The 42,615-nt window shown below is 72.1% G+C and carries 43 protein-coding genes and 5 pseudogenes (1 of these 48 running past the window's edge); 33 read left to right on the top strand and 15 right to left on the bottom strand.

The annotated features are described in order from the left end of the window. Positions 1-87: 87 nt before the first annotated feature. On the bottom strand, positions 88-792 hold the full coding sequence (locus tag AB0L21_RS18040; protein ID WP_365705957.1) for an SDR family oxidoreductase: 705 nt from the start codon (positions 790-792) through the stop codon (positions 88-90). Positions 793-1,354: 562 nt separating this feature from the next. On the opposite strand from AB0L21_RS18040, the gene AB0L21_RS18035 reads away from it, so the two are divergent. Both AB0L21_RS18035 and AB0L21_RS18030 read left to right on the top strand, forming a co-directional pair. Next, on the top strand, positions 1,355-2,152 hold the full coding sequence (locus AB0L21_RS18035; protein WP_365705955.1) for an SAM-dependent methyltransferase: 798 nt from the start codon (positions 1,355-1,357) through the stop codon (positions 2,150-2,152). Positions 2,153-2,570: 418 nt separating this feature from the next. Beyond that, positions 2,571-4,049, top strand: a complete 1,479-nt coding sequence (locus AB0L21_RS18030) for a glutamate--cysteine ligase (protein WP_365705953.1) — start codon at positions 2,571-2,573, stop codon at positions 4,047-4,049. 270 nt (positions 4,050-4,319) lie between these two features. On the opposite strand, the gene AB0L21_RS18025 is transcribed toward AB0L21_RS18030, so the two are convergent. Further along, positions 4,320-4,712: a helix-turn-helix domain-containing protein gene (locus AB0L21_RS18025; protein ID WP_365784983.1), complete on the bottom strand. Its 393-nt coding sequence runs from the start codon at positions 4,710-4,712 to the stop codon at positions 4,320-4,322. Positions 4,713-4,846: 134 nt separating this feature from the next. Between AB0L21_RS18025 and AB0L21_RS18020 the strand changes: the two genes are divergently transcribed. Further along, positions 4,847-5,497, top strand: a complete 651-nt coding sequence (locus AB0L21_RS18020; RefSeq protein WP_365705949.1) for an NAD(P)H-dependent oxidoreductase — start codon at positions 4,847-4,849, stop codon at positions 5,495-5,497. A 79-nt stretch (positions 5,498-5,576) separates the two neighbouring features. Here the strand turns inward: AB0L21_RS18020 and AB0L21_RS18015 are convergent, their stop codons facing one another. Both AB0L21_RS18015 and AB0L21_RS18010 read right to left on the bottom strand, forming a co-directional pair. After that, positions 5,577-6,338 carry a hypothetical protein gene (locus AB0L21_RS18015; protein WP_365784982.1) on the bottom strand — a complete coding sequence of 254 codons (762 nt, stop codon included), beginning with the start codon at positions 6,336-6,338 and terminating at the stop codon, positions 5,577-5,579. A gap of 38 nt (positions 6,339-6,376) precedes the next feature. Next, positions 6,377-7,123 (bottom strand): GntR family transcriptional regulator, encoded by a 747-nt coding sequence (locus tag AB0L21_RS18010; RefSeq protein ID WP_365784980.1) that lies wholly within the window; start codon positions 7,121-7,123, stop codon positions 6,377-6,379. Positions 7,124-7,227: 104 nt separating this feature from the next. Between AB0L21_RS18010 and AB0L21_RS18005 the strand changes: the two genes are divergently transcribed. The 8 genes from AB0L21_RS18005 (at position 7,228) to AB0L21_RS17970 (ending at position 14,321) form a co-directional block, all read left to right on the top strand. After that, on the top strand, positions 7,228-8,259 hold the full coding sequence (locus AB0L21_RS18005) for an ABC transporter ATP-binding protein (RefSeq protein ID WP_365705943.1): 1,032 nt from the start codon (positions 7,228-7,230) through the stop codon (positions 8,257-8,259). Between the two features lie 29 nt (positions 8,260-8,288). Beyond that, positions 8,289-9,488: an ABC transporter substrate-binding protein gene (locus AB0L21_RS18000; protein WP_365705941.1), complete on the top strand. Its 1,200-nt coding sequence runs from the start codon at positions 8,289-8,291 to the stop codon at positions 9,486-9,488. 2 nt (positions 9,489-9,490) lie between these two features. Then, the gene (locus AB0L21_RS17995) at positions 9,491-10,384 is read left to right on the top strand and encodes an ABC transporter permease (RefSeq protein WP_365705939.1); all 894 of its coding nucleotides are present in this window, start codon (positions 9,491-9,493) and stop codon (positions 10,382-10,384) included. A gap of 40 nt (positions 10,385-10,424) precedes the next feature. Further along, positions 10,425-11,240: an ABC transporter permease gene (locus AB0L21_RS17990; RefSeq protein WP_365784978.1), complete on the top strand. Its 816-nt coding sequence runs from the start codon at positions 10,425-10,427 to the stop codon at positions 11,238-11,240. A gap of 60 nt (positions 11,241-11,300) precedes the next feature. Continuing rightward, the gene (locus AB0L21_RS17985; protein ID WP_365705935.1) at positions 11,301-11,582 is read left to right on the top strand and encodes a hypothetical protein; all 282 of its coding nucleotides are present in this window, start codon (positions 11,301-11,303) and stop codon (positions 11,580-11,582) included. Between the two features lie 97 nt (positions 11,583-11,679). Beyond that, complete coding sequence (locus tag AB0L21_RS17980) at positions 11,680-12,435, top strand: DUF2071 domain-containing protein (protein ID WP_365784999.1); 756 nt, start codon at positions 11,680-11,682, stop codon at positions 12,433-12,435. Beyond that, on the top strand, positions 12,432-12,974 hold the full coding sequence (locus AB0L21_RS17975) for a hypothetical protein (protein ID WP_365705933.1): 543 nt from the start codon (positions 12,432-12,434) through the stop codon (positions 12,972-12,974). Before AB0L21_RS17980 ends, AB0L21_RS17975 begins: the two co-directional genes overlap by 4 nt. 465 nt (positions 12,975-13,439) lie before the next feature. Continuing rightward, positions 13,440-14,321, top strand: coding sequence for a DMT family transporter (locus tag AB0L21_RS17970; protein WP_365705931.1), 882 nt, complete (start codon positions 13,440-13,442; stop codon positions 14,319-14,321). Between the two features lie 90 nt (positions 14,322-14,411). Here AB0L21_RS17970 and AB0L21_RS17965 read toward each other — a convergent pair. The 3 genes and pseudogenes from AB0L21_RS17965 to AB0L21_RS17955 form a co-directional block, all read right to left on the bottom strand. Next, positions 14,412-14,725 (bottom strand): annotated as a pseudogene (locus tag AB0L21_RS17965) (RidA family protein); the annotation flags it as partial. Positions 14,726-14,754: 29 nt separating this feature from the next. Next, positions 14,755-15,237 carry a carboxymuconolactone decarboxylase family protein gene (locus AB0L21_RS17960; protein WP_365705929.1) on the bottom strand — a complete coding sequence of 161 codons (483 nt, stop codon included), beginning with the start codon at positions 15,235-15,237 and terminating at the stop codon, positions 14,755-14,757. Positions 15,238-15,802: 565 nt separating this feature from the next. Continuing rightward, positions 15,803-16,675 (bottom strand): SGNH/GDSL hydrolase family protein, encoded by an 873-nt coding sequence (locus AB0L21_RS17955; RefSeq protein WP_365784976.1) that lies wholly within the window; start codon positions 16,673-16,675, stop codon positions 15,803-15,805. Positions 16,676-17,002: 327 nt separating this feature from the next. Here AB0L21_RS17955 and AB0L21_RS17950 point away from each other — a divergent pair, with 327 nt between their 5' ends. Continuing rightward, positions 17,003-17,158 carry a DUF6131 family protein gene (locus tag AB0L21_RS17950; protein WP_014676832.1) on the top strand — a complete coding sequence of 52 codons (156 nt, stop codon included), beginning with the start codon at positions 17,003-17,005 and terminating at the stop codon, positions 17,156-17,158. A 154-nt stretch (positions 17,159-17,312) separates the two neighbouring features. Here AB0L21_RS17950 and AB0L21_RS17945 read toward each other — a convergent pair whose 3' ends face one another. Further along, positions 17,313-18,047, bottom strand: a complete 735-nt coding sequence (locus AB0L21_RS17945; RefSeq protein WP_365784974.1) for an alpha/beta fold hydrolase — start codon at positions 18,045-18,047, stop codon at positions 17,313-17,315. Positions 18,048-18,314: 267 nt separating this feature from the next. On the opposite strand from AB0L21_RS17945, the gene AB0L21_RS17940 reads away from it, so the two are divergent. From AB0L21_RS17940 to AB0L21_RS17900, 9 genes are all read left to right on the top strand, one after another. Then, entirely contained in the window at positions 18,315-19,088 is a 774-nt protein-coding gene (locus tag AB0L21_RS17940) for a polysaccharide deacetylase family protein (protein WP_365784972.1), read from the top strand. Positions 19,089-19,255: 167 nt separating this feature from the next. Then, positions 19,256-20,554, top strand: coding sequence for an extracellular solute-binding protein (locus AB0L21_RS17935; protein ID WP_365784971.1), 1,299 nt, complete (start codon positions 19,256-19,258; stop codon positions 20,552-20,554). Between the two features lie 47 nt (positions 20,555-20,601). Then, a complete protein-coding gene (locus tag AB0L21_RS17930) occupies positions 20,602-21,543 on the top strand; it encodes a sugar ABC transporter permease (protein ID WP_365705919.1) in 942 nt (313 codons plus the stop codon). Continuing rightward, positions 21,540-22,388, top strand: a complete 849-nt coding sequence (locus AB0L21_RS17925) for a carbohydrate ABC transporter permease (RefSeq protein WP_365784969.1) — start codon at positions 21,540-21,542, stop codon at positions 22,386-22,388. The genes AB0L21_RS17930 and AB0L21_RS17925 overlap by 4 nt, the downstream gene beginning before the upstream one ends. Positions 22,389-22,546: 158 nt before the next feature. Next, a complete protein-coding gene (locus AB0L21_RS17920) occupies positions 22,547-22,825 on the top strand; it encodes a hypothetical protein (RefSeq protein WP_356128968.1) in 279 nt (92 codons plus the stop codon). A 121-nt stretch (positions 22,826-22,946) separates the two neighbouring features. Beyond that, entirely contained in the window at positions 22,947-23,750 is an 804-nt protein-coding gene (locus tag AB0L21_RS17915; protein WP_365705915.1) for an alpha/beta hydrolase, read from the top strand. Then, on the top strand, positions 23,747-25,033 hold the full coding sequence (locus AB0L21_RS17910) for a SpoIIE family protein phosphatase (protein WP_365784997.1): 1,287 nt from the start codon (positions 23,747-23,749) through the stop codon (positions 25,031-25,033). The genes AB0L21_RS17915 and AB0L21_RS17910 overlap by 4 nt, the downstream gene beginning before the upstream one ends. After that, complete coding sequence (locus AB0L21_RS17905; protein ID WP_365784967.1) at positions 25,030-25,629, top strand: 2'-5' RNA ligase family protein; 600 nt, start codon at positions 25,030-25,032, stop codon at positions 25,627-25,629. Before AB0L21_RS17910 ends, AB0L21_RS17905 begins: the two co-directional genes overlap by 4 nt. 110 nt (positions 25,630-25,739) lie before the next feature. Beyond that, entirely contained in the window at positions 25,740-26,792 is a 1,053-nt protein-coding gene (locus AB0L21_RS17900; RefSeq protein WP_365784965.1) for an aminoglycoside phosphotransferase family protein, read from the top strand. Positions 26,793-26,815: 23 nt separating this feature from the next. On the opposite strand, the gene AB0L21_RS17895 is transcribed toward AB0L21_RS17900, so the two are convergent. Together AB0L21_RS17895 and AB0L21_RS17890 are read right to left on the bottom strand one after the other, a co-directional pair. After that, entirely contained in the window at positions 26,816-27,706 is an 891-nt protein-coding gene (locus AB0L21_RS17895) for an SDR family oxidoreductase (protein WP_365705908.1), read from the bottom strand. 80 nt (positions 27,707-27,786) lie between these two features. Next, positions 27,787-27,969, bottom strand: coding sequence for a hypothetical protein (locus AB0L21_RS17890; RefSeq protein WP_365784963.1), 183 nt, complete (start codon positions 27,967-27,969; stop codon positions 27,787-27,789). 225 nt (positions 27,970-28,194) lie between these two features. Here AB0L21_RS17890 and AB0L21_RS17885 point away from each other — a divergent pair, with 225 nt between their 5' ends. The 4 genes and pseudogenes from AB0L21_RS17885 (at position 28,195) to AB0L21_RS17870 (ending at position 30,142) form a co-directional block, all read left to right on the top strand. Further along, entirely contained in the window at positions 28,195-28,479 is a 285-nt protein-coding gene (locus AB0L21_RS17885; protein ID WP_365784961.1) for a hypothetical protein, read from the top strand. After that, positions 28,454-28,855: pseudogene (locus AB0L21_RS17880) on the top strand (amidohydrolase family protein); the annotation flags it as partial. The gene AB0L21_RS17885 and the pseudogene AB0L21_RS17880, both read left to right, overlap by 26 nt. Before the next feature lie 85 nt (positions 28,856-28,940). After that, a complete protein-coding gene (locus tag AB0L21_RS17875) occupies positions 28,941-29,342 on the top strand; it encodes a VOC family protein (RefSeq protein ID WP_365784960.1) in 402 nt (133 codons plus the stop codon). 77 nt (positions 29,343-29,419) lie between these two features. After that, positions 29,420-30,142: a hypothetical protein gene (locus AB0L21_RS17870; protein ID WP_365784958.1), complete on the top strand. Its 723-nt coding sequence runs from the start codon at positions 29,420-29,422 to the stop codon at positions 30,140-30,142. Between the two features lie 85 nt (positions 30,143-30,227). Here AB0L21_RS17870 and bla read toward each other — a convergent pair whose 3' ends face one another. Then, entirely contained in the window at positions 30,228-31,157 is a 930-nt protein-coding gene (gene bla, locus AB0L21_RS17865) for a class A beta-lactamase (RefSeq protein WP_365705898.1), read from the bottom strand. Between the two features lie 166 nt (positions 31,158-31,323). Here bla and AB0L21_RS17860 point away from each other — a divergent pair, with 166 nt between their 5' ends. The 3 genes and pseudogenes from AB0L21_RS17860 to AB0L21_RS17850 all read left to right on the top strand — a co-directional run. Continuing rightward, positions 31,324-32,301, top strand: a complete 978-nt coding sequence (locus AB0L21_RS17860) for a LysR family transcriptional regulator (RefSeq protein ID WP_365784956.1) — start codon at positions 31,324-31,326, stop codon at positions 32,299-32,301. Positions 32,302-32,321: 20 nt separating this feature from the next. Further along, complete coding sequence (locus AB0L21_RS17855) at positions 32,322-33,305, top strand: serine hydrolase (protein WP_365705894.1); 984 nt, start codon at positions 32,322-32,324, stop codon at positions 33,303-33,305. A 127-nt stretch (positions 33,306-33,432) separates the two neighbouring features. After that, positions 33,433-33,585, top strand: a pseudogene (locus AB0L21_RS17850) (heme-binding protein); the annotation flags it as partial. A 98-nt stretch (positions 33,586-33,683) separates the two neighbouring features. Here AB0L21_RS17850 and katG read toward each other — a convergent pair. Beyond that, positions 33,684-35,909 (bottom strand): catalase/peroxidase HPI, encoded by a 2,226-nt coding sequence (gene katG, locus AB0L21_RS17845; protein ID WP_365784954.1) that lies wholly within the window; start codon positions 35,907-35,909, stop codon positions 33,684-33,686. 33 nt (positions 35,910-35,942) lie between these two features. Then, positions 35,943-36,380 carry a Fur family transcriptional regulator gene (locus AB0L21_RS17840; protein ID WP_365705890.1) on the bottom strand — a complete coding sequence of 146 codons (438 nt, stop codon included), beginning with the start codon at positions 36,378-36,380 and terminating at the stop codon, positions 35,943-35,945. Between the two features lie 394 nt (positions 36,381-36,774). Between AB0L21_RS17840 and AB0L21_RS17835 the strand changes: the two genes are divergently transcribed. Both AB0L21_RS17835 and AB0L21_RS17830 read left to right on the top strand, forming a co-directional pair. Further along, on the top strand, positions 36,775-37,695 hold the full coding sequence (locus AB0L21_RS17835) for a hypothetical protein (protein ID WP_365784952.1): 921 nt from the start codon (positions 36,775-36,777) through the stop codon (positions 37,693-37,695). 72 nt (positions 37,696-37,767) lie between these two features. After that, the gene (locus tag AB0L21_RS17830) at positions 37,768-38,094 is read left to right on the top strand and encodes a hypothetical protein (RefSeq protein ID WP_365784950.1); all 327 of its coding nucleotides are present in this window, start codon (positions 37,768-37,770) and stop codon (positions 38,092-38,094) included. Between the two features lie 228 nt (positions 38,095-38,322). Here the strand turns inward: AB0L21_RS17830 and AB0L21_RS17825 are convergent, their stop codons facing one another. After that, positions 38,323-40,248, bottom strand: coding sequence for a SpoIIE family protein phosphatase (locus AB0L21_RS17825; protein ID WP_365784948.1), 1,926 nt, complete (start codon positions 40,246-40,248; stop codon positions 38,323-38,325). 97 nt (positions 40,249-40,345) lie between these two features. Between AB0L21_RS17825 and AB0L21_RS17820 the strand changes: the two genes are divergently transcribed. Continuing rightward, a complete protein-coding gene (locus AB0L21_RS17820; RefSeq protein ID WP_365784946.1) occupies positions 40,346-41,368 on the top strand; it encodes a Ku protein in 1,023 nt (340 codons plus the stop codon). Positions 41,369-41,374: 6 nt separating this feature from the next. Here the strand turns inward: AB0L21_RS17820 and AB0L21_RS17815 are convergent. After that, a pseudogene (locus AB0L21_RS17815) lies at positions 41,375-41,605 on the bottom strand (LacI family transcriptional regulator); the annotation flags it as partial. An 81-nt stretch (positions 41,606-41,686) separates the two neighbouring features. Between AB0L21_RS17815 and AB0L21_RS17810 the strand changes: the two are divergent. Then, positions 41,687-42,117: pseudogene (locus AB0L21_RS17810) on the top strand (TIM barrel protein). Between the two features lie 208 nt (positions 42,118-42,325). Then, positions 42,326-42,615, top strand: partial view of an acyltransferase gene (locus AB0L21_RS17805; RefSeq protein ID WP_365705880.1) — the 5' end (the start) only. It continues 883 nt past the right edge of the window; only the first 290 of its 1,173 coding nucleotides appear in the window; its start codon is at positions 42,326-42,328; the stop codon falls past the right edge of the window.

Below are 42,615 nucleotides of genomic sequence, written 5' to 3'. Positions count from 1 at the left end.
TCGTACTGGATGTACTTGGGTCGGGGCCCGGTGCGGCGAGAGTGCGTGCATGGCGTCGCGCGGCAGACGGGAGTTTGACGACAGGGCCTAGGCCGCCAGCTGGGGGTACAGGGCGGCCAGGTCTCCGGAGAGGCCCGCCTTGACCTGCCGGCTGACGTCGTCCGCCAGTACCTCGTACGCCCCGGCCTCAATGCCGTCGAGGGCGAGCGCGGCGACGTCCCCGGGTGCGGACTTGGGCGCGTCCACGTGCGCCACCATGTCGGTGTCGACGTAGCCGACGTGCAGGCCGGTGACCCCGATGCCCCGCGCACTCAGCTCCAGGCGGAGCGTGTTCGTCTGCGACCACAGGGCCGCCTTGGTGGCGCTGTAGGAGCCGGCGATGCCGATCCAGGAGAGGACGGAGTGGACATTGAGGAGGTGTCCGCCGCCGTTGCGCTCGATGACCGGCACGAAGGCGCGGGTGACCAGCAGCGGTCCGTAGAAGTTGGTCTCGAACTCCCGGCGTACGTCCTCCACCGCGGCGTCCAGGAAGGAGTGCGCGCCGACCGTGATCCCGGCGTTGTTGATCAGGACGGTGACGTCCTGGGCCTGCGCCGCCGCGGCCGCGACGGACGCGGGGTCGGTGACCTCCAGAGCGAGAGGCACGGCGTCGGGGTGCGTGACGCTGCGCGGGTCACGGGCCGTGGCGTACACCTTGGCGGCACCACGCGCGTACAGCTCCTCCACCAGCGCCTTGCCCAGGCCGCGGCTGCCGCCGGTGACCAGCGCGACAGAGTTCTTGATCGACGTCATATGCATCTCCAAAATAGGAAACCGATCGGTTTCCCATCACGGTAAACCGATCGGTTTCACGTCGCAAGCCCGCCAGGCGCGCGTGAGGGCGACCGGTGAGGAAGGACGGCGGAGACGTCGCTGCCCGTAGGGCATGACCGGGACCGGGCGGAGTGACCGGGCGGGGTGACCGGGCAGGGTCCGGCGGGGCGGGGAACGGCCCGAGCGCATGGATTCACCGTTCCCCGCTCCCGCCGGTCGGCCCGCCACCGCCGCGCGGCTGGCGACGTGCCGGTCCGTGGGGTCAGCCCTCGGCGGACGTGTCCGGATCCCGATCCTGTTCCGACCCTGCGACGCCGGGCCCGCGCGGGCCATCCGGCAGGGTCCGGCCGGGTGAGGCGACGCTCAGGCGGCCCAGCCTCGGCGCGGGCGGCGCAGGTTCGGCGCGGGCGGACCGCGCGTCACATGAGGTGGGCGGCCTGCGGGAACTCCCGACGCGGCGACGGGAGTTGAGCGGTGGTGTGGGAAGCTGTGCCGACCGTGTGCGGACCTGGGCCGTGACGGCCGTCGAGAGGAGTGCAGCGTGACACAGGACGGCTTCGAGGCCGTGAACATCGACACCAGCAAACCGCATCCCGCGCGGATCTACGACTATCTGCTGGGCGGCAAGGACAACTACGAGGTGGACCAGCAGGCCGGTGACCAGCTGGCCGCCGCGGCACCCGAGGCGCGGATCGGCGTACGGGCCAACCGGGCCTTCCTGCAGCGCGCCGTCCGGTACGTCGTCGGCAGCGGGGTCCGCCAGATCCTGGACATCGGCACCGGGCTGCCCACCTCCCCGAACGTGCACGAGGTCGCGCAGTCGGTGGCCCCGGACGTCCGCGTGGCCTACGTCGACAACGACCCGATCGTGGCCGCGCACGGCAACGCCCTGCTCAGCCGCTCCGGCACGACCCGCATCATCCTCGGCGACGTGCGGGAACCGCGCTCCGTCCTGGACCACCCCGACGTCCGCCAGCTCATCGACTTCGACCGGCCGGTCGCCCTGCTCCTCGTCGCCATCCTGCACTTCCTCACCGACGCGGACCGGCCCGCCGAGATCGTCGCCACGCTGCGCGACGCGTTGCCTGCGGGGAGCTTCCTGGTGCTCTCGCACGCCACCGGTGACTTCGCCGACCGCAGCGCCGCGCAGGCCGTGTACTCCAGCGCGACGGCCTCCCTGAACCTGCGCACCCGCACGGAGGTGGAGCGGTTCTTCGAGGGCTTCGACCTCGTCGAACCGGGCCTGGCCCAGGTGCCCTTCTGGCGCCCGGACGCCCCGCCGCCGCCCCACTCGGCGGAGATCGGCTTCTACGGCGGCGTGGCCCGCAAGACCGCCTGACACCGACGGGCCCGCGCACGATCGTCGCGGCGCGCGGACCGACGGCGACCAGGTGGCCGACTCGACGCCTCGCCGTGGGTGTGGGGCGGCTACCGAGCGGGCGGGTCGGTCCGGTGGCCCGACCTGGTTCGCCGACGCTCTTCTCGACCCGCTCGCGGGTACGGGCCTCCACCTGGCCGACGCCACCGGGGACGCGGGACACACGCCCCACGTCCGGGACGCCGACGCGCCCTCGGCACCATCGTGCGATGCCGGGCCGCCGGCGCCGTGAGACATGGGTCGCCCCGCGCCCCGCCCCCGGCACCGCACCTGTCCCAGCCATCCATCCGCCGCCCCGATCCCCCGTCCGCTTGGTGGCCGTCCGCCGCTGGTGCCACGCTGGGGGGAGAGGTGTCCGTTGAGGGACGCTGGAGGGTCGATGGGGCGTGATGTCCCGGCGCTCGTCTTCACCCGTGAGGACCGCCGCCGGTATCGGATCAAGATGCAGGAGTGCCTGGACGCCTTCGCGCAGATGCTGCGTGAGGCACGGTTCGAGTCGGAGCGGCCACAGGTCGGCCTGGAGATCGAGCTGAACCTGGTCGATGAGGACGCCGAGCCGGCGATGCGGAACAGCGATGTGCTGGAGGCGATCTCCGACCCCTCCTGGTCCACCGAGCTGGGCCGGTTCAATCTGGAGATCAACGTCCCGCCCCGGCGGCTGACGGCGGGCGGTCCCGACGCCTGGGAGTCGGAGATCCGGGCCGCGCTGAACCATGCCGACCAGCGGGCCCGCTCGGTCGGTACCCGCCTGCTCATGGTCGGGATCCTGCCCACGCTGCGGCAGCAGGACATCGGCGAGGACACCCTGTCGGAGAACCCCCGCTACCGTCTGCTCAACGACCAGGTCTTCGCGGCCCGCGGCGAGGACCTGCGCATCGAGATCGACGGGGCCGACCGGCTGCGCACCTACGCCGACACGATCACCCCGGAGGCCGCGTGCACGAGCACGCAGTTCCATCTCCAGGTGTCCCCGGAGGAGTTCGCCGGCTACTGGAACGCGGCACAGGCGATCGCCGGGGTGCAGGTGGCGCTCGCGGCCAACTCCCCGTTCCTGTTCGGCAAGGAGCTGTGGCACGAGACGCGGATCCCGCTGTTCGAGCAGGCCACCGACACCCGCCCGGAGGAGATCAAGGTGCAGGGGGTACGGCCCCGGGTGTGGTTCGGGGAGCGGTGGATCAACAGCGTCTTCGATCTGTTCGAGGAGAACCTGCGGTACTTCCCGGCCCTCCTGCCCCTCTGTGACGAGCAGGACCCGGCGGAGACGCTGGACCGCGGCGACATCCCCGAGCTGTCCGAACTGACCCTGCACAACGGCACGATCTACCGCTGGAACCGGCCGGTCTACGCCGTCGCGAACGACCTGCCGCACATCCGGGTGGAGAACCGGGTGCTGCCCGCCGGCCCGACCGTCGCCGACACCCTCGCCAACGGCGCCTTCTACTACGGCCTCACCCGGGCCCTGGTGGAGGAGGACCGGCCGGTGTGGTCGCGGATGTCCTTCTCGGCCGCCGAGGACAACCTGCACGCCGCCGCCCGGCACGGCATCGACGCGCTGCTGTACTGGCCCGGGATGGGGGAGGTGCCGGTGCCGGAACTGGTGCTGCGGCGGCTGCTGCCGCTCGCGCACCGCGGGCTGGAGCACTCCGGCATGGACGCGGCGTGGCGGGAGCCGCTGCTCGGCGTCATCGAGCAGCGCTGTGTGACGGCACGCAACGGAGCGGTGTGGCAGAAGGAGATGTTCCATCACGTCGCCGGCACCAGGCACGCCGGCCGGCACGAGGCGCTGCGCCGGATGACCCAGGTGTACATCGACTACATGCACCTCAACGCGCCGGTGCACACCTGGCCGGTCGACTGACGGAAGGAGTCGGCCGACCGGTCGCGCGGCGCGCCCCCGCCGAGGACGAGCAGGGTGCCGTATCCGTCCGTGCGCCACACGCCGTCGGTGGCCGACGGCGGACCCTGTGTCGCGGCGGACGCGGCGGACGCGGCGGACGCGGCGGACGCTGCGGGTGAGGCGGGTGAGGCGGTGGCGGCGAGGGTCAGCGGAACACCACCGTGTCCGACGCCCGCCTTCCCCGCCATCCGGCGAACCGGTGCACCCGGGGGCGACCCCCGGACGCCCGCTCTAGGTCCGCGCCCCCGCCGGACGTTCCAGGTTCGTGTCGGGGCATCCCGAAACCTCCGGCAGATAGGCCTTGGCCCACTCCGCCAGTGTGCGGAGGGCGGGCTCCAGGGCGGCGCCGGACTCGGTCAGCCGGTAGGACACGCGCAGCGGAGGACCCTCGTCGACCTCGCGCAGGACGAGGCCGGCCGCGCCGAGCTCGGCGAGCCGGTCGGAGAGCATGCGTTCGCTGATGCCGGGGATGGCCCGCCGCAGGTCGGCGAAGTACGCGGGCTGTTCGACCAGGACGGCCACGATCGGGCCGCTCCAGCGTTTGCCGAGCAACTGGAAGACACGGGTGATGCCATCGTCCACCCGTTTGCACGCCGCGCTGTCGTGGTTCTGCTCCGCCGCCATGCCCCCTAGCCTACTACTCCACCGTAGGGTGCTGAGAAAAAGTAAGTCGATGTGTTAAACATAGCTCTGTACGAAACGTGAGCCGACGTTTTCGGGCGTCCGGCCGTCCTGTCCCCATTTCTGGAGAAACCCCCATGCCCACCCTGCTGCACATCGACTCGTCCGTGTTCTCGACCGAGGCGTCGGCTTCCCGCGCCGTGGCGGAGGCCTTCCGCAAGCACTGGGAGGAGCAGCACCCGCGGGGCACGGTCGTCTACCGCGACCTGGCGGCGGAACCCGTGCCGCACCTGACGGCGGAGGCACACCTCGCCGGCTTCGTCCCCCCGTCCGCGCACACGCCCGAGCAGGCCGCCGTCTTCGCGGAGCGCGTCAAGCTGATCGAGGAGCTGGAGCAGGCCGACGCGGTGCTGATCGGCGCCCCGATGTACAACTACACGATCCCGTCGACCCTCAAGGCCTGGCTGGACAACGTGATCCTGTTCGGCCGCACCGCCGGCGAGACGCCGTCCGCCAAGGGCACCCCGGTGACCGTCGTCGCCAGCCGCGGCGGCTCCTACGCGCCGGGCACCCCGCGCGAGGGGTACGAGTACGTCCAGAACTACCTCACGGCCGTCCTCGCCGACGCCCTGGGCATGGACCTGGACTTCATCGTCCCGGAGCTGACCATGGCCCCGCAGAACCCGGCGATGGCCGAGCTGATCCCGCTGTACGAGGCCTCCCGCGACCAGGCCTTCGAGGCCGCGGCCCGCAAGGCCAAGCAGCTCGCGGAGCGCCTCGCGGCCTGACGCTCCCCGTGGCGCACCACAGACCCCGGGCCCGGGCGGCCCGGGGTCGCGCGCGTGCGCGCGGCCGGCCGGGCCACGCTCAGGCCAGGACGAGCACCAGCGGCACGCCCGGGCACGGCACCAGCCGCAGGCCGTCGTACCCACCGGGCCGTCCGGCGGTGAGGAGTTCGCCGAAGTCCGGGCCCTTGGTGAGGGAGCCTGCCAGGTGGGCGGGGTCGGCGGAGGCGGCCACCCGGCCGCGGGCGTTCACCAGACGGGCCGGCCGGGACAGGTGCCGCAGCAGCGGGAGCACGGCCGCCTCGAAGTGCCGCAGGTACACGTCGGCCGCGGCCACTCCCGCGAACCGCCCCTGGACCCGCACCGGTTCGGACAGGGTGAGGCTGTACTCGTCGGAGCAGAGGTAGTCCACGTACGGTCCGGCCACGGCGCGGCGCCCGGTGTCGCGGGGCAGCGCGAACCAGTCCCAGTGCGTGTAGTCGGAGTAGGCCGACCGGCCCGGGTCGAGATCGAGGAGGAGGGGGCGTACGGCGCCGTCGGCACCGGCCTGCCACCACTCCAGCCAGGCCGGTACGTCGGCCAGCAGGCCGGGGGCCGCGACGAAGCCGACGCCGGAGACCAGTTCCTCGTGGTGGAGGCGCAGATGGAGGCCGGGGCGCAGCGCGGCGAGGTCGCGGCTTGCGGGCCGGCGCCCCTCGGCGGCCACCCGCTCCAGCAGGGCGGTGGTGTCGGCACGGGTGGCGGCGACCGACGCGAAGACGGCCTCCAGCGCGCCGCACACCCGGGCGGCCACCCACGCCTCCGGGTCCGTCGCGACAGTGGCGAGCCCGGCGCTGACGCCCATGGTGTCCTCCAGCGGACGAAGAACCGGACGCGGCGCGGTCAGAGGGTGAGACGCACGGCGACGAGCCGCGCCGTCGATTCCCTGACGCTCCGCTCGGCCAGCGTGCCGGCCGTTTCGTGGGCCCCATCTTGCACGGCGGAGATGACAGCGCGGTGACGGTCCGCAACTTCTTCACGATATGCGTCGTCGGCGAGGACGAGACAGAGCAGGGCGCCCACCTCGCTCTGCAGGGCGACCTGTTCGCGGGTGAGCCGGGCGGACTGCGCGGCGGCGGCGAGTTCGACGTGGAAGCGGCCGTACAGCCGGCTGCGCGCCGCCGCGTCCTCGGCTCGCGCCAGCTCCTCGGCCGTACGGCGCAGGGGCTGGAGGTCCGCGGGTTCGGTGCGCTGGGCGGCGAGCCGGGCGGCGGCGCCGGACAGGGCGGCCCAGTGGTCGCCGAGGTCGCGCAGCTCCTCGGTGCTCCAGCCGCGCAGCCGTGCCCTGAGCCGGTCGTCGGCGGGGACCTCGGGCAGGGAGACGAAGCTGCCCCCGCCGCGGCCCCGGCGGGTGGTGACCAGGCCCTGCTGCCGCAGCGCCATGAGCGCTTCGCGCAGGGTGACCGTGGAGACGCCGAGCTGTCCGGCCAGTTCGCTCTCGCCGGGGAGCTGCTCGCCGTCGGCGAGGAGGCCCAGCTCGATGGCGTCGCCGAGGCGGCGGACGACCGCGTCCACACGGGCCCGGCTGTCCACCGGGCTGAAGACCGCCTTGCGGGCGCCTCCGTCGATCTCGTGCTGCCTCACGGTCATCACCTCGTGCGTTGACTCAAGCTTTACCCTAAGGGGACCTTGAGCTATGACCTATGACTTCATATGTTTACAGTCAACGTTCAGCGCGCCAGAAAGGTTCCCGTATGGAGGGAATGGCGATCCGGCTCCAGGGTCTGCGGAAGTCGTTCGGCGGGACCACCGCCGTCGACGGGGTCGACCTGGAGATCCGGGACGGCGAGTTCTTCTCGATGCTCGGCCCGTCCGGCTCCGGGAAGACGACGGTGCTGCGGCTCGTCGCCGGGTTCGAGACCCCCGACCAGGGCCGGATCGAACTCGCCGGGCAGGAGGTCACCGGCCTCGCCCCGTTCGAACGGGACGTGCACACCGTCTTCCAGGACTACGCCCTGTTCCCGCACATGACGGTCGAACAGAACGTCGCCTACGGGTTGAGGATCCGCCGGATACCCAAAGCGGAACGCCTGGTCCGGGCCCGCAAGGCGCTGGCGGAGGTCCGTCTCGAAGGCTACGGCCAGCGGCGGCCCTCCCAGCTCTCCGGCGGGCAGCGCCAGCGCGTAGCGCTCGCCCGCGCGCTCGTCGGGCGCCCCCGTGTCCTGCTCCTGGACGAGCCGCTCGGCGCGCTCGACCTGAAGCTGCGCGAGCAGATGCAGGTCGAACTCAAAGCCATCCAGCGGGAGGTGGGCATCACCTTCGTCTTCGTCACCCACGACCAGGAGGAGGCCCTGACGATGAGCGACCGGATCGCCGTCTTCGACCAGGGCCGCATCGCCCAGGTCGGCACCCCCGCGGAGATCTACGAACGCCCCGCGACCCCCTTCGTCGCCTCCTTCGTCGGCACCTCCAACCTGATCGACGGCGAGGCGGCCCACCGGATCACCGGCTCCGCCGGCACGTACAACATCCGTCCGGAGAAGATCCGCGTCCTGAAGGAGTCCGCCGAGGCCGACGAGCCCGGGCACGCCACGGCCACCGGCACCGTCGCCGAGGTCGTCTACCTCGGCGACGCCACCCGTTTCCTGGTCGACCTGGACGGCGGCGGCCGGCTCACCGCGCTCCAGCAGAACCTGGAGACCTCCTCCGCGGACGTCGCCGCCTACCGCGGCACCCGGGTCCGCCTCCAGTGGCACCGCCGGCACGCCGTCCGGCTCCCCTCCTGACACCGTCCCCCCTCCCCCTGGAGAACGCCGTGCGTCTCACCCGTACCCTGCGCGCCTCAGCCGTCTGCGCCGCCGCGCTGCTGCTCGCCACCGCCTGCGACTCCTCCGGCTCCGGCGGTACGTCCGCCACCGGCCTCAACCCGCCCGACCTCAAGGCACCCTCGAAGCTCGGCAAGACCGAAGGCCAGGTCAACCTCATCGCCTGGGCCGGCTACGTCGAGGACGGCTCCAACGACCCCAAGGTGGACTGGGTCTCCGGCTTCGAGAAGCAGACGGGGTGCCAGGTCCACTCGAAGGTCGCCGCCAGCTCCGATGAGATGGTCAAGCTGATGAAGACCGGCGAGTACGACGCCGTCTCCGCCTCCGGCGACGCCTCCCTGCGCCTGATCGCCTCCGGTGACGCGGCCCCCGTCAACACCGACCTGGTCCCCCACTACAAGGACGTCTTCAGCGGGTTGAAGAACGGTGCCTGGAACTCCGTCAAGGGCAAGATGTACGGCATCCCGCACGGCCGGGGCGCCAACCTGCTGATGTACAACACCGCGAAGGTCAAGCCCGCGCCCACCTCCTGGTCCGCCGTCTTCGACGACGCCGCGCGGTACAAGGGGCACGTCACCGCGTACGACTCGCCGATCTACATCGCCGACGCGGCCCTGTACCTCAAGGCCACCAAGCCGGAGTTGAAGATCAAGGACCCGTACGCGCTCGACCAGAAGCAGTTCGACGCGGCCGTGGCCCTGCTGAAGCAGCAGAACGGAAACGTCGGCGAGTACTGGAGCGACTACCTCAAGGAGGTCTCCGCCTTCAAGAGCGGGGACTCGGTCGTCGGCACGACCTGGCAGGTCATCGCCAGCCTCGCCGCCTCCGAGGGCGCGAAGGTCAAGGCGCTGGTCCCGAAGGAGGGTTCGACCGGCTGGTCGGACACCTGGATGGTCTCCGCCAAGGCCAAGCACCCCAACTGCGCCTACAAGTGGCTGGACTGGATCGTCTCCCCCAAGGTCAACGCCCAGGTCGCCGAGTACTTCGGCGAGGCGCCCGCCAACTCCAGGGCGTGCGCCGAGACCAGCGACAAGAACTTCTGCACGGTCTACCACGCCGCCGACGAGAACTACTGGAAGAAGATCGCCTTCTGGAACACCCCCATCGAGCAGTGCCTCGACGGCCGCAAGGACGTCCGTTGCGTGCCGTACGCCAAGTGGGTGCAGGCCTGGACCGAGATCAAGGGCTGACCGTGACGACCGATCTGCCGACCGCCGCCGGCCGGGGCACCGTCCGGCGGCTCGCCGGAACCCTGCACCGCAGACCCCGGCTGCGGCTGGCCCTCCTGCTCACCGCCCCGCTGCTGTGGCTCGCCGTCCTCTACCTCGGCTCGCTCACGGTGCTGTTCGTCTCCGCCTTCTGGACGACGGACTCCTTCACCTCCCAGGTGGTGAAGGTCTGGTCGACCGACAACTTCCACGCGCTGTTCACGACACCGGTCTTCCGTCAGGTCATCCTGCGCAGCGTCGGGGTGGCCCTCGCGGTGACCGCGCTGTGCGCGGTGATCGCCTTCCCGGTCGCCTTCTACACCGCCCGCGTGGCCCGGCCCCAGTGGCGTCCGCTGCTCGTCGTGGCCATCCTCACCCCGCTGTGGGCGAGTTACCTGGTCAAGGTGTACGCCTGGCGGCTGATCCTCTCCGAGGGCGGCCTCGCCGACTGGATGCTCGCCCCCTTCGGGCTGAGCGGCCCCGGCTACGGCCTGCCCGCCACGGTCCTCACCCTGACCTACCTCTGGCTGCCGTACATGATCCTGCCGATCCACACGGCGCTGGAACAGCTGCCGGCCAGCCTGCTGGACGCCTCCGCCGACCTCGGGGCGCGGCCGGGGCGGACCTTCCGCTCGGTGGTCCTGCCCATGGTGCTGCCCTCGGTCGCCGCCGGCTCGGTGTTCACCTTCTCACTCAGCCTCGGCGACTACATCACCGTGCAGATCGTCGGCGGCAAGACCCAGCTGATCGGCAACCTCGTCTACTCCAACATCGAACTCAACCTGCCCATGGCCGCCGCCCTCGGCACCGTGCCCGTGGCCGTGATCGTCCTGTACCTGCTGGCGGTCCGCCGTACCGGCGCCCTCAACAGCCTGTAGCCCGCCCGCACCCCCGGAGAACCTGGAGAAGAAGAGCGCCATGCACCTCAGCCGCACCGCGCGCATCGCCCTGCGCATCGGCGCCGGGCTCGGCTTCGCGGTGATCTACGTCCCGCTGCTGCTCGTCCTGGTCAACTCCCTCAACCCGGACCGCAGCGCGAGCTGGCCGCCGCCGGGGCTCACCCTGCACTGGTGGTCGGTGGCGGCGGACAACTCCGGCGCCCGCGCGGCCCTGTGGGTGTCGGTGAAGGCGGGGCTGGGGGCGACCGCGGTCGCGCTGATCCTCGGCACGCTGATCGCGTTCGCCGTGGCCCGGCACCGCTTCTTCGGCCGGGACACGGTGTCCTTCATCGTGGTGCTGCCGATCGCGCTGCCCGGCATCGTCACGGGCATCGCCCTCAACTCGGCCTTCAGCACGGTGCTGGAGCCGCTCGGCGTGGGGCTCGGGCTGTTCACCGTGATCGTCGGACACGCCACCTTCTGCATCGTCGTGGTCTTCAACAACGTGGTGGCCCGGCTGCGCCGTACGGCCCGATCCTACGAGGAGGCGGCCATGGACCTCGGCGCGACCACCTTCCGCGCCTTCGTCGACATCACCTTCCCGCTGGTCCGCTCCGCGCTGCTGGCGGGCGGCCTGCTCGCCTTCGCCCTGTCCTTCGACGAGATCGTGGTCACGACGTTCACCGCGGGGCCGGGCATCGAGACCCTGCCCATCTGGATCTTCGACAACATGACCCGGCCGCAGCAGGCGCCGGTGGTGAACGTCGTGGCCGCCGTCCTCGTCCTGCTGTCGGTGATCCCGATCTACCTCGCCCAGCGGCTGTCGGCGGACACGGCGACGTCCAGCCGGGTGTGAACGGCGACGACACCCGCGCGGTGCGGGCCCCGGGATCCGGGCTGATGCCAACCTGCGCCCATGAAGAACCCTCCCGCCATCACCCGTTACGTCGACCGGGTCACCGCCGGCCCGGGCGGCGCGATGACCGACGAGGCCGGCGTCATCACCGGCGACCTCACCGTCGCGACCATCCTGAGCCCCGACGGCCACAGCGTGCGCGTCGCCATCCAGCACTCCGGCAGCGACACCTGGTACACGCTCACCGGCAGCCCCGCCCCCGTGCCCGCCGGGCAGCTCGCGGCCTACCACCGGGACCTGCTCGGCCGGATCCGCCGCGGGGGCGGCACCCGGGCCACCTGAGCCGGCGCGCCCCGGGCAGGCCCGCCCGCTCCCCGGGTTTCGGTGCGGGCCCCGGGGGGAGTCGGTGCGTGTGGTCTCGTACCGAGCGGAACAACGCGTGTACCTGCCCGCGCTGTGTGCCGGCTGGCTGACCCAGACCTTCGTGCACTGGGCGTACCCCTCCGACCAGGTCCAGCGCCTGCTGCCCGACGGTCTGGTGGTGGACACCTTCGACGGCGCCGCGTGGGTGAGCCTCACCCCGTTCGTCATGGCCGACGTGCGCCCGCCCGGGTCCCCGCTCGCACTGCCCTCGTTCCCCGAGACCAATCTGCGGACCTATGTGCGCGACCGGAACGGCCGGGACGGACTCTGGTTCCTGTCCATCGAGGTGTCCTCCCCGGTGATGCTGGCCGCCCGCGCGGTCGGGGTGCCCTACCACGTCGGCCGGCTGGAGGTGGCGCGCCGCGGGGACTCCGTGATCTACACCGGGGCCCGGTGGGGCGGCGGGCCCTCGTACGAGGTGGCCGTCCGCCCGGGCGAGCCGGTCCGGCCCGGCCCCCGGGACGTGTGGCTGACCTCGCGGTGGCGGGCCTTCACCCGGCAGCTCGGCGCGCTCTGGGAGACGCCCGTCGAGCACGCGCCCTGGCCGGTGCGCGAGGCACGGCTCGACACCGTCGAGGAGACCCTCACCCGGGCGGCGGGGCTGCCGCCGCCCACGACCGCTCCGCTCGTGCACTACTCGGACGGCCTGCACAAGGTGCGCCTGGGCATCTCGCACCCCGTACGGCCGGCGCGCGGCCGGGGCGCGGGCGACGGCCCGCCGGACCCACCGCATCCACGACCCCACGGCACCCACGAAGGAGGCGCGCGATGAACCGTCCCGCCACGCCCGGCACCCGGAGCACGGGCGGCGCCGACATGAAGCTGCTCGGCATCTACCTCAACGACCACCTCGCCGGTGCCACGGCGGGCACCCAGCGGATCGGCCACCTGGTGCGGTCCGCCCGGGGTTCCGCGCTCGGCAGAGCCCTCCGGCCGGTCGCCGCGGAGATCGGCGAGGACCGCGCGGCGCTGCTGGACATCATGCGGGACCTGGACGTGCCGGTGCGGCGCGCCAAGGTCTGCGCGGGCTGGACGGCCGAGAAGGTGGCACGCCTGAAGCTGAACGGGCGGCTGGTACGGCGTTCTCCGCTCAGCACGGTCCTGGAACTGGAGGCGCTGCGGCTGGCGGTCGAGGGCAAGGCGGCGGGGTGGCTGACCCTGCGCCGGCTCGCCACGGCCGACAAGCGCCTGGACCCCGGCCGGCTCGACACCCTCCTGGAACGGGCCCGGCGCCAGCAGGACACCGTGGAGGAGTGGCGCCTGCGCCAGGCGGACACGGCCCTGCGCACGACCGGCCCCGCCACGACGTGACCCTCGGGGTAACCGACGTGACCGTCCCGGTACCGACCGACGGTCCCCGGGCACCAACCGGCAGACGCCGCCGGCCATCCACCGACACGCCCCGGACACCGACCGAACGCCTGGGCATCTACCGGCAGGCTTCGGGCATCTACCGGCACACCCCAGACACCGGCCGAACACCTGCGCATCGACCGGCACGCCTCACCCCGGCACCCGCCGGCACACGCCGGTCCACCACCGGCCGGCACGCCCCAGGCACGCATCGGCACACTCCGGGCACCCACCGGCAGACGCCAGTGGCCCTCACCGGCACACCCCCGGCACCCACCGGCAGACGCCTGGCACCCATCGGCAAGCCCCGGGTGCCGCCCGGCGCGAGGAGACTCCGGCGAACCCGCGCAGGGCCGTGCGGTTCCGTAGGCTGAGAAGGCCCGAAGCTCCTCCGGGAGACCGACCCGCAGGCAGGAGACGGTCGTGATCGAACTGGCCGCGGCGTTCGCCGTCGCGGGAGCCGCGAGCAACGCCGTGGGCACCGCCTTCCAGCGCAAGGCGGCGTCCGTCTCCCGGGGCAGCGGGATCCGGCTGGTCGCGGAGCTGGCACGCCGGCCGGTCTGGCTGATCGGCATGGCCGGGGTGGTCTGCGCCGCGCTGTTCCAGAGCCTCGCCCTGGTCAACGGCCCGCTCGCGCTGGTCCAGCCGCTGTTCATCCTGGAACTGCCCTTCGCGCTGCTCGTCGCCGCCCCGCTCATGCACCGGCGGCTGCCGTCCTGGGGCTGGTGGGGGGTGGGCGGCTGCGTGGCCGGGCTCGCCGTCCTGCTCGTCGCCGCCGCCCCGCACGGCGCCGTCGACCAGGCGCGGCTCGTCCGCTGGATCCCGGCCCTGTGTCTGTGTCTCGGCGCGATGGCCGGCGCCGTCCTGCTGGCCGGCCGGGGGCGTCCGCCGGCCCGGCGCGCCGCGCTGCTGGCGGCCGCGTCCGCGACGGGCAACGCCCTGACCGCCGCCCTGCTGAAGTCGGCCTCCGGCACGTTCGCCGACCACGGCTTCGCGGCGTTCCTGCGGTCGTGGCAGACGTACGGCTTCGCGCTGGCCGGGGCGGCCTCCGTGATCCTGCTGGAGAACGCGCTCCAGGCCGGCCCGCTGGCCGCCGCACAGCCCGCGCTGACCATCGGCGACGCGGTGGTGAGCCTGACCCTGGGCGTCTTCCTGTTCGGGGAGCGGATCCGGACGGGCTGGTGGCTCGTACCCGAGGCGTGCGGGGCCCTGATGATCGTGGCGGGCGTGCTGGTCCTCAGCCGGGCCGTCCAGCGGATCGTCATACTGCCGGTCCCGGCCGAGGAGCGGCACCCCGCGAGGTGAGGCGGCTCAGGGAGCGGCGACGAGCGGCGGCTCTCCCCAGTCGGACGTCAGCGCCACCCGGAATGGGCCCCAGTCACCCGGAGGCCCTGCTCAGCCCCGGCCGGGGCGGCCGGCGTAGACCTCGATCTCGATCTTCATGCGGGGGTCGGCGAGGCCGCACTGCAGCATGGTGGCGGCAGGCCGGACGTCGCCGAGGCAGCGGCGCAGCACCGGCCAGCAGGGCTCGAAGTCGGCGCGGTCCGCAGCAGATAGCGCACGCGCACCACGTCGGCGAAGGTGCACCCCGCCTCGGCCAGCGCGGCTCCGATGTTGCGCAGACACTGCTCGGCCTGCTCCACCACGTCCTCGGACATCGTCATGGTGGTGTAGTCGAACTCGGTGGTCCCGGAGACATGCACCCAGTCCCGCGTCTAACACCGCGTACGACGCCGTCTCACTGCTCGGCCCGCACCCGGTGCCGGCTCATGACGGAGACCCGGTTGAAGGCGTTGATGGTGACGGCCACCCAGATCACCGCGGATATCTGGTCGTCGGTGAGGACGTCCCGCGCCACCGCGTAGGCGGCGTCCTGCGCGGCGGTGTCGGCCGCGGCCGTGGTCGCCTCGGCGAGGGCGAGGGCGGCTCGCTCGGCGGGCGTGAAGAGGTCGGCGTCGCGCCAGGCGGCGAGCACGCCGAGGCGCTGCGGGGTGTCTCCCGCTCGCAGCGCCGCCCGGGTGTGCAGGTGCAGGCAGTAGGCGCAGCCGTTCAGCTGGGACACGCGGAGGTTGACCAGTTCCACCAGGACGCGGTCCAGACCCGCGTCGGCGGCGGCGGCGCGCACCGCCTCGGACGTCTGCACCAGCGCGTGGTACGCCTTGGGGCTCTGCTTGTCGATGTAGATCCGCCGGTCGGCGCCGGCCGGGACGGGACTGGTCAACCTGGGCTCCTCCGGGTGGCAGCTTTGTTGAACTTGAAACTATCACGGCCTCCGGAGCCGGCCGGTCCCAGAGAACTCCCGACCTCCGCCAAAGTGGAAGCACACGCCTGATCAGCACCTGACTCAGTGGGGCAGGTGAGGTCACCGGGCGGGAGGTGGCCGGTCGCCAGGAAGGGGTGTGCGGGCGGCGGGCGACCGGACCGTCTCCACGGTGGCCGGCAGGGCACTCCGCGTGCGCCCCAGCCCGTAGACCGCGTGGTGGGATGACGTCCAGTCGGCCACGCCGTCCAGGAAGCGCCGCCCTGATCACGTCCATGTCGCGCGCGGTGTCGCGGGTGGTGGCGTACGGCAGCAGGTACCGGCGTGGCTACGGCAGCGGCGGGTACGACGCGGACGAGTACCGGGCGCTGTTCCGCACCGGGTTCCGGCGGGACATGCCGGCGCGGACGCGCGGGCCGCGTTCGTGCGGGACGTGCTGGCCTTCACGTCGGGCCGGGAGCGCTCCACGCCGTACGACCCGCTGCTCGCCGACGCCTGAGCGGCGGCCCCGGTGCGGCGGTGTCCGTCAGCCGAGGCCGAGGACGCTCAGGGTGTGTTCGGCCATGCGCCGCTCGCCGAGGGCGTTGGGGTGGACCGGGACGACGTTCTGCCCGAACAGCAGCGGCTCGATCCACCGGGTGCCGACGGCCTGGCAGGCGTCGTGCCCGGCCGAGACCTCGGCGAAGTCCACGTAGGTGGCCCCCGTCTCCTCGGCGGCGCGCCGGACCACGGCGTTGAGGTGCGCCTGAAGGGCGTGCAGGTAGGGCACGTCGCCGGCGGCGACCGGCAGTCTGACGAAGCAGGACGGGTCGGCGGTGGCGGGCGTGATCCACGGGTAGCCGAGCGCCGCCACCCGGGCCTGGGGAGCCTTGGCGCGGACGCTGCGCAGGGCGGCCTTCAGCGCGGGATAGGTGTGGGCGTCGATCTCGTCGTCGAAGGACGTGCCGTACCGGTCCTTGCAGGGGCTGCCCCTGCCTCCGCTGAGGATGCCGGCGGTACCGCAGGCGGTGACGGCGTTGATGAAGGTGCCGTTGTCGTTGCCGCCGACGGTGAGGGTCACCAGGTCGGTGTCGGCGGTGACCGCGTCGGCCTGGGGGGCGACGCCGGGGTACTGGGCCTCGGTGAAGTCCTTGGTCTGGGCGGCGCCACAGGTCACGTCCGTCAGCCGGGCCGCGGTGCGGGCCGCGATGACGTGGGGGTAGTTGGCCGTGGAGCGCAGGCAGAGCGGACTGGTGAGGTCGACGGGGAGGACACCGGAGGCGGCGCTGTAACTGTCCCCGAGGGCGGCGTAGTTCAGGGGTGTGGTGGCCTGGACGGGAGTCGTGCTGAGGCCGAGGACCAGTGCGCCGACGGCCGCGGAGGCCGCGTTGAGGACTCGGCGCAGGGTGGGCATGGGCATGCGGTGCTCTCCCCTCTCGGGACAGGACACGGGGCAGACGGGCATGGCGGTGCCGTGGGCATGGCGGTGCCGTGGGCGCGGGGGCGGGGTGGAGCACGAGAACGGGGCGGCTCGATGAGCCGAGGGCGTACGGGACGACCGCGAGATGCGGGCCGTGGGATGACGGGCGGGGTTACCGCGAGGTGCTACCGCTAGGTAATGTGAGGCCGCCGCATCGCCGAGTCAACATTGTCGACAGAACTTCTTGAAAGTCGGAGCGCACTGATAGTGCGGGCGTTTCGGGGGCACTCGGAGAGCAGGAGCCCCGTCATCGGCTGGAGGCACGTCATGATCGCCCTCGGCATCATCCTGCTCATCATCGGTTTCATCACCGGCATCTCGATCCTGTGGACCATCGGCGTCATCCTGCTGGTGGTGGGAGCCATCCTGTGGATCATGGGGTCCATGGGACACGCGGTCGCCGGCCGCCGTCACTACTGGTGAGCGGCCGCTCCGGATGAGCGGCCACCAATGAACCGTCCCGGCGGGCGCGCTCAGCGCCCGCCGGGCGGCGCATGCGGTCCTCGCCGCCCGGCGGGCCCGCAGGACTTGACGACGTCCCGCCGGATGTCACGGTTCGTCACAAGCGGGCCGTCGATCACCGGCGGGCGCGTCGTGCGTACCTGTCCGTGGCCGCGACCAGAGCTTCTGCCATGCCCGGGGCGCCGACGGTGTGGCCGACGTCGTCCACGATCACCAGCTCGCTACCCGGCCAGGCGTGGTGGAGCCGCCGGACGATGCCGAGAAGGTTACCGAAGTCGAGACTGCCTTGGACGAGGGTGCCGGGAATGCCCTGGAGCCGGCGGGCGTCGCGGAGCACCACCCCGTCGCCGTCGCGCTCGCCCGCGTCGCCGCCGTCGCCGTCGCCGTCGCCGAGGAAGGTCTCGAATGCCGCCGGGAACAGTCTGCCCAGCCCCCGGGTCAGCAGTTCCACCTCGGCGTCGGACCCGGTGGCAACGCCCGTCAGGACCAGTTCGCTGACGACGCCGGGGTGGGTCTGGGCGTAGCGCAGCGCGAGGACGGAGCCCCAGGACACGCCCCACACCAGCCATCGTTCGACGCCCAGGTGCCGGCGCAGCAGCTCCAGGTCGGCCAGGAGGTGGGCCGTCGTGTTGACGCTCATGTCGGTGTCGTGGCGGCTCGCGTGCGGAGTGGACCGGCCGCTGCCGCGCTGGTCGAGCAGGACGATCCGGTAGGCGGCCGGGTCGAACAGGCGGCGGGCGTACGGGGTGCGGCCGGAGCCAGGTCCGCCGTGCAGGACGAGCGCGGGCTTGCCCTCGGGGTTGCCGCAGGTCTCCCAGTGGACGCGGTTGCCGTCGCCCACGGCGAGCATGCCGTGCGCGCACGGCTCGGTCTGCGGATAGAGGGGCGTCCGGGCACCGTAGCGTCCGGGCCGGGACGGTGTCCGCCGATTGCACGCGACGGCGGAGAGACGATCTTTCCGCCCCGGCGGTGGGCGACTGTTCCGGACGCGCCTCGGAACTGTCCGTGATCCGTAACAGACGGATCCTTCGCTCAACTCCTGCCGTCCTGCCAGGTGCAACGGGTGCACAGAGCATCGGCACAGCACAGGCATCGGCACGGCAGGGGGCGGACGGACATGGCGCGGCATGGTGGACGGGGATGGTACGGCCGGGTGGTCGCGGCGGCGGTCGGGGTCACGGCGGTTGCCGCCGCCACCTCGGTGTGGACGGCGCAGGCCGGCCAGACCGGCGGCGCGCCGGCCGCACCGGGTACCTCCGCCCGGGCCGCCGCGCCCAAGGCACGGTCCGTGTCCGCCGCCATCGCCCACGCCTCCGACCGGGGCGAGCACGCGGTGAACATCACCATCGACGACGGCCCGGACCCGGTCTGGACCCCGCAGGTGCTCCAAGTGCTGCGGGACAACGGCGTGAAGGCGACGTTCTGCATGGTCGGCACCCAGGCCCAGGCGCACCCGGAGCTGGTCCGGCAGGTGGTGGCCGCCGGGCACCGGCTGTGCGACCACACGGTGTCGCACGACACGACCATGGACACCAAGTCCCCGGCCTACCAGGCGCAGCAGATCGTGGACGCCGAGCGGCAGATCACCAGGGCGTCGGGCGGGGTACGGCCGATGTACTACCGGGCCCCGGGCGGCGCGTTCACCCCGTACAGCCGGAAGCTGGCGGCCTCGCACGGGATGCGGCCGCTGGGCTGGAACGTCGACTCCAAGGACTTCGAGCGGCCGGGCAGCGACGCGATCATCGCGACCGTCGAGCGAGAGCTGCCGGGCGGGCCCACGATCCTCTTCCACGACGCGGGCGGCGACCGATCCCAGACGGTGACGGCCCTGCGCACCCTGCTGCCCCGGCTGAAGCAGCAGGGGTACGCCTTCGGCTTCCCGGTGCGCTGACCGCCGGACCGCCCGGCGGGCGGCGGGCGTTGCACGGGGTGCGTCCGGCGGTCACAGAGTGGTGGAGACCTCTTGTGGCGTGTTCTTGCAGTCCCTAGCCTCCGATGTGTTGTGCACAGCGAAACCGCCATTGCGCATGTTGCAACGCCTCATCGGAGGAGCTCTGCATGAAGCTGTCCGTCCGTTTTGTTGGGTTCACCGCGCTCGCCACCGCCCTCGTCGCCGCCTGCGCGCCCCAGACCTCCGGTACCTCCGCCTCCGGCAAGGACGAGAAGACCGGCACCGTGCGCGTCTGGCTCTTCCAGGAGGTCGACAACCAGCCCAAGCAGCGGGTCGTCGACGCGGTGATCGCCGGCTTCGAGAAGGCGCACCGCGGCACCGACGTCACCGTCGAGTACATCCCCGTGGAGACCCGCGCCCAGCGCGTCAAGGCGGCCTTCAACGACCCGGATTCCGCGCCCGACGTCATCGAGTACGGCAACACCGACACCGCCGGCTATGTGCGGGACGGCGGACTCGCGGACGTCACCCGGGAGTTCAACGCCTGGAGCGAGGCCGAGGACACCGATCCGACCGCCCGGCAGTCGGTCACCGTGGACGGCAAGGTCTACGGGGCACCGTACTTCGTCGGCGTCCGCGCGCTGTACTACCGCACCGACGTCTTCCGCGAACTCGGCCTCCACGCACCGAAGTCGCAGGCCGGGCTGATCTCCGCCGCGCGGAGGATCCGGGCCGCGAAACCCGGCCTGTACGGCCTGGCCGTCGGCGGTGCCTACACCTACGGAGCGATGCCCTTCATCTGGGCCAACGGCGGTGATCTGGCCACAAAGAAGGGGGGTGCGTACTCCTCCGCCATCGACAGCCCGGCCGCCCGGAAGGGCATCGAGGCGTACACCTCCCTCTTCGGCGACGACAACTGTCCCGCCGCCAAGTGCGCGGGCATGGGCGGCAACGACACGGTGACCGCGTTCGCCTCCGGGAAGGCGGCCATGGCGATCGGCGGCGACTTCAGCCACGCCGCCGTGGAGGCCGGGAAGGTCAAGGGGAAGTACGCGGTGGTGCCGCTGCCGGGGGTGAAGCCCGGCTCGATCGCGCCGGCGTTCGCGGGCGGCAACAACATCGGCGTCCTGAAGAGCACGTCGCACCGCACGCTCGCCGTGGACCTGATGAAGCGGCTCGCCTCGAAGACGACGCAAGGGGAACTCTTCGACGCGATGGGCTTCCTGCCGACCTTCACGGACGTACGGCAGCAGGCCGCGGCCGGGAAGCCGTACGTGAAGCCGTTCGTCCAGACACTCGCCGCCGGCACCAGGTTCGTACCCGCCTCGCCCGCCTGGGCCCAGATCGACTCCTCACTGGTGCTGCCGACCATGTTCCAGGAGATCGTCAGCGGCAAGAAGGACGTGGCGGCGGCTTCCGCCGACGCTGCGAAGAAGATGGACGACGCGTTCGGAGCCGCCAGGTGAGCCGGGTGACGGCGCCTTCGGCAACGGGACGTGTGGAGCGTCGGCGCGTGCGGGCGGTTCGTGGCGCGTCGCGCCCACGCGGCGGTAGCCGCGCGGCGAACGCAGCCTCGGGCCGCTCGGGTGGGTGGACGCCCTGGCTCTGTCTGGCACCCGCTCTGCTCGTTCTGGGTGGCCTGCTGGCCTACCCCGTCTACCAGCTCGGCCTGATCTCGTTCCTGGAGTACACCCAGGCCCAGGTCAGCGGCGGGGAACCCACCCGCTTCCGGGGCCTGGCCAACTACACCGAGCTGTTCGCCGACGACCAGTTCTGGCAGGTGCTGCTGGCGACGGTCGGCTTCGCGGCGGCCTGTGTGGTCTGCACACTGGCGGTGGGCTGCGCGCTCGCCGTCCTGCTCACCCGGGTCCGCGCGGTCCCGCGGCTCGCTCTCATGCTGGCCGCGCTGGGGGCGTGGGCCACACCGACCATCACCGGCTCGACGGTCTGGCTGTTCCTCTTCGACCCCGACTTCGGCCCGGTCAACCGTCTCCTGGGCATCGGCGACTTCTCCTGGACCTACGGCCGTTACAGCGCCTTCCTCCTGGTCCTGCTCGAAGTGGTGTGGTGCTCCTTCCCGTTCGTGATGGTCACCGTCTACGCCGGCATCCGCGCGGTGCCGGCCGAGATCCTGGAGGCCGCCGCGCTGGACGGCGCCTCGCAGTGGCGGATCTGGCGCTCGGTACTGGCGCCGGTCCTGAGGCCGATCCTGGTCATCGTCACCGTCCAGTCGGTGATCTGGGACTTCAAGGTCTTCACCCAGATCTACGTGATGACGGGCGGCGGCGGCATCGCCGGGCAGAACCTGGTCCTGAACGTGTACGCGTACCAGAAGGCCTTCGCGTCGTCGCAGTACAGCCTCGGGTCCGCGATCGGCGTCGTGATGCTGCTGATCCTGCTCGCGATCACGCTCGGATATCTGCGGCTGCTGCGCCGTCAAGGGGAGGAGTGGTGAGTCTTATACACGGTCCGGCGGTACGGCGGCCCTGGCGGCTCGCCGCCGAGGTGACGGCGCTGCTGGTCGCCGCGGTCGTCGCCTTCCCCCTCTACTGGATGCTGCTCGGCGCGTTCAGACCGGCCGGGGAGATCGAGTCCACCGAGCCGAGGCCCTGGACGGCGTCGCCTTCGCTGGACTCCTTCCGGCGCGTGTTCGAACAGCAGGAATTCGGCCGGTACTTGGTCAACAGCCTCGTCGTCGCGGTGAGTGTCGTGATCGCCTCCGCGCTGATCGCCTTCCTCGCCGCGACCGCCGTGACGCGGTTCCGGTTCCGCTTCCGGACCACCCTGCTCATCATGTTCCTGGTGGCCCAGATGGTGCCGGTGGAGGCGCTCACCATCCCCTTGTTCTTCCTCATGCGGGACCTCGGTCAGCTGAACACGCTCGGTTCCCTGATCCTGCCGCACATCGCCTTCTCGCTGCCGTTCGCGATCTGGATGCTGCGCGGGTTCGTGAAGGCCGTTCCGGAGTCCCTGGAGGAGGCCGCGTACCTCGACGGGGCGAGCCGCGCCCGCTTCCTGTGGCAGATCCTCCTCCCGCTGGTACTGCCGGGCCTGGTGGCCACGAGCGTGTTCTCCTTCATCTCCGCCTGGAACGACTTCCTGTTCGCCAAGTCGTTCATCATCAGCGACACTTCGCAGTCCACCCTGCCGATGGCCCTGCTGGTCTTCTTCCAGCCCGAGGAGCCGGACTGGGGCGGGGTCATGGCGGCGTCCACGGTGATGACCGTTCCGGTGCTGGTCTTCTTCGTCCTCGTGCAACGACGGCTGGTCTCCGGGCTGGGCGGAGCGGTGAAGGACTGACCCGCTCCGAGCCCTGCCGCGGTGGCATGTTGAAACGACAATCAAGAAATGCGACAAAACAGCATTAAACGGACATGCCTCTCGGTAAATCGGGCAATCGGGTGGGTGTCGAAGCGACCGCAACACCCACACCACCGGCATGTGACCTGGAGCAAGCCATGATCATCAAGAAGATGCACGAGATGGGCATCCGCAGCGAACACGCCTACATGGCCGGCATGGCCTCCATCGGCCTCACGGTGGCCGCCTGGATAGGCTCCCTGAAGATGGAACCCGGCACCGGCCTCGACCGCGCCGACCGCTGGGGCATCTTCGTCGGCGAATGGGCACCCACCTTCTTCGGTCTGGGTCTCGCCCTCTCCCACTACGAACAGCAGGACGGCACCCTCACCGCCGCCAACGTGCACGAGCTCCGCGAACGGCAGAAGGCCGGCTGAACGCGTCGGGGACAGCGCCGCCACGGCGGGGCGGCGCTGTCCCGGCGCCCCCGCTCGACGGCGGGGACCCCCGACCGACGCGGGAACCCGTGTCCGGCCGCCGACGTGGGAGGATGGGGAGATGGGCATCCTCCGCAGGAACAACGTCCGGGTCATCGGGCCGAAAACCGGTCGGACCATGATCCTCGCGCACGGCTTCGGCTGTGATCAGAACCTGTGGCGCCTTGTGACTCCCGGCCTGGCGCGGCACTTCCGCGTCGTGCTGTTCGACTACGTCGGCTCCGGCCGCTCCGACCTCACCGCCTGGCAGGAGGAGCGCTACGCGACCCTGGACGGCTACGCCCAGGACGTGGTGGACGTGTGCGAGGAGCTGGACCTGCGGGACGCCGTGTTCGTGGGCCACTCGGTCAGCGCCATGGTCGGCGTCCTGGCCGCCGCGGCGATACCGGACCGGATCGGCTCCCTGGTCATGGTGTGCCCCTCACCGTCCTACATCGACGAGGAGGACTATCGCGGCGGCTTCACCGCGGCGGACATCCACGAGCTGCTGGAGTCGCTGGAAGCGAATTACCTCGGATGGTCCGCGGCCATGGCCCCGGTCATCATGGGCAACCCCGACCGGCCGGAACTGGGTGCGGAGCTGACCAACAGCTTCTGCGCCACCGACCCGGACATCGCGCGCGTCTTCGCACGCACCACGTTCCTCTCCGACGCCCGCCAGGACCTGAAGACGGTGACCGTCCCCACCCTGGTCCTCGAATGCGAGCAGGACGTCATCGCGCCCCGGGAGGTCGGGGCGTACGTCCACGCCGCCATTCCCGGCAGCCGCCTGATCACGCTGGCCGCCACCGGCCACTGCCCGCAGCTGAGCGCTCCCGAAGCCACCGCGCAGGCGATCACCGCGTTCGTGGAAGAGCTGGGCTGATGTCCGGTACCGGCCCAGCTCCTCGACCCCCCGGGGAGACACGGCCACACATCGGTACGGATGTCACCGCCCTGCTGGAGGACAGTACGGAGGAGCTGTACGAGTCCGCCCCCTGCGGTTACCTGTCCACCCTGATGGACGGCACCATCGTCAAGGTCAACAAGACCCTGTTGGGCTGGCTGGGCCTCTCCCGGGAGGAGGTCGTGCACCGCAGGCACTTCGCCGACCTGCTGACCGTGGGCGGCAAGCTGTACCACGAGACCCACTACGCACCGCTGTTGCGCATGCAGGGTCATGCGGGTGGTATAGCGCTGGACATGAAGGTCGCGGACGGGTCCCGGCTTCCGGTGCTGATCACATCGACCGTGAAGCGCGGCGCCGACGACCGTCCCCTGCTGATCCGCACGACCGTCTTCGATGCCACCGACCGGCGTTCCTACGAGACCGAGCTGCTGCGCGCCCGACGCGCGGCCGAGGAGGCCCGCCGCCAGGCGGAGGCCGACCGTGAGCAGCTGCGCGAGGCACTGGCCGTACTGCAGCAGAGCCTGCTCCCGGCCGTTCTTCCGGCGGTGCCCGGCGTGGAAACCGCCGCCTACTACCACACGGCCTCCCCGATACAGCTCGGCGGTGACTTCTACGACCTGTTCCCCCTCGGCGACGACCGCTTCGCGTTCTTCCTCGGGGACGTCTGCGGAAAGGGCCCGAAGGCCGCGGCAGCGACCTCCCTCGTCCGCTACACCCTGCGCACCGCGGCTCTGCACGCGCTCGATCCCGAAGCCGTTCTGTCCACCCTCAACTCCGCACTGCTCGAACGCTACGCCGGCGCGGACCCTCGTTACTGCACCGCCGTCTTCGGCACCCTGGAGTCCGAAGGGCAGAATGTCCGCGTCCTGCTGGCCTCCGGCGGACACCCGCCCGCGCTGCTTCTGCGGGCGGACGGCCGGGCCGAGTACCTGCCGACGCCCGGGGGGCTGCTGATCGGGGCCTTCCCCAAAGCGTCCTTCACGACGATCCGCACCGCTCTCCACCCCGGCGACACGCTGTTGCTCTACACCGACGGCCTCACCGAGGCGCGCACGGGAGAGAAGAGCGACCTGTACGGCTACGACGCGCTGCAGTCGTTCGCCACCGAGCTGGCCCCCGCGGACCCACGCACCGTGATCGATGCCTTCATCCGCCTGCTCGTCAGCTTCGGCGACGGACTCGACGACGACACCGCCCTCCTCGCCCTGGGACGCCCGCGTCACTCCGGCACCGCCCTGTCCGGGACGATGGCCAGGTGAACGGGTATGCGGCTTCCGGCGGGGCCGAACCGGCGGACGCGCTGAGGGTGCCGCCGACGCCGCGGACCGCGGTGGCGTGGCTGCCGCCGCCGGAGCTCTGGCCGACGATCCAGGAGATCCGCCGGGAACACGATCCGCAGGTACGCCGGTGGCCGCCGCACGTGAATCTGCTGTTCGGCTTCGTACCGGAGGAGGAGTTCGAGCGGGCCCTGCCGCTGCTCTCCGCCGGGGCGGCACGGAGCACGGCGTTCACGGCGCGCCTGGCCGGGGTGCGCTCCTTCCGGCACCGGCACTACGCCACGGTGTGGCTCGACCCGGCCGCGGTCGACCCGGCACCCTGGGCCCGTCTCCACCGGGAGCTGAGGCTGCGGTTCCCGTTCTGTCAGGGACGCGGGGAGCGTTTCACCCCGCATCTTTCCCTCGGCCGCACCCAGGACCCGAACCGCCTGGCCGCCGAGTGTGCCGTGCGGCTCGGTGCGCTGTCGGCCCTGGTCGAGGAGGTGGTCCTGCTCTCCCGGCGCGACGACGGTCCCATGCGCCCCCGGGCGGTGATCACCCTGGGCACGGGCGAGGTGCACCGGACGCGGGAGTACTGAGGTGCCGTCCCGGTGTCCCTCGAACGGAACCGCTCACGGACCACGGCAGCCCGGCCGGGGCGGGCGAAAACCGCTGGCCGTACCGTCCGGCTCGATGCTGGGATGGGGCGATGCGAGTGGACGACACGACGGTGGTGGACCGAGGGCGCTACCCGGACGCGGTGACGCCGTGGGAGCGGGGGTCCTGGCGTACAGCGGCCTTCGACTGGGTGGCCGGCCACCTCACCGCGCACGACCTGCGCGCGGAGGGCGCCCTGGAGGTACGGCTGCGTCCGTGGTCGGTGCTGATCCGGGTGCCGGTCGGGGGGCGGGCGGCCCTCGCGGGACAACGGACTTCCATCGCTGGGCAGGCCGCCGTCTGGTTCAAGGCGAATCCGCCGGCCAGCGCGTTCGAGGGACCGCTGGCCGCCGCACTGGCCCGCTGGGTGCCGGAGCATGTGCTGCGCCCGCTGGCCGTCGACGCCGGGCGCGGCTGGGCGCTGCTGCCCGACGGCGGCGATCTGTTCCGGGCCGTGCTCGACCGGGAGCCGGTCGGGCCGCGCGACTGGGAAGCCCTGCTGGGCCAGTACGCGCGCATGCAGTCCGACCTGGTCCCGCACGCGCCCGAGATCGAGCGGCTCGGTGTACCCGCCGCCCGGACCCTCCTGCTGCCCGAGGTGTTCGACCAGCTGCTGGCCGGGAACTCCGCGCTGGCCCCCGACGAGCGCGCCCAGCTGGAGCGCCTGCGGCCCCGGGTCGCGGACTGGTGTGCCGAACTCGCCTCCGCCGGCATCGCGGACACGCTCGACCACGCGGACCTGCACGACGGCCAGCTGTTCCGGCCGGCACCGGGCCGGTTCACCTTCTTCGACTGGGGCGACGCCGCCGTCTCCCACCCGTTCTGCAGCCTGCGCGTCCCCGTCGAGCGGGCCTGCGACCGCTACGGGCCGCAGGTGCTGCCCCGGCTGCTCGACGCCTATCTGGAGCCGTGGACGGGCGACGGCCGCACGTCGGCGGAACTGCGGCGCGCGGCGGAACTCGCGTGGCGGCTGAGCGCCCTGGGCCGGGCCGCTTCCTGGGGCCGGATGTTCCCCGGCACCTCCGGCGGCGCCGAGCCGGGGGCCGCGGAGAGCGCCGCGTGGCTGCTGGAACTCCTGGTCGAGCCGCCGTTCCGGGCCGGCTGACCGCTCCCCTGGCGGGGCGCCGGTCACGGCAGCGGGGTGCCGCCTGTCGCGTTGAGGATCTCGGCGGTGATGTAGCTCGCCTGGGGCGAGGCGAGATACACATAGGCGGGGGCCAGCTCGGCGGGCTGGGCCGGGCGGCCGAGGGGGCTCTGCTTACCGAACTCCGCCGTGTCGGGCATGGTCGACGGGATGAGCGGGGTCCACACGGGTCCCGGCGCGACGGCGTTGACCCGGATGCCGCGTTCGGCGAGCATCTGGGCCAGCCCCTGGGTGAAGGTGACGATCGCGCCCTTGGTCATCGCGTAGTCCAGCAGGTGCGGACTGGGCTTGTACGCCTGCACCGACGTGGAGTTGATGACGCAGCCACCGGCCGGGATGTGCGGCAGGGCGAACTTGGTGAGCCAGAACATCCCGTACAGGTTGGTCCGCATCACTCGGTCGAACTGCTCGGTGCTGATCGCCTCGATGCCCTCGGGCTGGGACATCTGGTAGGCGGCGTTGTTGACGAGGACGTCGATACGGCCGAACTCGGCGACCGCCCGGTCGATCAGCGACCGGCAGTTGTCCTCGTCGCGGATGTCGCAGGACACCGCGAGCGCCTTGCGCCCCGCGTCCTCCACCAGCCGGGACGTCTCGCGGGCGTCCTCCTCCTCGTCGGCGAGATACGTGAAGAGCACGTCGGCGCCTTCGCGGGCGAAGGCGAGCGCCACCGCCCGGCCGATGCCGGAGTCCCCGCCCGTGATCACGGTCTTGCGGCCGTCGAGACGGCCGGCGCCGCGGTAGGACTCCTCGCCGTGGTCGGGCGGCGGGTCCATCGGGCCGGTCCAGCCCGGGTGCGGCTGGTCCTGGGAGGGGAAGTCGGGGCGGGCGTGCTGTGTGACCGGGTTCGGACGATCACCCTGCTGGTCCGTCACGGTGGCCTCCTGCGTCTCGGGGGACGGGACAGGCCACCGGGTTCCCTCCTCGCGACGGGCGAAAAGCGGACGCGCGCCGGTCAGGTCGTGGACGCGTCCGGGCCGCCGGTCCGCATCCGGTCCCTGCGGGCGAGGTTGTAGATCCGCAGGAGGTGCTTCGCCACGGCACAGGGCGCGGCATCGGCGTGGCACTGGCGGCAGGTCCGCATGTGCTGCTCGTAGGTGAAGCGCGCGTTTTCCAACGCGTCGTTGACAGAAGACATGGACTTCTCCGGGCAGGGCGCGTCGCGGGGACGGCGCCGAGTTGACTGACTGGTACACCCGGAACCAGGTGATCATGTTACTGCCGGTACTGGGAAACTCGGGGGTCCTTCGCTCCGGCGGGGCCGAAGCCGACGTTCCGCTTCCTCGGTGTCCCGGGTGATCCGGTACGCACGGCCGGCGACCCAGGCCAAGCCCCGCTCGGAGCCGAGGCCGCCCGGCGGGCGGTGCGCGAACCGGCGGACGAGGACGGCGCCCACATCGTGCTGACCATGGCCGGGACCCAGGTCCTGCCGGCCGTCACCGACACCTGCGAGAAGGCAGCGGTGCCCTGCGTGTCCACCACGTCCCCCTGGCAGGCGTACGTGCCCGCCCGGGCGTCGACCCGGCCCACCGCTTCCGCCGGACGTATCACTGTTCGGCTCCGATCCCTGTTCGGCTCCGATGTGCCCTGGCTGCCCGTGTCCCTGGCCGGTCTGCTGTTTCGAGTGGTCGCGCCGGCTGGGCGGTGACCGGGCCGCCCGCGCCTGGCGGCTGCGGGACCTGCGGGAGGCCGGGGCCACGGTCGCCCTCGGCTCGGACTGGCCCATCGCGCACTACGACGTGCGGGCCGTGCTGGCGACGGCCCGCCGGCCCAAGGGCGTGGCGGCGCACCGGCCGGGCCTCACGGCGGCACAGGCGCTGGAGGGCTGCACCAGCCATGCGGCGGCCGCCGCCGGTGAGGCGGACGTCGCCGGCCGGATCGCGCCCGGTTGCCGCGCCGACCTCACCGCGCTGTCCGTGGATCCCGTGCAGGCGTCCGCCGAGGAACTCGCCGACGCGCCAGTGGTGTTGACGGTGACCGGGGGGCATGTGGCGCACCGGGACCCGTCGGCACCGGGTTGGTAAGATCGTCGTACGGCACCGCGTGTCGGTCACCGGCCGGGTGAGGCATGGAGGTGCCTGTGAGATTGCCTTCGGAGGCATTCCACTCATGTCAGTCGAGTTGAACCACACCATCGTCCACGCCCGGGACAACCGGGAGTCCGCCGCGTTCCTGGCCCGCGTCCTGGGGCTGGAGGTCGGACCCGAGTGGGGCCCGTTCGTCCCCGTCGCCACGAGCAACGGGGTGACCCTGGACTTCGCCACCATCCCGGCGGAGTCGATCGTCATGCAGCACTACGCCTTCCTCGTCTCCGACGAGGAGTTCGACGCGGCCTTCACCCGCATCCGGCAGGCCGGTGTCACCTACTACGCCGATCCGCACGGAAAGCAGCCGGGCGAGATCAACCACCACCACGGCGGCCGAGGCGTGTACTTCATGGATCCGGCCGGACACGGCATGGAGATCATCACTCGTCCCTACGGCAGCCACCCGCAGCCGGCCGAGTCCTGAGCGAGCGGGCGGGCCGTGGCCTCGGTCCCGGCCCGTCCGGCCGGCCGCTCCGCGTGGCGGCACGGCACACTGTGGGGGTGAACGACCACCCCCTGGCCGGCCAGGACCCCGCACCCGAGCGGTACGGCCGGCTGCGGGTACAGACCGGCGACCTCTCCCCCGCCGACTGGCTGACCGGACCGGGACAGGGCACGTTCGGCACGGTGGCAGGCGTCACCGCGCCGGGCTCCGCCGCCTACGCACGGATCCTGCACCCGGCCCACCTGGACGAGCGGCCGGTGCGCTGGTCGGCGGTGGCCGCCGCCCACGGGGCGCGCGTCACACCGGTCACCCGCTGGCACGAGGTCATCGGGGCGGACCAGGACTACGTCAACCGCTCCGACCACGGCCTGCTAGGCGTGTGGGACGAGCATCCCGGGGAGGGGCCGACCCCGCCGGATGTCGCGCGGGCGCTGCTGCCGGTCCTGGCCCGGCACACGGGGACCCAGGACCGGTGCTGGTTCGGGCTGTGGAGCGGGTACGGCCGCCGGGACTGGGGCCGGTTACGGACGTTCGCGACGCCGGGCCGGGACGAGATCCTGCTGGCCGGCCGGCTGGCCGACGCCGTCGCCCCGGTGGCCCTGGACGAGTTCGCCGAGCTTCCCGACCTGTGGTGGCCGCAGGACCGCGCCTGGATCGTGGGTGGAGACGTGGATCTGGTGAGCACCTACGTCGGCGGGTCGCCGGAGCTGATCGCCGACCTGCTGGCCGCGGCGGACCGGGAGGTCCAGCCGGTGTCCCCCGGCGACCTGGTCGGCTGAGCGACCGCTTCGAGATCATGGCATGGTGAACAGTGGTGGAAAGCGCCTTCCCCCGCTGACTGAATTCCCGCAGGGCTGCCCGGAGTTATTCGCCAGGGGCGAGGGCGCGGGCGACGATGGCCGCCGCGTCGGCGATCAGCGCCTCGTCCACCGGGGCGTCCGGGGTGCTCTTGCCGGACAGGACCGCCAGCACCAAGGGCGTCCGCCGGGTCGTCCAGACCACGCCGATGTCGTTGGCGGTCGCGTAGTCGCCGGTACCGGTCTTGTCCGCCACGACCCACTCCTTCGGCAGCCCCTTGCGGAACCGTGCCGAGCTGGTGGTGGTGCCCTTCAGCCAGCCGACGAACCGCTCTCGGTCGACGCGGGCCAGCGCCCGGCCCAGGGTGACGCGCTCCAGGCTCGTGGCGATCGCCTCCGGGGTGGTCGTGTCGCGCGGATCCCCGGGGATGGCGGTGTTCAGCTCCGGCTCCCACCGGTCGAGCCGGCTCACCCCGTCGCCGAGCGACCGGTAGAAACGGGTGAGACCGGCCGGGCCGCCCAGTTCCCGGAGCAGCAGGTTGCCGGCCGCGTTGTCGCTGTACTGGATCGCCGCCGCACAGAGGTCGGCCACGGTCATGCCGGTCGCCAGGTTCTCCTCCGTGCGCGGGGAGTTGGGCAGGATGTCGTGCGGCGGATAGTGCACCACCCGGTCCAGCGGCGCGCGATCGGCCTGGTCACGCAGGACCGCCGCGGCGGCGAACGCCTTGAACGTGGAGCACATCGCGAACCGCTCCCCCGCCCGGTGGGACACGGTCCGCCCGGTACGCACGTTGCGCGCGTACACGCCGAGCCGGGCGCCGTAGCGTCGCTCCAGCTCGGCCAGCTCAGGGTGTCCGGCGCGCGACTCGGCGCCCGGGCTCGCGGAGGCGGCGGGCGCGGACAGCGCGGTGGTGGTCATGGCGGCGCCGGTGAACGCGAGGCCGGCCTTGATCAGGCGGCGGCGCGGCAGCCGGATGGGGCGGTCGAGGTCGCTCATGCGTGAAGTCCTCCCAGGTCGGCCCGTCATCGGGGTTGGTCTTCGGCGTCGGTTCCGGCGTCCGTCTTCGCCGGCGGCCGTCGACGGGGACAGCGAAACAGCGGGGACCCGCTCATGTCCAAGAGAGAACTTTGAAGGTCCCATGCCGAATTGATATGAGTGCAGGGTGGATCTCCTGGCACACCTAGAGGCGTATGTGGCGACAGCGGACGAGGCGAGCTTCTCCCGGGCGGCCGACCGGCTCGGGATCGCCCAGCCGCTGCTCAGCCGCCGTATCAAGACGCTGGAGGAACACTTCGGCGGCTCGCTCTTCGACCGGTCCCGGCGGCAGATCGCGACCACCGAACTGGGGATGCTGCTGCTCCCGTACGCCCGGGACGTGCTGGACCGGGCCCAGCGGTTGCGGCAGGTCGCCCGCTCGGCCCGGCGGTCCCGGGTGTGCGCCGTCGGAGTGCCCGCGGACTGCGCCCCGGCCGCGCTGGCCCGGGCCATCCGCGCCGGCACCGAGCACGGGATCACCCTCGGCATGCGGGAACTGCCGCCCCTGGAGCGGGCTTCCGGGCTGGCCGACGGCTCGCTCGGGTACGCACTGGTGCGGGCCGCTCCGGAAGAGGCCGCGTTCCGGGTGCCGTTGGGGCTGGCGTCCGCGCCGGGGCCGGAGGGCGGCGGGAGCGGGGGCTCGCGGCGTACGGTCCACCTGGAAGAGCTACGGCCGCGCCGCGGTCGCGGTGCCCGGCCCACGGCCCCGGCACCGCTGCTGCTCCTGACGGAGGACCAGCTGCCGTCCTTCGAGGACCGGTTCCTGCGGGCCGCCGCGCGCGCCGGTCTGCCCGAGAGCCGGATACGGCCGGCCGGGCCGGCGGCCACCGCGCTCGCCGAGACACTGGCCGGGAGCGCGCTGCTGCTGTGCGCCGAGCCGTTCGCGCGGCAGCACGGGGCCCCGTGGACACCCCTGGCCGACCACGCCCTGCACCGGGGGTACGACGTGAGCGCCGCCCCGGGCCGCGACGGCTCGGAAGCCGTGCCGAGCTGGCTGGTCACGCTGCTCGCGGCGGCTGTGGGCGCGGTACCTGCCGGGCGTCGGGGCCCGGGGCTGGGGGCCGGTGGCGAGGACGTTCGCGCGCGGCTGGCGGCTCGCGGATGAGCGGAGCAGGGGGCCCGCGGATGAACACAGCAGGCGGCTCGCCGATGGACACGGCAAGGCGCTCACCGATCAGCACGGCACCGGTGCACCGGCCGGTGTACGTCGGCGACGACCGTGCTCTTCTCGAGGTCGCCGAGGCCATCGCCGCGGACTGGGCGGCGCTCGGCGTCCGGGGCTCCTTCCTCGCCCGGAACCTCGGCACCGGTGAGCAACTCGGCTTCGGCATCGAGGAGTCGACTCCCCTGGCGTCGGTGGTGAAGGTCCCGCTCGCCCTCGTCGTGCTGGACCGGATCGCGAACGGGGACCTCGACCCCGCGCACCCGGTCACGGTGGACCCCGGCACCAGCAGCGTCGGCCCCACCGGGCTCGCCGCCTTCCGGTACCCGGCCACCGTGGCCGTCGGCGACCTGCTCACGCTCATGCTGTCGGTGAGCGACAACGCCGCCGCGGACGCGCTGCTCGACCTGGTGCCGGTGGCGGACGTCGACGCGCGATTGGGCGCCTGGGGCTGTGACGGGATCCGGGTGCGGCACCGGATGAACCACCTGTACGAGTGCGCCGCCGGTGTCGCCGGCAACGACTTCTCCCTCGCCCTCGAACTGGCCGTCCGGGACGAGGGCACGGGCCGGCACACCATCGAGACCCTGGATCCGGCTCATGCCAACACCGGCTCGGCCGCGGCGCTCGTCGGCCTGCTGGAGCGCGTGTGGTGCGACGGGATCGCCGGTCCCGGGGCGACGGCGGAGCTGCGGCGGCTGATGGGGCTCCAGGTGTTCACGCAGCGGCTGGCGAGCGAGTTGCGGACGGACACGCTGCGGTGGAGCGGGAAGACGGGCACGTTCCTGCATCTCCGGCACGAGATCGGGGTCGTCGAGGCGGAGTCCGGGGAGCGGGTGGCCATCGCCGCGCTGACCCGGGCGGGGCGGCGGGCGGGGCTGGCTGCGGACATCGACCTCGCGATCGGGGTGGCGGGGCGGGAGGCGTTCGAAGCGCTGCGGACGTAGGCGGCTGCCACGCGTCAGCGCCGTGGGGGGCGGGTCGTCGTACGGCCCCGGGCCGGGTGGTCCGGCCGCGCCCACGCGGCGGAGCCGCACAGGAACACAGCCCCGCGCCCCTGGGGGCGTTGTCCGACCGGCGTTACGGGACATCGGTCAGGGCAGCGCGGGCGGCACGCCGGTGACCGCCGAGGGCGCTCCGGTCGCGGGCATCGGTGTCGCGGGCGCTCCGTCGGGCGACCTGGACGAGCGGTACGCGCGGGCGGGCGCGGCGGCGCTGGGCCGCTGACGCGCCCGGCCCCGCCGGACAGCAGGACGTCCGGGCCCGCCCAGCGGGGCGGACCCGGACGTCCTGTTCAACGGGTCAGGCGAAACGCGAACGGTCGGTCAGACGAGGTCGAAGCGGTCCGCGTCCATGACCTTGTTCCAGGCGGCGACGAAGTCCTTGACGAACTTCTCCTTCGCGTCGTCGCTGGCGTAGACCTCGGCGAGCGCGCGCAGCTCGGAGTTGGAGCCGAAGACGAGGTCGGCGCGGCTGCCGGCCCACTTCACCTCGCCGGTGGCGGCGTCGCGGCCCTCGAACGTGGTCTGGTCCTCGGAGGTCGCCTTCCACGTCGTCCCCATGTCGAGCAGGTTGACGAAGAAGTCGTTGGTGAGGACGCCGGGCGTCGTGGTGAGGACGCCGAGCTGCGACTGCTGGTGGTTGGCGCCGAGGACGCGCAGGCCGCCGACGAGGACGGTCGTCTCCGGGGCGCTCAGGCCCAGCAGGTTCGCCTTGTCGAGCAGCAGGTACTCGGCCGGCAGGCGGTTGCCCTTGCCGAGGTAGTTGCGGAAGCCGTCCGCGGTCGGCTCCAGCGCCTCGAAGGACTCGACGTCGGTGTGCTCCTCGGTCGCGTCGACACGGCCCGGCGTGAAGGGCACCTGGATCTCGTAGCCGGCTTCCTTGGCGGCCTTCTCCACCGCGGCGGCACCACCGAGGACGATGAGGTCGGCCAGGGAGACCTTCTTGGCGCCGGAGGAGGCGTTGAACTCCTGCTGGACGTTCTCCAGGGTGCGCAGCACCTGGGCCAGCTGGTCGGGGTCGTTGACCTCCCACCCGCGCTGCGGGGCGAGGCGGATGCGGGCGCCGTTGGCGCCGCCGCGCTTGTCGCTGGCGCGGAACGTCGAGGCGGACGCCCACGCGGTGGTGACCAGCTGGGACACGGACAGGCCCGATTCGAGCAGCTTGGTCTTCAGGGTGGCGATGTCCGCGTCGTCGATCAGCTCGCCTTCGCGCTCCGGCAGCGGGTCCTGCCACAGCAGCGTCTCCTCCGGGACCTCCGGGCCGAGGTACAGCGACTTCGGGCCCATGTCGCGGTGGGTCAGCTTGTACCAGGCGCGGGCGAAGGCGTCCGCGAACTCGTCCGGGTTCTCGTAGAACCGGCGGGAGATCGGCTCGTAGATCGGGTCGAAGCGCAGCGCCAGGTCGGTGGTCAGCATCCGCGGGCGGTGCTTCTTCGACGGGTCGTGCGCGTCCGGGATGATCTCGGGGGCGTCCTTGGCCACCCACTGGTGGGCGCCGGCCGGGCTCTGCTCCAGCTCGTACTCGAACTCGAACAGGTTCTTGAAGAACCCGTTGCTCCACTGGGTCGGGGTGCTGGTCCAGGTGACCTCCAGGCCGGAGGTGATGGCGTCCCCGCCCTTGCCGGTGCCGTAGGTGCTCTTCCAGCCCAGGCCCTGGTCCTCCAGCGAGGCGGCCTCGGGGTCGGGGCCGACGTGGTCGGCGGGGCCGGCGCCGTGGGTCTTGCCGAAGGTGTGGCCGCCGGCGATCAGGGCGACGGTCTCCTCGTCGTTCATCGCCATGCGGCGGAACGTCTCACGGATGTCGCGGGCCGCGGCGATCGGGTCCGGGTTTCCGTTCGGGCCCTCGGGGTTGACGTAGATCAGGCCCATCTGCACGGCGGCGAGCGGGTTCTCCAGCTCGCGGTCGCCGGTGTAGCGCTTGTCGTCCAGCCAGGCAGTCTCGGGACCCCAGTAGACGTCCTCCTCCGCCTCCCAGACGTCCGCACGGCCGCCGCCGAAGCCGAAGGTCTTGAAGCCCATGGTCTCCAGGGCGACATTGCCGGTGAGGATCAGCAGGTCGGCCCAGGAGATGCTCTGGCCGTACTTCTTCTTGACCGGCCACAGCAGACGGCGGGCCTTGTCGAGGTTGCCGTTGTCCGGCCAGCTGTTGAGCGGGGCGAAGCGCTGCTGGCCGGCCCCGGCGCCACCGCGGCCGTCGCTGATGCGGTAGGTGCCCGCACTGTGCCAGGCCATCCGGATCATCAGCGGGCCGTAGTTGCCGAAGTCGGCGGGCCACCAGTCCTGCGACGTCGTGAGCACCTCGGCGATGTCCCGTTTCACGGCCGCGAGGTCGAGCGACTTGAAGGCCTCGGCGTAGTCGAAGTCCTCGTCGAGCGGGTTGGCCACGGCGGGGTTCTTCGTCAGGATCTTCAGATTGAGCCGCTCCGGCCACCACTGGCGGTTGCCACCACCCTGGGCCGGGTACAGGGCCCGGTCATGGGCGACGGGGCAGCCGCCGCTCCCCTCCTCCGACTTCGCGTCAGTGACGATCGCGTCGTGGTTCTCAGTCATGGCAATCCTTCCGAACTGTGCGGAACTCGGTGCTCAGGAACTGCGGCCGGTGGAACAGTCGGGGCACAGGCCCCAGTACACGACCTCCGCCTCGTCGATGGCGAAGCCGTGGTCGTCGGCGGCGGTCAGGCAGGGCGCGTCACCGACGGCACAGTCGACGTCGGCGACGGCGCCGCAGGACCGGCACACGATGTGGTGGTGGTTGTCGCCCACACGCCCCTCGTACCGGGCCGGATGGCCGGCCGGCTCGATACGGCGTACGAGACCCGCCGCGCTCAGCGCGTGAAGGGCCTCGTAGACGGCTTGCAGGGAGATGTGGCCTACGCGATCGCGGACTCCGGAGGCGATCGCCTCGACGCCGAGGTGGTCGCCGTCCCGGACGGTCTCCAGCAGCGCGACGCGGGCTGCCGTCACGCGCAGGCCGGCACCGCGGAGTTCCTCGGCGGTGGTCGGAGTCGGGGAGGCGGTCATGCGGCCGAACCTATCCTCATAAACACGAGGGATTCAAGAAAACGAACGATGCAATTTTGGCCGCGTGTCGTCGCCCGACGTCCACGTCCGCGCCCACCTCCCGCCCCCTACGCCGCTCGCCGTGCCTTTGCTCATGCATGCGCCTTCCGGGCCGGCCGGACGCTGTCCCGGGCATGCCCGCATCATGTTGCCCCGGATGGGCGCGATCCGCGCGGCGAGCCGGACAGTCCTCCGAACCGGTGACTCGGCGCGCGCCGCGAACGCCCGCCGATGCACGCCACAGGGCACACGAACCGATGCACGCCACAGGGCACACGAACCCGTAGAGCACATAAACCCGCCCCAGTGAGAAACTCAGACCCCGTCATCGAGGTGGCCGTCGAGAGGGACGCTCATGGACCTGGACACCGTCGCCGACGAGCTGTACGGGCTGCGACCGGAGGAGTTCGTGGCCGCCCGCGACCGCCGCGCCCTGGACGCCCGCAAGGCCGGTGACCAGGCCCTCGCCAAGGAGATCGGCGCGTTGCGGCGGCCGAGCCTGGCCGCCTGGGTCAGCAATCTGCTGGTGCGCCGGCAGCCGGAAGAGGTCCAGTCGCTGCTCGGCCTCGGCGAGGAGCTGCGCCGCGCGCACCGCGAGCTGAACGGGACACAGCTGCGCAAGCTGGCCCGCCGGCAGAACGAGGTGATCGGCACGCTGGGACGGCAGGCCCGGCAGCTGGCCGCGCAGGCGGGGCATCCGGTGGGCGAGGGCGTCCAGCGCGAGGTCGAGGAGACCCTGCACGCCGCGCTCGCCGATCCGGACGCCGGGCGGGAGTGGGCGGCGGGCCGGCTGGTGAAGCCGCTCAGCTCGGTGATCGGGTTCCCGGCGGCCGACGAGGCCCTGCTCGGCCGCCGGCCCGCTCCCGAGCCGAGGAAGCCCACCCGGGGCAAGGGCCGCGAGGAAGACGAGGGCCGGCGAGAGGACACGGCCCTGCACGAGGACAAGGGCCGAGAGGACGAGGAACAGCGCCGACGCCTCGCCGAGGCCCGCGAGGCCGAGCGGGAGCTGCGCGCACACGAAGAGGCGGCCGACGCCGCCGCGCGGGCGCTGGAGGAGGCCGGCGCGCGGCTGGCCGACGCGGAGGAGGGGGTGCGTGAACTGCGGGAACGGCTGCGGGACGCTGAGGAGGACCAGCAGCGGGCCCGGGCCGCGGAGCGGGACGCGCGGGACCGGGAGCGGCGGGCCGGCCGTGCGGTCAGGGAGGCCCGGCGCCGGGCCGAGAAGGCCGCCGCACGGGTGGAGCGGCCGGCCGCGGGTGCGGGTTCTCGCGGCTGACGGCGTGGCTCTTCGGGCGAGCCGAAGGGGACCGGTCCGGTACCGGCCCCCTTGGCGACGGAACTATCGGCCGTGACCACCTCCACCGTGACCGCCACCGCCGTGACCGCCTCCGCCATGACCGCCTCCGTAACCGCCATGACCTCCATGGCCGGATCCGTCATGGCCGTAGCCGCCGTGACCATAGCCCCCGTGACCGTATCCGTCGTGGTCGTGGCCGCCGTAGTCGTGATCGCCGTACCAGCCCTGGTCATCGACGGTGTGGTGCGCTGCCGCCGGGGACGCCGGAGCGGCGGAGGCCGACGCCGCGGCACCGCCCAGCGCGAGGGCGAGACCCGCCACGGCAGCGAGAGGCCACTTCGCAGAACGCATAACCAGTCTCCTCTGCAGGGTTTCTGAGGAACCATCAGGTGAATCGGACGTGAGGAACCGTCAGACCGGCGGCCCACCAGACGACTTGGGGTGGGCAGCGGCCTGCGCACACGGACATTGGTGCCAGCAATGCCCGTTTCATACCCCAATTTCCTTTTCAACCGTGCGTCGGCCGCGATGAAGGGGCAAGCGCCGAGGGGGGTGGTGGCTCTACCACCCTGAGCGGGGCGCAGCCACGCCGCGCGGCTCCGTCCGTCAGCCGGCGGCGGGCGCTTCGTCGCGCTGTACGACCATCATGGCCATGTCGTCGTGGACCAGTCCGCCCGCGTGGTCGCGCAGGTCGGCGACGATCTCCCGCAGGAGGGGGCCGGGGTCGAGGTCGGACCACTTCGCGAGGCGTTCGGCGAGCGGGTAGAACGCGCCGCCGCTGTCGCGGGTCTCGGTGACCCCGTCGGTGTAGAGCAGGATCCTGTCCCCGTCGTGGAAGGGGAAGGTCGCCGCCGTGTAGGTGGTGTCGGACAGGGCGCCCAGACCGAGCGGCGGGGCGGGGTCGGTGACATGGAGCGCGGTGGCGGTCCCGGACGACCGGCACAGCAGGAGCGGCGGCGGATGCCCGCAGCTGATCATGTGCACCACCGGCTGGTCGTCCGGGATGTCGAGCACGACGGCGGTCACGAAGCGTTCCCCGACGTCCGGGTCGACTTCCGAGAACTCCTGGAGACCCCAGCGGACGGCGTCCTCCACGTAGGCGACGAGTTCCGGCAGCGGGACGGGGCGGTGCGCGGCGGCGCGGAAGGCTCCCAGCACGATGGCGGTGTCACTGATGGAGGCGAGGCCCTTGCCGCGGACGTCCCCGATGACCAGGCGGGTGGAGCGGGAGGTGCGGGCGGCGGCGTAGAGGTCGCCGCCGATGTAGGTGTCGGCCTCGGCACTGTGGTACTCGCCGGCGAGGGACAGCGGTCCGGCGCGCGTGGGGAGCGGACGCAGGACGACACGTTGTGCGGTGTCCGAGACGGCACGCGCTCTGAGCAGTTCCCGCCCGCGCCGGTCCCGCAGGTGGGTGAAGGCGACCAGGAGCGCGCAGAGCGCCGCGAGCGTGCACAGTTCGACCAGAACGCTCTCGGTGACGAGGGTCCCCCGCTCCGTCCCGGCGGTGATCAGCGCGAGGACGGCGAGTGCGCCGACCAGCGCCGTGGGTCTCGGGCCGTAGGCCATGGCGGTGAGCGCGGCGGCGACGACCAGGAGGTGGGCGAGATGGATGTCCGGCGGCAGGAACGCGTCGGCCGTCGGGATGGCGATGACCAGCAGCAGCGGGACGGCCAGCCAGAGCGGGTGATGTGATCCCCGGTTCCAGGCCGGCAGGACCTCGGTGGTGGATGTCTTCGTCGTCGCGGCCGTCACGTCGTGCTCCGGTCCGTGGTGCGGGTTGGCGCGGGATCCGTCGGTAGATCCGCCGGTAGCGGATCCGCCGGTGCGGGATCCAGGTATGGCGCCGCCGTCGATGAGCCGGGTGAGCCATGCGGACAGCAACGCTCGTTCCGCGGGCGTGAACGACCGCGGAGGGTCGCGGCGCAGCAACGCCGACAGGGTCGTGGCGGCCCGCTGCGTGCGTACCGGCGGGGATGAGTCGCCCACGGACATCTCCGGCGTCAGGACCCCGGCCGGCACCACGTCCCTGACCCGCGCCGACAGGTCGGTGTCGGGGCGCATGCGGGGCCGGGTCAGCAGGGTGAGCGCGACGCCGGTGTTCGCCGAAATCACGGTGTCGGCCGCCCGGTCCGGCTCGAGCGCGAGGCGCCCGGCCCGTGCCACGCGCTCCAGCGTGGCGTGCAGCAGCGCGTGCATCTCATCGATCGCCGTGGGTACGCAGGCCGGCCCCGGGGCGGCCACCAGGCGGTACAGGTTGGGGTGCTCCAGAGCGAACCGGGTGTGCTGGTCCCAGCCACGCCGTAGGTCCGCGACCGGATCGGTGGTCGGCTCGGCGGCCCGTTCGGCGGCCAGATACCGCGCGAACCCCTGATCCACGACCGCGGCCAGGAGGCTGTCCTTGTCGCCGAAGAGGCGGTAGATGACAGGCCGCACACCCGCCTTCTCGGCTACGCCGCGGGTGGCCACGTCCCCGGTCGGTGACGCCTCCAGCAGTTCGGTCGCCGCCTCCAGGATCAGCGATCTATTACCCATGTTATCAACGATACCAGGGGACTATTTAATCAGAAGATACTTCTGTTTATTCGGATTTAGCCGGAGAAGAACCCCCTGGGACGGGAGGCGAGGAGCCGTGGCGAGACCGATCTGGACCGGAGTCCTGACCTTCGGGCTGGTCACCCTGCCCGTGGGGCTGTACACCGCCACCGAGGACCACACCGTGCACTTCCACCAGCTCCAGCGCGGTACCTCGGACCGGATCCGCAACAAGCGGGTCAACGAACGCACCGGCAAGGAGGTCTCCACGGACCGGATCGTCAAGGGCTACGAGCTGGACGAGGGCGAGTACGTCGTCGTGGAGCCGGAGGAGCTGGAGGAGATCGCGCCGGGGCGGTCGAAGGTGATCGACCTGGCCGGGTTCGTGGACCTTCACGAGGTCGAGCCCGTCTACTTCGACCGCACGTACTACGTCGGCCCGCGCGGCAAGGAGTACATGAAGGTGTACGAGCTGATGCGGGCGGCGCTGGATCGCGCGGACAAGGCCGGGATCGCCACGCTCACCATGCGCGGCAAGGAGTACCTGACCGCGCTGCGCGCGCAGCCGGCCGTCCTGGTCCTGCACACCCTGCACTGGGCCGACGAGGTACGTGACCCCGCCGACGTGGTGGATCTGCTGCCGGAGCGGCACACCAGGGCGGACAGCAAGGAGCTGCGGACGGCCGGGCAGCTGATCGACGCCCTCACCATCGACTGGGACCCGCGCGAGTACCGCGACACCTACGAGGAGCGCGTCGAACGGCTGGTGGAGGCCAAGCGCAAGGGCGAGCAGATCGTCGGCGAACCGGAGCCGCCGGAGGCGACCAACGTCATCGACCTCATGGAGGCGCTCAGCCGCAGCGTCGAACAGAGCCGGTCCCGGGGCCGCAAGGCCGGCGGCGGGAAGCCCGCCGGCCGGAAGCGGCCCGCTCGCGGGAAGCCGGCCGAGCGGGCGACGCGGACCAAGCAGGCCAGGCGGCCGGAGGCTACCGGGGATCTCGCGTCCCTGTCGAAGGCGGAACTGTACGAGCGGGCGGGTGCCGCGGGCGTACCGGGCCGGTCGAAGATGAACCGCGAGCAGCTGATCGAGGCCCTCGGCCGGCAGGGTGCCGCGGCCTGAACCGGGTCAGACCGGCGGCGCTCCGGCCGTCCCCCGGACGACCGGCTTGGGATCCGACTCCGCTTCCCTGGGCTCCAGTTCGGGGTCCTCCAGGCGCTGGACGGCGAACCGGACGGCGTGTTCGGCCATCAGCCAGGTCAGCGCCATCAAGAAGCCCATGGCGCTGGGGTCGTTGCCGGCGACGACGGCCGTCGGCAGCGGCGTACCCGCGTCCCGTTCGGCGAGCAGCATCCGCCCCGCCGTCCGCTCCCTGGAGACCGGGGGCGCCGTCGTCACCGTCGGCATGAAGCCCCGTCCCGCGCTCTACGGAGGCACCGCGTGAAGATCGCCCTCGACCCGTACATGTTCCGCGCCCTGCCGATCGACGACATGGTGCGCACGCTGGCTGGACTCCGCGCGACGACTTCACGCCGTTCTTCCTGCACCCGTGGGCGGACGACACCCGGGTGGTGAAGCTGAAGAAGTCCCTGCGCGCGCACGGCGTACGGCTCTCCTCGGTACTGCCCCTCTACAAGTGGTCCTCGCCCGACGAGGAGGAGCGGCAGGCTGCCGTCCGCTACTGGAAGCGGATGATCGAGATCACCGCGGTGGACATCGGGCAGGGCGAGGTCGACCGGGACGCCTTCTTCGGCACTGCGGGAACTGGAGTTCGACGCGTGGCCACGGCCTGTGTGTTCGCCTGGGAGGAGCGGGCCCGGGAGTCCTCGGCGTTCATGCTGGAGCGGATCAGCGAGGCACTGGCCGGCTGACCCGTCCGGGGGGGGGCGTGGAGTGCGCCCGTCACCGAGGTGAGCGTGCTCACTCGTGCGGGTGCACCCGGTCCCGCCGTCCGTGGCATACACGGCGGTCCGTCGTTCGGCAGCAGTGTGATGTTTCCGACGCGACGTGATGGACCGGGGGTCGGCGGGCAACGTTCCCCTTCATGCCCCACGCGAACCCCCTGCGGCAGGTGATGTGATGACTGCGGCGACGACCCCGGCGCTCCGGACGCCGCCCGCCCGGACCGGCGCCGTGACCGCCGGGTCCCCCGCACCGGCCGCCCTGCCCTCCCTGCCGTCTCTCACCGGGCTGCGCTGGATGGCGGCGCTGCTGGTGTTCGGGCTGCACGTGCACAACTTCGGCTGGTTCGGCGGCACCGGTGGCCGCCTCGTGTCCTGGGCCTTCGGCGCCGGCGCCACCGGAGTGTCGTTCTTCTTCGTCCTGTCCGGATTCGTACTGACCTGGTCGGCGCGGCCCCGCGACCGGGC

The organism is Streptomyces sp. NPDC052721 (assembly GCF_040678315.1).
Taxonomy (GTDB): domain Bacteria; phylum Actinomycetota; class Actinomycetes; order Streptomycetales; family Streptomycetaceae; genus Streptomyces.
This window is presented reverse-complemented; position numbering and strand designations above follow the sequence as displayed.

Excerpts from the sequence above, each read along its gene's own strand:
- katG (WP_365784954.1), bottom strand. The coding sequence starts at position 35,909 with ATGACTGAGAACCACGACGCGATCGTCACTGACGCGAAGTCGGAGGAG.
- AB0L21_RS17940 (WP_365784972.1), top strand. The coding sequence starts at position 18,315 with ATGGCGCGGCATGGTGGACGGGGATGGTACGGCCGGGTGGTCGCGGCG.
- AB0L21_RS17990 (WP_365784978.1), top strand. The coding sequence starts at position 10,425 with ATGCACCTCAGCCGCACCGCGCGCATCGCCCTGCGCATCGGCGCCGGG.
- AB0L21_RS18020 (WP_365705949.1), top strand. The coding sequence starts at position 4,847 with ATGCCCACCCTGCTGCACATCGACTCGTCCGTGTTCTCGACCGAGGCG.
- AB0L21_RS18040 (WP_365705957.1), bottom strand. The coding sequence starts at position 792 with ATGACGTCGATCAAGAACTCTGTCGCGCTGGTCACCGGCGGCAGCCGC.
- AB0L21_RS18025 (WP_365784983.1), bottom strand. The coding sequence starts at position 4,712 with ATGGCGGCGGAGCAGAACCACGACAGCGCGGCGTGCAAACGGGTGGAC.
- AB0L21_RS17915 (WP_365705915.1), top strand. The coding sequence starts at position 22,947 with ATGGGCATCCTCCGCAGGAACAACGTCCGGGTCATCGGGCCGAAAACC.
- AB0L21_RS18010 (WP_365784980.1), bottom strand. The coding sequence starts at position 7,123 with ATGACCGTGAGGCAGCACGAGATCGACGGAGGCGCCCGCAAGGCGGTC.
- AB0L21_RS18030 (WP_365705953.1), top strand. The coding sequence starts at position 2,571 with ATGGGGCGTGATGTCCCGGCGCTCGTCTTCACCCGTGAGGACCGCCGC.
- AB0L21_RS17900 (WP_365784965.1), top strand. The coding sequence starts at position 25,740 with ATGCGAGTGGACGACACGACGGTGGTGGACCGAGGGCGCTACCCGGAC.
- AB0L21_RS17840 (WP_365705890.1), bottom strand. The coding sequence starts at position 36,380 with ATGACCGCCTCCCCGACTCCGACCACCGCCGAGGAACTCCGCGGTGCC.
- AB0L21_RS17945 (WP_365784974.1), bottom strand. The coding sequence starts at position 18,047 with ATGCTCGCCGTGGGCGACGGCAACCGCGTCCACTGGGAGACCTGCGGC.
- AB0L21_RS17975 (WP_365705933.1), top strand. The coding sequence starts at position 12,432 with ATGAACCGTCCCGCCACGCCCGGCACCCGGAGCACGGGCGGCGCCGAC.
- AB0L21_RS18015 (WP_365784982.1), bottom strand. The coding sequence starts at position 6,338 with ATGGGCGTCAGCGCCGGGCTCGCCACTGTCGCGACGGACCCGGAGGCG.
- bla (WP_365705898.1), bottom strand. The coding sequence starts at position 31,157 with ATGAGCGACCTCGACCGCCCCATCCGGCTGCCGCGCCGCCGCCTGATC.
- AB0L21_RS17935 (WP_365784971.1), top strand. The coding sequence starts at position 19,256 with ATGAAGCTGTCCGTCCGTTTTGTTGGGTTCACCGCGCTCGCCACCGCC.
- AB0L21_RS17985 (WP_365705935.1), top strand. The coding sequence starts at position 11,301 with ATGAAGAACCCTCCCGCCATCACCCGTTACGTCGACCGGGTCACCGCC.
- AB0L21_RS17835 (WP_365784952.1), top strand. The coding sequence starts at position 36,775 with ATGGACCTGGACACCGTCGCCGACGAGCTGTACGGGCTGCGACCGGAG.
- AB0L21_RS18005 (WP_365705943.1), top strand. The coding sequence starts at position 7,228 with ATGGAGGGAATGGCGATCCGGCTCCAGGGTCTGCGGAAGTCGTTCGGC.
- AB0L21_RS17920 (WP_356128968.1), top strand. The coding sequence starts at position 22,547 with ATGATCATCAAGAAGATGCACGAGATGGGCATCCGCAGCGAACACGCC.
- AB0L21_RS17890 (WP_365784963.1), bottom strand. The coding sequence starts at position 27,969 with ATGTCTTCTGTCAACGACGCGTTGGAAAACGCGCGCTTCACCTACGAG.
- AB0L21_RS17955 (WP_365784976.1), bottom strand. The coding sequence starts at position 16,675 with ATGCCCATGCCCACCCTGCGCCGAGTCCTCAACGCGGCCTCCGCGGCC.
- AB0L21_RS17950 (WP_014676832.1), top strand. The coding sequence starts at position 17,003 with ATGATCGCCCTCGGCATCATCCTGCTCATCATCGGTTTCATCACCGGC.
- AB0L21_RS17825 (WP_365784948.1), bottom strand. The coding sequence starts at position 40,248 with ATGGGTAATAGATCGCTGATCCTGGAGGCGGCGACCGAACTGCTGGAG.
- AB0L21_RS17875 (WP_365784960.1), top strand. The coding sequence starts at position 28,941 with ATGTCAGTCGAGTTGAACCACACCATCGTCCACGCCCGGGACAACCGG.
- AB0L21_RS17855 (WP_365705894.1), top strand. The coding sequence starts at position 32,322 with ATGAACACAGCAGGCGGCTCGCCGATGGACACGGCAAGGCGCTCACCG.